Source organism: Sphingobacterium sp. UBA1897, assembly GCF_002337775.1.
Taxonomy (GTDB): Bacteria; Bacteroidota; Bacteroidia; order Sphingobacteriales; family Sphingobacteriaceae; genus Sphingobacterium; species Sphingobacterium siyangense.
The window spans coordinates 235,649-293,319 of sequence record NZ_DDGR01000026.1 but is presented as its reverse complement, the minus strand read 5'-3'; the positions used below and the strand labels follow the sequence as shown (position 1 = coordinate 293,319).

52 protein-coding genes (1 of these 52 cut by a window edge) are annotated in these 57,671 nt (G+C 38.3%); 30 read left to right on the top strand and 22 right to left on the bottom strand.

Annotation, left to right across the window (positions count from 1 at the left end; all coding sequences use genetic code 11):
* Positions 1 to 326, bottom strand: partial view of a DEAD/DEAH box helicase gene (locus B4N43_RS17990; RefSeq protein ID WP_075994642.1) — the 5' portion only. It extends 1,045 nt beyond the left edge of the window; only the first 326 of its 1,371 coding nucleotides appear in the window; its start codon is at positions 324 to 326; its stop codon lies beyond the left edge, outside the window.
* A gap of 176 nt (positions 327 to 502) precedes the next feature.
* Here B4N43_RS17990 and B4N43_RS17985 point away from each other — a divergent pair, with 176 nt between their 5' ends.
* Positions 503 to 2,641, top strand: coding sequence for a S46 family peptidase (locus B4N43_RS17985; RefSeq protein WP_286735807.1), 2,139 nt, complete (start codon positions 503 to 505; stop codon positions 2,639 to 2,641).
* Between the two features lie 118 nt (positions 2,642 to 2,759).
* Entirely contained in the window at positions 2,760 to 2,939 is a 180-nt protein-coding gene (locus B4N43_RS17980; protein WP_070562307.1) for a histone H1, read from the top strand.
* 59 nt (positions 2,940 to 2,998) lie between these two features.
* Here the strand turns inward: B4N43_RS17980 and B4N43_RS17975 are convergent, their stop codons facing one another.
* The 7 genes from B4N43_RS17975 to B4N43_RS17945 all read right to left on the bottom strand — a co-directional run bounded on the left by B4N43_RS17975 (position 2,999) and on the right by B4N43_RS17945 (position 11,697).
* Complete coding sequence (locus B4N43_RS17975) at positions 2,999 to 3,790, bottom strand: GLPGLI family protein (RefSeq protein WP_075991114.1); 792 nt, start codon at positions 3,788 to 3,790, stop codon at positions 2,999 to 3,001.
* 1 nt (position 3,791) lies between these two features.
* A complete protein-coding gene (locus tag B4N43_RS17970) occupies positions 3,792 to 6,509 on the bottom strand; it encodes an outer membrane beta-barrel protein (RefSeq protein WP_286735806.1) in 2,718 nt (905 codons plus the stop codon).
* Between the two features lie 254 nt (positions 6,510 to 6,763).
* Positions 6,764 to 7,552, bottom strand: coding sequence for a GLPGLI family protein (locus B4N43_RS17965; RefSeq protein WP_182330084.1), 789 nt, complete (start codon positions 7,550 to 7,552; stop codon positions 6,764 to 6,766).
* 18 nt (positions 7,553 to 7,570) lie between these two features.
* Complete coding sequence (locus B4N43_RS17960; RefSeq protein ID WP_286735805.1) at positions 7,571 to 10,294, bottom strand: outer membrane beta-barrel protein; 2,724 nt, start codon at positions 10,292 to 10,294, stop codon at positions 7,571 to 7,573.
* Between the two features lie 183 nt (positions 10,295 to 10,477).
* Complete coding sequence (locus B4N43_RS17955; RefSeq protein WP_201666252.1) at positions 10,478 to 10,831, bottom strand: hypothetical protein; 354 nt, start codon at positions 10,829 to 10,831, stop codon at positions 10,478 to 10,480.
* The gene (locus B4N43_RS17950) at positions 10,824 to 11,375 is read right to left on the bottom strand and encodes an RNA polymerase sigma factor (protein ID WP_088160282.1); all 552 of its coding nucleotides are present in this window, start codon (positions 11,373 to 11,375) and stop codon (positions 10,824 to 10,826) included. The genes B4N43_RS17955 and B4N43_RS17950 overlap by 8 nt, the downstream gene beginning before the upstream one ends.
* Positions 11,376 to 11,382: 7 nt before the next feature.
* Positions 11,383 to 11,697 (bottom strand): hypothetical protein, encoded by a 315-nt coding sequence (locus B4N43_RS17945; RefSeq protein WP_145327816.1) that lies wholly within the window; start codon positions 11,695 to 11,697, stop codon positions 11,383 to 11,385.
* A gap of 107 nt (positions 11,698 to 11,804) precedes the next feature.
* Here B4N43_RS17945 and B4N43_RS17940 point away from each other — a divergent pair, with 107 nt between their 5' ends.
* The 16 genes from B4N43_RS17940 to B4N43_RS17865 all read left to right on the top strand — a co-directional run bounded on the left by B4N43_RS17940 (position 11,805) and on the right by B4N43_RS17865 (position 29,362).
* Positions 11,805 to 13,175 (top strand): dipeptidase, encoded by a 1,371-nt coding sequence (locus B4N43_RS17940; RefSeq protein ID WP_286735837.1) that lies wholly within the window; start codon positions 11,805 to 11,807, stop codon positions 13,173 to 13,175.
* A 61-nt stretch (positions 13,176 to 13,236) separates the two neighbouring features.
* On the top strand, positions 13,237 to 14,139 hold the full coding sequence (locus tag B4N43_RS17935; protein ID WP_075991106.1) for a LysR family transcriptional regulator: 903 nt from the start codon (positions 13,237 to 13,239) through the stop codon (positions 14,137 to 14,139).
* 80 nt (positions 14,140 to 14,219) lie between these two features.
* Positions 14,220 to 15,200, top strand: coding sequence for a c-type cytochrome (locus B4N43_RS17930; RefSeq protein WP_286735804.1), 981 nt, complete (start codon positions 14,220 to 14,222; stop codon positions 15,198 to 15,200).
* Between the two features lie 31 nt (positions 15,201 to 15,231).
* On the top strand, positions 15,232 to 15,702 hold the full coding sequence (locus B4N43_RS17925; RefSeq protein WP_120333478.1) for a DsrE family protein: 471 nt from the start codon (positions 15,232 to 15,234) through the stop codon (positions 15,700 to 15,702).
* Between the two features lie 5 nt (positions 15,703 to 15,707).
* Positions 15,708 to 16,622: a substrate-binding domain-containing protein gene (locus tag B4N43_RS17920; RefSeq protein WP_286735803.1), complete on the top strand. Its 915-nt coding sequence runs from the start codon at positions 15,708 to 15,710 to the stop codon at positions 16,620 to 16,622.
* A gap of 66 nt (positions 16,623 to 16,688) precedes the next feature.
* Positions 16,689 to 17,480 carry a lysophospholipid acyltransferase family protein gene (locus B4N43_RS17915; protein WP_075991102.1) on the top strand — a complete coding sequence of 264 codons (792 nt, stop codon included), beginning with the start codon at positions 16,689 to 16,691 and terminating at the stop codon, positions 17,478 to 17,480.
* Entirely contained in the window at positions 17,462 to 18,220 is a 759-nt protein-coding gene (locus B4N43_RS17910) for an ABC transporter ATP-binding protein (RefSeq protein WP_075991101.1), read from the top strand. Before B4N43_RS17915 ends, B4N43_RS17910 begins: the two co-directional genes overlap by 19 nt.
* A gap of 122 nt (positions 18,221 to 18,342) precedes the next feature.
* Positions 18,343 to 18,564, top strand: a complete 222-nt coding sequence (locus B4N43_RS17905; protein ID WP_028072584.1) for a DUF2795 domain-containing protein — start codon at positions 18,343 to 18,345, stop codon at positions 18,562 to 18,564.
* Between the two features lie 147 nt (positions 18,565 to 18,711).
* Positions 18,712 to 19,179 carry a hypothetical protein gene (locus tag B4N43_RS17900; protein WP_083663487.1) on the top strand — a complete coding sequence of 156 codons (468 nt, stop codon included), beginning with the start codon at positions 18,712 to 18,714 and terminating at the stop codon, positions 19,177 to 19,179.
* Between the two features lie 350 nt (positions 19,180 to 19,529).
* Positions 19,530 to 20,519 carry an anthranilate phosphoribosyltransferase gene (trpD, locus tag B4N43_RS17895; RefSeq protein ID WP_075991100.1) on the top strand — a complete coding sequence of 330 codons (990 nt, stop codon included), beginning with the start codon at positions 19,530 to 19,532 and terminating at the stop codon, positions 20,517 to 20,519.
* Position 20,520: 1 nt separating this feature from the next.
* The gene (locus B4N43_RS17890; RefSeq protein WP_075991099.1) at positions 20,521 to 21,147 is read left to right on the top strand and encodes a phosphoribosylanthranilate isomerase; all 627 of its coding nucleotides are present in this window, start codon (positions 20,521 to 20,523) and stop codon (positions 21,145 to 21,147) included.
* Positions 21,144 to 22,328 (top strand): tryptophan synthase subunit beta, encoded by a 1,185-nt coding sequence (trpB, locus tag B4N43_RS17885; RefSeq protein WP_075991098.1) that lies wholly within the window; start codon positions 21,144 to 21,146, stop codon positions 22,326 to 22,328. Before B4N43_RS17890 ends, trpB begins: the two co-directional genes overlap by 4 nt.
* 3 nt (positions 22,329 to 22,331) lie before the next feature.
* On the top strand, positions 22,332 to 23,093 hold the full coding sequence (trpA, locus tag B4N43_RS17880; protein ID WP_075991097.1) for a tryptophan synthase subunit alpha: 762 nt from the start codon (positions 22,332 to 22,334) through the stop codon (positions 23,091 to 23,093).
* Between the two features lie 184 nt (positions 23,094 to 23,277).
* The gene (locus B4N43_RS17875; RefSeq protein WP_286735802.1) at positions 23,278 to 25,743 is read left to right on the top strand and encodes a phosphocholine-specific phospholipase C; all 2,466 of its coding nucleotides are present in this window, start codon (positions 23,278 to 23,280) and stop codon (positions 25,741 to 25,743) included.
* 350 nt (positions 25,744 to 26,093) lie between these two features.
* Complete coding sequence (locus B4N43_RS17870; protein WP_145327817.1) at positions 26,094 to 26,513, top strand: HYC_CC_PP family protein; 420 nt, start codon at positions 26,094 to 26,096, stop codon at positions 26,511 to 26,513.
* A gap of 263 nt (positions 26,514 to 26,776) precedes the next feature.
* On the top strand, positions 26,777 to 29,362 hold the full coding sequence (locus B4N43_RS17865; protein WP_083663486.1) for a TonB-dependent receptor domain-containing protein: 2,586 nt from the start codon (positions 26,777 to 26,779) through the stop codon (positions 29,360 to 29,362).
* A gap of 53 nt (positions 29,363 to 29,415) precedes the next feature.
* On the opposite strand, the gene B4N43_RS17860 is transcribed toward B4N43_RS17865, so the two are convergent.
* The gene (locus tag B4N43_RS17860; protein ID WP_153846011.1) at positions 29,416 to 29,994 is read right to left on the bottom strand and encodes a Maf family protein; all 579 of its coding nucleotides are present in this window, start codon (positions 29,992 to 29,994) and stop codon (positions 29,416 to 29,418) included.
* A 2-nt stretch (positions 29,995 to 29,996) separates the two neighbouring features.
* On the bottom strand, positions 29,997 to 30,515 hold the full coding sequence (locus B4N43_RS17855) for a KdsC family phosphatase (RefSeq protein WP_088160273.1): 519 nt from the start codon (positions 30,513 to 30,515) through the stop codon (positions 29,997 to 29,999).
* A gap of 875 nt (positions 30,516 to 31,390) precedes the next feature.
* On the opposite strand from B4N43_RS17855, the gene B4N43_RS17850 reads away from it, so the two are divergent.
* The 7 genes from B4N43_RS17850 to B4N43_RS17820 all read left to right on the top strand — a co-directional run bounded on the left by B4N43_RS17850 (position 31,391) and on the right by B4N43_RS17820 (position 40,643).
* Positions 31,391 to 34,822 (top strand): hybrid sensor histidine kinase/response regulator, encoded by a 3,432-nt coding sequence (locus B4N43_RS17850; RefSeq protein ID WP_075991091.1) that lies wholly within the window; start codon positions 31,391 to 31,393, stop codon positions 34,820 to 34,822.
* Positions 34,810 to 35,649, top strand: a complete 840-nt coding sequence (locus B4N43_RS17845; RefSeq protein ID WP_248933028.1) for a CheR family methyltransferase — start codon at positions 34,810 to 34,812, stop codon at positions 35,647 to 35,649. The genes B4N43_RS17850 and B4N43_RS17845 overlap by 13 nt, the downstream gene beginning before the upstream one ends.
* 6 nt (positions 35,650 to 35,655) lie before the next feature.
* Positions 35,656 to 36,216, top strand: a complete 561-nt coding sequence (locus tag B4N43_RS17840) for a chemotaxis protein CheB (protein WP_075991090.1) — start codon at positions 35,656 to 35,658, stop codon at positions 36,214 to 36,216.
* 22 nt (positions 36,217 to 36,238) lie between these two features.
* Positions 36,239 to 37,840 (top strand): response regulator, encoded by a 1,602-nt coding sequence (locus B4N43_RS17835; RefSeq protein WP_075991089.1) that lies wholly within the window; start codon positions 36,239 to 36,241, stop codon positions 37,838 to 37,840.
* 176 nt (positions 37,841 to 38,016) lie between these two features.
* Positions 38,017 to 38,550, top strand: a complete 534-nt coding sequence (locus B4N43_RS17830) for a plastocyanin/azurin family copper-binding protein (protein ID WP_075991088.1) — start codon at positions 38,017 to 38,019, stop codon at positions 38,548 to 38,550.
* Between the two features lie 214 nt (positions 38,551 to 38,764).
* Positions 38,765 to 40,171, top strand: coding sequence for a dihydrolipoyl dehydrogenase (gene lpdA / locus B4N43_RS17825; RefSeq protein ID WP_075991087.1), 1,407 nt, complete (start codon positions 38,765 to 38,767; stop codon positions 40,169 to 40,171).
* 67 nt (positions 40,172 to 40,238) lie between these two features.
* Positions 40,239 to 40,643 (top strand): acyl-CoA thioesterase, encoded by a 405-nt coding sequence (locus tag B4N43_RS17820; RefSeq protein WP_075991086.1) that lies wholly within the window; start codon positions 40,239 to 40,241, stop codon positions 40,641 to 40,643.
* A gap of 85 nt (positions 40,644 to 40,728) precedes the next feature.
* On the opposite strand, the gene B4N43_RS17815 is transcribed toward B4N43_RS17820, so the two are convergent.
* Positions 40,729 to 41,028, bottom strand: coding sequence for a DUF3817 domain-containing protein (locus tag B4N43_RS17815; protein ID WP_046674086.1), 300 nt, complete (start codon positions 41,026 to 41,028; stop codon positions 40,729 to 40,731).
* Between the two features lie 245 nt (positions 41,029 to 41,273).
* Here B4N43_RS17815 and lpdA (B4N43_RS17810) point away from each other — a divergent pair, with 245 nt between their 5' ends.
* Positions 41,274 to 42,662, top strand: coding sequence for a dihydrolipoyl dehydrogenase (gene lpdA / locus B4N43_RS17810; protein WP_070560650.1), 1,389 nt, complete (start codon positions 41,274 to 41,276; stop codon positions 42,660 to 42,662).
* Positions 42,663 to 42,742: 80 nt separating this feature from the next.
* On the opposite strand, the gene B4N43_RS17805 is transcribed toward lpdA (B4N43_RS17810), so the two are convergent.
* The 4 genes from B4N43_RS17805 to B4N43_RS17790 all read right to left on the bottom strand — a co-directional run bounded on the left by B4N43_RS17805 (position 42,743) and on the right by B4N43_RS17790 (position 45,643).
* Positions 42,743 to 43,747, bottom strand: coding sequence for a LacI family DNA-binding transcriptional regulator (locus B4N43_RS17805; protein WP_286735801.1), 1,005 nt, complete (start codon positions 43,745 to 43,747; stop codon positions 42,743 to 42,745).
* Between the two features lie 127 nt (positions 43,748 to 43,874).
* Positions 43,875 to 44,405, bottom strand: coding sequence for an HAD family hydrolase (locus tag B4N43_RS17800; RefSeq protein ID WP_145327824.1), 531 nt, complete (start codon positions 44,403 to 44,405; stop codon positions 43,875 to 43,877).
* Positions 44,406 to 44,483: 78 nt separating this feature from the next.
* On the bottom strand, positions 44,484 to 44,963 hold the full coding sequence (locus B4N43_RS17795; RefSeq protein ID WP_286735800.1) for a hypothetical protein: 480 nt from the start codon (positions 44,961 to 44,963) through the stop codon (positions 44,484 to 44,486).
* A 29-nt stretch (positions 44,964 to 44,992) separates the two neighbouring features.
* The gene (locus B4N43_RS17790) at positions 44,993 to 45,643 is read right to left on the bottom strand and encodes an ABC transporter ATP-binding protein (RefSeq protein WP_208734186.1); all 651 of its coding nucleotides are present in this window, start codon (positions 45,641 to 45,643) and stop codon (positions 44,993 to 44,995) included.
* A 172-nt stretch (positions 45,644 to 45,815) separates the two neighbouring features.
* Here B4N43_RS17790 and sucC point away from each other — a divergent pair, with 172 nt between their 5' ends.
* The 3 genes from sucC to B4N43_RS17775 all read left to right on the top strand — a co-directional run bounded on the left by sucC (position 45,816) and on the right by B4N43_RS17775 (position 49,544).
* Positions 45,816 to 47,009, top strand: coding sequence for an ADP-forming succinate--CoA ligase subunit beta (gene sucC / locus B4N43_RS17785; protein WP_046674091.1), 1,194 nt, complete (start codon positions 45,816 to 45,818; stop codon positions 47,007 to 47,009).
* Between the two features lie 319 nt (positions 47,010 to 47,328).
* Positions 47,329 to 48,774, top strand: a complete 1,446-nt coding sequence (asnS, locus tag B4N43_RS17780; protein ID WP_088160265.1) for an asparagine--tRNA ligase — start codon at positions 47,329 to 47,331, stop codon at positions 48,772 to 48,774.
* 149 nt (positions 48,775 to 48,923) lie between these two features.
* Positions 48,924 to 49,544 (top strand): L-threonylcarbamoyladenylate synthase, encoded by a 621-nt coding sequence (locus B4N43_RS17775; protein WP_120333498.1) that lies wholly within the window; start codon positions 48,924 to 48,926, stop codon positions 49,542 to 49,544.
* A gap of 365 nt (positions 49,545 to 49,909) precedes the next feature.
* Here B4N43_RS17775 and B4N43_RS17770 read toward each other — a convergent pair whose 3' ends face one another.
* The 7 genes from B4N43_RS17770 to tilS form a co-directional block, all read right to left on the bottom strand.
* Positions 49,910 to 50,344 carry an SRPBCC domain-containing protein gene (locus tag B4N43_RS17770; RefSeq protein ID WP_145327827.1) on the bottom strand — a complete coding sequence of 145 codons (435 nt, stop codon included), beginning with the start codon at positions 50,342 to 50,344 and terminating at the stop codon, positions 49,910 to 49,912.
* Between the two features lie 255 nt (positions 50,345 to 50,599).
* On the bottom strand, positions 50,600 to 51,163 hold the full coding sequence (locus B4N43_RS17765; protein WP_088160263.1) for a Crp/Fnr family transcriptional regulator: 564 nt from the start codon (positions 51,161 to 51,163) through the stop codon (positions 50,600 to 50,602).
* Positions 51,164 to 51,174: 11 nt separating this feature from the next.
* A complete protein-coding gene (locus B4N43_RS17760; RefSeq protein ID WP_227550177.1) occupies positions 51,175 to 51,447 on the bottom strand; it encodes a DUF721 domain-containing protein in 273 nt (90 codons plus the stop codon).
* Positions 51,448 to 51,493: 46 nt separating this feature from the next.
* The gene (gene recF, locus B4N43_RS17755; RefSeq protein WP_286735799.1) at positions 51,494 to 52,597 is read right to left on the bottom strand and encodes a DNA replication/repair protein RecF; all 1,104 of its coding nucleotides are present in this window, start codon (positions 52,595 to 52,597) and stop codon (positions 51,494 to 51,496) included.
* Positions 52,598 to 52,630: 33 nt separating this feature from the next.
* The gene (locus tag B4N43_RS17750; protein ID WP_088160261.1) at positions 52,631 to 52,951 is read right to left on the bottom strand and encodes a DUF4834 family protein; all 321 of its coding nucleotides are present in this window, start codon (positions 52,949 to 52,951) and stop codon (positions 52,631 to 52,633) included.
* An 89-nt stretch (positions 52,952 to 53,040) separates the two neighbouring features.
* The gene (locus tag B4N43_RS17745) at positions 53,041 to 53,535 is read right to left on the bottom strand and encodes a hypothetical protein (protein WP_120333501.1); all 495 of its coding nucleotides are present in this window, start codon (positions 53,533 to 53,535) and stop codon (positions 53,041 to 53,043) included.
* A 144-nt stretch (positions 53,536 to 53,679) separates the two neighbouring features.
* A complete protein-coding gene (gene tilS / locus B4N43_RS17740) occupies positions 53,680 to 55,011 on the bottom strand; it encodes a tRNA lysidine(34) synthetase TilS (protein WP_286735798.1) in 1,332 nt (443 codons plus the stop codon).
* A 99-nt stretch (positions 55,012 to 55,110) separates the two neighbouring features.
* On the opposite strand from tilS, the gene B4N43_RS17735 reads away from it, so the two are divergent.
* Positions 55,111 to 57,639, top strand: coding sequence for an OstA-like protein (locus B4N43_RS17735; protein WP_286735797.1), 2,529 nt, complete (start codon positions 55,111 to 55,113; stop codon positions 57,637 to 57,639).
* Positions 57,640 to 57,671: the final 32 nt, after the last annotated feature.

The window sequence follows — 57,671 nt, the reverse complement described above, 5'->3', positions numbered from 1 at the left end:
CCACCATAAAGTACCACTGAACGCAAATCAAGGTAAGTAGAAAACAACTTAATATTTTCTTCGATCTGCATGGCCAATTCTCTCGTTGGTGTCAAAATCAACGCACGCGCATCATTTCCCTGAGCATATTTTAGCTTCATCAGCATCGGCAAAACGAATGCCGCTGTTTTTCCAGTTCCCGTCTGAGCGATTCCCATCACATCCTGCCCGGCCAATATTGGAGTAATTGCCTTTTCTTGGATCTCTGTCGGTTGTTGATACCCCGCCTCCGCTATCGCATTTAAGATCTGTTTATTGAATTTAAAATTTTCAAATGATTGCTGCATCTTGCAAAGATAAGGAAAAGAGTCCATTTGACTTTCCTTGACAACCAATACGGTACACATTTACTTTCAATTGACATAAAAATTGGTAAAAAGCATATTATAAAGTCTAATATTTTGGTTTTTAAGAGAATTAAAGCATTTTTGTAGGGTATAAACAAACTTTTTATCAGGTTGATATGAAAAAATTATGGATGTGTTTGTTGTTCATCACAACAAGCTTTGCTGCATTTGCCGATGAGGGAATGTGGTTTTTAATGTATCTAAAGCGTCTGAATGAGTCAGATATGCAGAAAAAAGGGCTTCGCTTAAGTGCCGAAGAAATCTACAGCATTAACCACTCTAGCTTAAAAGATGCAATCGTACAATTCAATGGTGGCTGTACTGCTGAGATCGTTTCTGATCAAGGCTTGGTATTCACCAACCACCATTGTGGATATGGTGCTATTGCTGAACTTTCTACACCAGAAAATGATCATTTAACAAATGGTTTCTGGGCCAAATCAAAAAATGAAGAGTTAAAGCCTAAATCTTTGTCAGTTCGCTTTTTTGTACGCATGGATGATGTTTCAAAACGCATCTTAGGTTTGGTCAACAACAAAATGGCTGAAGATGAACGAAAAAAAATCATTGCTGCTGAAATTGCCAAAATTCAAAAAGAGAATAGCGAAAATGGTAAGTATGTAGTTGAAGTAAAATCATTCTACCAAGGCAATGAGTATTATTATTTTGTATACCAAGATTACAATGATGTCCGTTTGGTGGGAACACCCCCAAATAGCATTGGAAAATTTGGCGGTGATACGGATAACTGGGAATGGCCTCGTCATACCGGAGATTTCTCAATTTTCCGAGTTTACGCCGATAAAAATGGTAATCCAGCAGAGTATGCACAAGATAATGTCCCTTTGAAACCTAAACATTTCCTACCTGTCAGCTTAAAAGGTGTTCAAGAAGGAGATTTCGCGATGATCTTAGGCTATCCTGGTCGTACCAATCGCTGGATGCCCGCTGGGGGAATCAATCAGAATGTTAAATTCGCTTATCCAGCTTGGGTGGAAGCTTCTAAAACAGGTATGGATGCCATGAAAAAATTCATGGATCAAGACCAAGCTGTAAAATTGAACTACGCTTCAAAATACTCTCAGGTAGCAAATTACTGGAAAAACCGTCAAGGAATGATTGATGCTTTGACATTACATAAAACTGCGGAATCTAAAGCAAAAGACGAAGCTAAATTTGACAAATGGGCAAATAAAGCCGCAAACAAAGCAGAATACGGTGATGTAATCAAAACAATCAACGAATTTTATGCTTCGACAAACGAGAAAGCTAGACATGACAACTATTTAATGGGCATGTTGCGTTCTAGTGCAATTGCAGCTTTACCGAACACAATTGGATCAGGTTTAGAAGTATATACTGCTGGAGATGAAGCAAGAAGAAACGCTATTCTTCCTCGTTTAAAATCCGCCATCGATGCAGGTTATGAAAAAATTTACATGCCGCTTGAAGAGCAAGTTTTGATTGACGAATTGAATCTTTATGCTAAAAAAGCAGGAAATATTGCACCATATATTGCAGAATTGGCTGCTAAAAATAATGGTGACTTTACGGCTTATGTCAAAGAATCTGTGAAGAACAGCATCTTCGCTTCTGCTGAGCGTTTGAACAATTACCTGGAGAACCCTAACGCTGAAATTTTAGCCAATGACCCATTGTATAAACTTTCTTCCGCCTTACTTAACAGATACCGTCAAGTAGATCCTAGCTGGAAAACACAAGACGACAAATTTGAAGGTGCTTATCGTAAATATGTCGCTGGGGTATTAGCTTCGAATCCAAAAGGTAAATTCTATCCAGATGCGAACAGTACGTTACGTTTAACTTACGGTTCGATCAAAGGCCTACCACAAGATCCCCGTAATGACGCCGACAAAAACTTTTACACGACGTTAAAAGGCACTATTGCGAAGTACAAAAAAGGCGACGAAGAGTTTGATTTACCACAACGTTTGATGGATCTGTACAATAATAAGGACTATGGTCGTTATGCCGACAAGAAAGGATATTTACCAGTAAACTTCCTAAGTGACAACGACATAACAGGCGGAAACTCAGGTTCACCAGTAATAAATGGCAACGGCGAATTAATTGGCCTAGCTTTTGATGGTAATATTGAAGCTATGGCTGGTGACGTGATCTTCGACCATAAGCTACAACGTACAATTTCAGTTGATATCCGTTATGTATTATTTATCATCGATAAATTTGCAGGAGCAACCAACATTATTGACGAACTTAAGATTGTTGAATAGTTTTTTTTAAGCTTTTTCGATAAAAAAAAACGAAATTTATTTTCTATTTGATTCGTTTTTGTATATTTAAGGAGTGTTTAGGAAAAACCATAAAAACTAAAATTATAATTATAAAAAAATGGAAAACTACGTAAAATTAAAAGAGTTAGTAGCTTCTATCGAAGCTGATGCAGACAAGTTCTTCAACAATGGTAATTCTGCAGCTGGTACACGTGTACGTAAAGGATTACAAGAAATCAAAACCTTAGCACAAGAACTTCGTAACGAAGTTACTGCTAAGAAAAACGACGGAAAATAGTTTTTTCGAAGTTAAACATAAAAAAGGCCTTTCAAATGAAAGGCCTTTTTTGTTGGTTTTTACAGAAATGTACAGGCTATCACCAAATTATAAATCTTAATACCCAGGTAATCACCGAAAGAGGCCTTCAGTTTATCATAAACCTGCTGCCTGGTCAAGGGTTTATCTTTCTTCTTTAACAGGGTAGCCGATGAAGGGTTTACGGCTCCCAACTCCACCTTCGTTGCAAACATATTGTAATGCAGCTCTGGAACAGCCAAACCAAGAATCATCCCCGGTAGTCCATTAAAGGCCGAAGGACCTCCCGAAACAGGAATTTGATCCGTATAAAAAGCAACGGCATAGATGGAATCCAATACAAGTCCATTGGCCCTACGGCAGGGGTAACCTGCGATTTCACGGTATTCATTCGTGATTTTCCACTTGATCTTTAATGTCGAATCTGTCACGACAACCCGTTCCCCGCCTAACTCAAAGACAGAATTAAATGCTTTACTTTTCAAATTTTGGTAGCCACTTATTCCTGACTCAAAAATCCCAGACCGCATCAGCCCGCTAACAACATCCGAATATTCTTCAGCAATATGCTCATAGAGGACCTCATCATTAGAAAATGTCAGTTTCTTTTTTAACACCTGGTTTTCGGGAATCTGCCCGATCATTTCTTTGATGGAGTTACGTGTATCCTCGTCTTTTGCATAGGTTGCATAGCGTTTGAGCAGGTTTTTAAGAAACACGGTTTTGTCATAAGTAATTGTTCCTTGCGTAGGAAAATAAGCATATTGTCCAAAAGCTGTGGTTCCCCAGAAAAAGAACAGCAATAGGGCGAGTAAATTTTTGATATCTTTCATTTTATTTCGATTTTACGAGCATTTTATTTATTTCCCAAGTGAGCTTAACCATATAATATCTGCTGATTGTGTTGTATCGGCGTTCGGTCAGTAGTGTCCCGTTTTGACTTCTGTCAAAACCCACATTCTGTTTGAGGAGGTCATTAACCATAAAGGTCAATTCCAACTTTTCATCTTTTCGGAATTTTTTCGATAATGCAGGGCTCAGCACAAATCGTTCAAATTTTTTACTGTACACCGCCGTAGGAGCCTGATAATTATAGCTAAAATCTGCCCGCACAATAAATTTAGCCGGAAGAAAGTACTTTAGGTTTCCTTCAGATGAAAACGTAAATCCCTTACTATCTTCCATTGCACCAATGGAATTGTCTTGTATAAGATAGCCTGGAGACAATTCAATACCAAAGTCCAAGCCTTTCGTTGTCGATCGCTGTAGACTATAATTGAATCCATAACGCTGCACTTTGGCATTCGCCAAAACAGTATTGACATAGTTATAATTGTTGCTGAAAGATACCGATGGACCGCCTCCATGTCTCAATTGAATTTTTTTCCATAATTTGCCGTAATACATTGGCCTGATACTAATTTGATTGTTGCTATTATGATTCAAATTTCCCCAAACAAATGTAGTCTTACCCAGTGAATCAATCGTTGTATTTTGCACCAAAGCATTGTTTGTACGTGATGCACTTAAAAATATACCTATAAACTTATCTTCCAATACGGAATACGTTCTAAAGCTTAGATTCAGATTATTGGTGTAGGATGGTTTCAAATTTTCGTTACCTAGATATTCATTCAAAGGGTCCAAATTCGACCGGAGTGGCTGGATCTGATTTAAAGAGGGCAAACCATTGGTACCCTGATATTCCAAATTGATCGATTTATTTTTCTGTATTTCATAATTAACATCAACCAGCGGATTATACACAAAAAATGATCGTGAGAGTCTCGAATTCTCCATGCGGTTTAATTGCGACAGATTACTGTTCTCGAACTTATTCGAGACATTGACCACCAGCTTTTCCAGGGGCTTGTAATTAATTGCGAAATTATAGGTGTTTTTTATCGTTTTATATAAGAAATCATTGCTATACAAACTATCTAGTCTATCAAAAGTACCGGTATTCTGATTTTTATCGAAAGACCTAACTGCGTTGTTATTTCTGTTGAGATTCAATCCATATTCGAAAGAAAGGATAATCTTTTTTGAAATCGGTTCGGAATAAGCAAATTCACCCCCCGTGGAAAAAGAGCTATTTTTCACAAATTTCTTCTGGTCGAGAGTCGAATCTCTTTCAGCATTCCCTTCTTTGTAAAATCTAAGTTTAGAAAACAAATCTTGCTCGCCATCCTGTTTATTGCCCGATGTAAAATAGTTGAATGATAACGAACGGCCTTTCTTTTTAAAACGTCTTACATAGAGTGCCGAGGCATTATACTGTTCTGACCTAGAATCGTTCTTAAACTTTCGCATGTTATCGTTGATCTTTTGATCAAATTGATTTACAGTAGTTGATTGTGTCTCTGAAGAACTATGATCATGTCTTTTGTTTGCACCTGCCCAAACCGTTAAATCCGACATGGAATCGACCTTAAATTCATATTTCAAACCAATATTATGCTTTCTGTTCTCATTTGAAGCCAATGTGCTGCTATTGCTAGTCAATATCGTGTCGCGTGCCGCATTGCGCGTAAACACGCTGCGATCCAGATCAACATCGGATCGGATATGCTTATAGTCGATTCGCCAAGCATGCTTTTTGTTAGCGGTTTTATCTGAATATAGAAATCCCGTATTCAAGGACTTAGGAATACCTTCACCATTAAAATTATCGCCTCTATCGTAATCACCCCCCATGCTTGATACCTCCTCATAACTGAGTCCGCTCTTGCCGGTATTACTTGCAATCAAATAAGCCGAAGCTTTAAACGATTGATTAAAATAGTTCAAAAAGCCCTGTCCAGCGTAGAATTTATCACTACCTCCACCAACATCCACTTTGCCGAATATTCCGCGTCTAGCTTCCTCTTTTAACTTCACGTTGATTGTCTGTGTACGTTCACCATCATCAATCCCTGTTTTCTCAGCCTTATCAGACTTCTTTTCATAGACCTGAATTTTATCAACCATATCAGAACGAATATTCCGGCTTACTAAAATAGGATCGTCACCAAAGAACTCCTCCCCGTCAACAAGCATTTTCTTCACTGTTTTTCCTTGGGCAGTAATTTTTCCAGAGGCATCGACGGTAATCCCAGGTAAGACTTTCAACAAATCTTCAACTTTGGCGTTTTTTTCCACTTTAAAACTTCCTGCATCATATTCCGTTGTATCGCCCTTGATACTAATGGGCACCCGTCCCATAACAATGACTTCCTCCAGCAAGGTTGCGCTGCTGGTCATTCCAATAGACATGTTATTGTAATGCTGCCCTGGCAAGATCTCCGCGTAATATTCACCATACTTCGGATAGGTTACAATGATAAAATATTGTCCAGTATCAGGCCGCTCAAGAGAGAACTTACCATTTTCATCCGAACGGGCAAAATTGGTCAAAATGGAATCTTTAGCTGTTAACAACATAATTGTTGCATTATGCAGCTTAAGCTGATCTTTTACATCAGTGATTTTTCCTTCAATACGGGATTGAGCATGAACTATTCCGCAGAAACAGAATAAAATAAGTAAAAGTAGTTGCCCCACTCTTTTCATAATATAGTTTTGGATAGTATATAATTATATAAATAATAAAATTCGTGCACAAAACTAATATTTTGTTTCAGTTAATTTTAGTTTATCTCAAAAAAAATACAAGTAATAAAAAGATATTAAAAAAATAAAACAAACCATTGATTAACAACATAATACAAATTAAAAATCATAAAAAAAGCTCTTCAAAAGAAGAGCTTTTTTATCTAAACAGTTAGAAATACACAACATATTATTTAAACAGCATGCTGTGATCTTTATAAATTGCCAAGTTCCATAATAAATTGAACAGTTTCTTTATTCATATGTTGAGACAGCACACCTGTAATCTGATCTGTCATGGCTTTTCTTGTCATTCGTTTTACCTTCGTATTCTCAAATTTCTTTTTGTCCATCACAACTGTGTTGCTGAGTTCAACTTTTGTTGCAAAATAGGAAACGTGCTGACTAGGTACGACCAAGCCTAAAATCATTCCCGGAAGACCATTGATGGACTCTGGACCGCCACTGATAGGAATTTCATTGCAGTAGTATCCAATGACATAAATGGAATCCGGTGTAATACCATTGGCTCTTCTGCAATTGTAGCCAGCGATCTCACGGTATTCATCTGTGATTTTCCATTTGATACGCTTCATGGAATCCTGAACGATGATTTTTTCACCTACGATATCGTTGTATCTCAAAAAGGATCGGTTGGACATATTTGAAAGTGTTGCTGCATCAAAGTCTAGCGCAAGCATCATAATATACTGCTTAATCTCTGCATCCAGGCTCTCGTCTTTTACCGACTCGAACAAAGTCTCCGTGGTATTGAATTTCATTGACTTCTTTAACACGGCACTTTCTGGTAATCTCGGTATTATACGCTCAAAAAACTGTTTTGAGTTATCATCGGCCTTAGCGATGAATTTTTTACTTACGATATTCTTCATATACATCGTCTTATCGTAGGAAATAGTTCCCGATCGACCAAACAACGTATACTGTGCTTTAAGACCTAAGGCTGAACAACAGAAGAAGATAAAAAAGATATATTTTAACATTGTATTTCGCTTAATATTTTATAAAAACATTTTTGTAAAATCCCATGATAGTTTAAGCATATAATATCTGCGTATCGTATCATATCGGCGTTGGGTAAAGACAGAAGTCGATGCCGAGCGACTAAAGCCTTTGTTCTGGTTAAGAACATCGTTGATCATAAAATCCAACACCAACGATTCATTTTTCAGGAATTTCTTGCTTACACCCGGATGCAACAAAAACTGCTCAAACTTCTCATCAAAAGCTTTGGTGGCCGCCTCGTAGGAGTAGGTATAATTGGTATAAACCTTAAATGTTTTGTTGAAAAAATACTCCACACTTCCGTTGGAAGCGAAAACAAAACCATTACTGTTGGTATTGCGCTCCAAACTTGATTTCATCAAACGATATTGCGGACTAAAGTTCAGGTCAAAATTTAAACCTGTCTTGGTATCTCTCTTGAAATTATACGTAAAATTAAAGTTCGTCGTATTTACTTTATTCAATTGGTGATTGAACATATTATAATTATCACTCATATTCACATAAAACTGTGGCGAGTTGGACAGGCCAAGTTTTTTGCTCAGCTTGAAATAAACTCCAGACCATACGTTCAGGGAAGTATTTGTCTTACCATCAACATTATTCCAAGTATATGTATTAATCCCTTTTAGGGTATCAATATTCTGCGTAATCGGGTTCTTTTCGGTAGAAATATTACCACCGACATAAACATAGTTTCCGGTCAACACACGGAACGAATTATAATTCAGATTTAATGAGTTTCTAAATGATGGTTTTAAGTTTTCATTTCCCAAATAGCGATTAATCTGGTCTGAGTTATCCAAGATCGGTTGGATCTGGCTTAAAGAAGGCAATTGATTTTTACCGGTATAGTTCATCCATAACCCCTTAGTTTTTGTAAAGGAATAACCTGCACTTACATTTGGATTATACGTAAAGTAACTTCTTGTAATCCCCTCGCTTGTATAGTTATTGAACTGTTTCAATTTGTCATTATTGAAATTATTAGCCACAGTGAACTTAAATTTTTCAGTTGTATGAACAACAGCCAATTTGTACCTATTGCTGCTTCTATCAAAATCATAGTTATTACTGAAACGCCGATCCAATTGCGTATAATTTCCGGCTCCAGCACTATTGAAAGACTCCACGATGGAACTACTATTACTTTGCTCAATTCCTGTTCCCACAACAAGGTTCCAAATTTTGGATAAAGGTTCGGTATAGGAAATTGAAGCGCTTAACACGTCACTGGTATTGTTACGCACCTTACTTTGATCTGTAGTTGAGTCTGTTTTTAAGCTATAATTTCTCAGGTCGGAATTTAAATGTCCAGTACCTTTCATCTCATTTCTTTTCCATTGACCATCGAATGTAAAAGAACGTCCTTTTTTCTTGAATTTGTGCGTAAAATAAGTGCTAAAATTGAACTCGTTGATATTATTTTTCACCAATTCTCGCGTATTCTCAGCAATAGTTGTATCTGCATTTTGGCCAAACTGATAAGCTTCACGCTTGTTATCTGACCAGAGATTCTTTCTTGATGCCCCGCCTCGTATGGTTAAGAGATTTAACGAATCTAATTTCAGGTCATATTTCAGATTGGCACGATGCTGGTCATTTTCAGAATCTACATTCTTCACTGATTTGTTATTGATCAAACCAGTTGTAATCGTTTCATCATTTCCATCGCTGCTCAATCTTCCGTATTTATAGTTAATGTTGACTGTATGTTTATCCTTATCAAATTTATCCGAGAAGTTAACGCCCGAATTTATGGCCTTAGGTACACCAATAACTCCTTGTCCAGAAAAAGGATCCGTAAAATTAGACCAGCTCATCGATCCGTCATCACCATAGGAAACACCTGAATCACCACCATACTTTTGTGCATCCTGCCAGTTCATGCTCGTGGTACCATTATTACCGAAAAGCCCATAAACTGATATTTTCTGCGATCCCTTAAACTTGTTCAACATCAATTGCCCCATATAGTAGTCGTCGGTTCCACCGCCAAGAAGCGCTTTTCCGAACATGCCATTTTTAGAGCCTTCTTTTAGCTTTACATTGATCGTTTGCTCACGCTGACCGTCATCCACTCCTGTTCGCTCTGCCTGCTCGGATTTTTTCTCGTATACCTGAACTTTATCCACCATATCCGATCGGATATTTCGTGTCACCAGTGTCGGATCATCACCGAAAAATTCCTCACCGTCTACCAATACTTTTTTGACTGTTTTACCTTGTGCAGTAATCTTTCCAGATGCATCAACCGTGATGCCAGGCAAAGCTTTCAACAGGTCTTCAACCTTGGCATTCTTCTCAACTTTAAAACTGCCGGCATCATATTCTGTGGTATCACCTTTAATTGTGATTGGGATGCGTCCAGTAACGATGACTTCTTGTAATAATGTGGCTGTATTTGTTAGACCAATAGCCAATTTGGAGTAATCCACACCAGATTGAATCTCCGTATAAAAATCGCCATACTTGGGATAACTCACAATCAGCACGTAAGCTCCTGTATCAGGCTTGGCTAAGGAAAACAGACCATTTTCGTCAGATCTCGTAAAGCCTGTTAATATGGAATCTTTAGCGGTCAACAGCATAACTGTTGCATCTGATAACTTTAGTTGGTCCTTTACATCACCTATTTTTCCAGCAATCTTGGATTGGCCCAAAGCCAAACCAGGAATAGCAAAAATGAAAAATAAGAGAATTTGTAAAACTCTTTTCATAAAATTGTTGGATAGTAAATTAATATCAATATAACATTAGTAGATAAAACCAATGTTTTGTTACAGTAAATTTAATTTTATTTCTTAAAAAATGGATTTTGGTTCATAGTTCCCCTTTCGAGCAAAATAAGAGGTCCTTTTTACAGCAGCTCAGATCCGATGTATTCATACAAAAGATCTTCACTATACCTGATAATGCCTCTTTTGTTGCATATTGATCAAACGCCACAACTGAAGACAGAAAAAGCATATCAAAACAGCAAAAGATAACTGGCCACCAATCTCACTATAATTTTTAAGATCTGGGGCAATGTCTGCAACTTGAATTTTGGCCATCAGATAATTATTGAACATCATGCCACAAACAGTCCCAAGAAGAAAAAATGTAATCGCATACTTTTTATTTGACAGGGCTTTCTCTTTATCTTTCTCGAGCGCAGCAATACCGTTCATGATACGTTGTTCAAAATCATCAAATGGCATTTCTATTTTACTCATTTGCATAACTTTCTTGAATTTTTCCTGTTCCTTATCCATAATACTCCGCTTTTTTAATTAACTGACTTAAAATGATCTGCATATTTTTACGGGCCCGGTGCAAGATCACTTTGGTATTCGCTAATGTCCAGCCCATAATCTCTTTAATTTCATCCATCGACTGTTCTTCGAGATAGAACAACCGTAATGCAACAGACTCGCGAGCGGGCAGAATAGTGAGTGCATCGTTGATCATTTCTTTTCTTTCGTGGTCGATTATTTCATCCAATACGGAATCTTCATGCGACATGTCATGGTGGGATAGATCAAAATTGACCAACTCCAGTTTCTTATGACGAATAGCATTAAAAGCAACATGAACAACAATTCGGTAAAACCAGGTACTAAATTTCGATTTCCCTTTAAAGGAAGACAGCGATTGATAGCATTTTATAAATGCATCCTGAACGGCATCTTCTGCCAAATGCTCTTCCTTTACAATAGAAAGAGCGACAGAAAATGCCATATCCTTATACGTTTTTATAAAATAACGATAGGATTCCACATCGCCTGATAGAACTTTTCGAATATAGATTTCATCCATTGGCGGGTTAAATATCGCGTTTTTTATCCAATCGGTTAGCAATTATCATTGCAACACCCGCAGAAATAATCAAAATTGCGACGGCAAGTGAATCTGGCAAATCAGTATTCATGTAGTTGTCCAAAATTCCCACAATGAATAATCCTATTCCTATACCAAGTACCAAAATCCCGGGCTTTTGCCAATCTAGTGACTCTCTTTTCTTATTTTCACCTGGAATCTGTACAGCCACGCTCCGATACCGCATAATAAAATAAACACACAACGTGATACATGTAAATAGTCCGATTCCTAAAATGGCCCCTACTGATTGCTTTTCCATAATTATTTGAATTAGTTTTTACATTAGTCGCAGCCTTTCCCGAAAAGGTTACAACAAATTGAGTTAAATGTCTCGATTTGTGTAAATTTGTTTCAAACACAAACAATATGCAAAACATTAAAGAATATGTAGAAGCAAACAAGCAACGTTTTTTGGATGAGTTGTTTGATTTATTGCGTTTACCATCAGTAAGTGCCGATCCTAAATTTAAAGGAGATGTTGAAAAAACTGCTGAATTTGTTGCTCAGAAATTGCGTGAAGCCGGAGCCGACAATGTAGAAGTTTGTCCTACCGCTGGTAATCCAATCGTTTATGGAGAAAAAATTATCGATCCGGCACTTCCTACAGTGTTGACATATGGTCATTACGACGTACAACCTGCTGATCCATACGAATTGTGGGATACCCCTCCTTTCGAACCGACGGTCCGTGATGGCAAAATATACGCACGCGGTTCTGCTGATGATAAAGGTCAGTTTTATATGCATGTAAAAGCCTTCGAATACATGATTAAAAATGATGCATTAGCATGCAACATCAAATTTATGATTGAGGGTGAAGAGGAAGTGGGCTCAGTAAATTTGGGTACATTTGTTAGAGAAAATACTGAAAGACTGAAAGCTGATGTTATTGTTATTTCCGATACATCGATGATCAGCATGGCTCAACCATCGTTAGAAACTGGCTTACGTGGACTTTCGTATGTTGAAGTTGAAGTTACAGGGCCTAATAGAGATTTACACTCTGGCGTATATGGTGGAGCAGTAGCCAATCCGGCGACGATATTAGCAAAACTGATTGCATCATTACATGACGAAAACAATCATATCGCTATCCCTGGATTTTATGATGATGTTGTCGAATTGACGGCTGAAGAACGTAAAGCATTAAATGAAGCACCTTTTGACATTGAAGAATACAAAACTGACCTGGGTATCCAAAATATCTGGGGAGAAAAGGGTTTCACAACATTAGAACGCACCGGTATTCGCCCAACCTTAGAAGTAAACGGTATTTGGGGTGGTTATATCGGTGAAGGCGCCAAAACGGTATTGCCTTCAAAAGCGAATGCAAAAATTTCAATGCGTCTTGTACCAAACCAAAACTCTCACCGTATTACGGAGCTTTTCAAAAAACATTTTGAATCTATTGCACCAGACTATGTGAAAGTAGAAGTTAAACCTCATCATGGTGGTGAACCTGTCGTCACACCGACCGACAGTGTTGCTTACAAAGCGGCAGAAAAAGCCCTACATGACACCTTTGGTGTTAAGCCTATCCCAACGCGTGGTGGTGGTTCAATTCCAATCGTCGCTCTTTTTGAAGAAGTATTGGGTTTAAAGACTGTACTCCTAGGCTTCGGACTAGATAGTGACAACCTACACTCTCCAAATGAAAAGTATGGTATTGAGAATTACCTTATGGGAATATCAACAATTCCTTTATTTCATAAATATTACGCGGAACTAAGCAAATAATTTAGTTTTTCATTAGATAAAGGGTTATTTTTAAATTTTAGAAATAACCCTTTATCGTTTTATGGATTTTGATTTTCGTTTAATTGTATTTTACACTGCGGCTCAGCACCTTAATTTCACCAAAACGGCTTCGGCCCTTTTCATCTCACAACCAGCCGTAAGCAAAAACATCCAAGAACTAGAGAAGAAACTTGGCGTACCACTCTTCGAAAGAAAGGGCAACAATCTTAATTTAACTGATTCAGGTCAGATTCTCTATAAATATGCCCAACAGATTATCAATCTGTATAACCAGGCGGGCCAAGAAATACAGGAATTGCAGGAAGGGCGAAAAGGAAATCTGGTCTTAGGAGCCAGCACAACCATTTCCCAATATGTTTTACCTGCGCTGCTTGCCGATTTTCTATCCCAATATCCCAACAACCGCATCCAGTCTTTTCAATCCAATAGCCGCAGTATTGAGGAACAGCTTATCGACAAAACATTGGATTTAGGTATCACGGAGGGGTCTACCGACAACCGGGCGCTGAAATACATTCCTTTTATGAAGGATGAGTTAGTTTTGGTCACAAATAGCCAAAACCCACTATTAGCTCAATTAAAAAATCCAATACTATCCGATATCACGCGCTTACCTTTGGTACTACGTGAGCAGGGATCGGGTACACGAACAATTATTGAGAATGCACTAAAAGATAAAAGCATTAATCTATCCGAAGTACAGATAGAAATGATCTTGCCTTCAACAGAGAGTATCAAAGGCTACCTTGCTCGTCGCAACAGCTTTGCTTTTTTATCTATTCATACGGTGCAAAAAGAAGTGTTAAATAATCTATTGACCATTGTTGATATTCCACAATTGACAATAGAACGTTATTTCTATTTTACCCATTTATATGGAGGACTTGCCGGTACGCCCAACCAGTTTTTGCAATTCTGTCTGCGGCAAAACTTCAAGTTATAACCAAATGTTATATCTCATAAATAAACTTCGTTTTAATTCCAGATTTGAGGCGGCTAGATTTGTACAAATGAATTAGCGTAATGGAATATAAAAAACTAACAGATTATTTAAAGGCACTCAGCTGGATCATTGTAGCATTGGTCATTACATGTACGACCTTATGTGTATTTCCACTAAAACATGAGGAAAACAAAAAGCAAACAGATTCTCTTGAAATGCGCAACGACTCGCTTATTACGCACGTTTCCCAATTTAAGGAAATCTCTTTCAAAGATAATCCCGAAGGCAAAATGGCCAGTTATGGTGAAAAGCTAATCAAAAATACATACGATTATTTCTATGATGGGGAGGTCAAAATCGGAAACAAGCTTGCCTGTAGCAGCTGCCATCTCAATGGAGGCACAAAGGCTTTTGCTGCACCTTATGTCGGGCTCACCAATGTCTTTCCAACCTATATTGGACGAGAAAATAAGGTTGAATCACTTGAAGAGCGCATCAACGGTTGCTTTGAGAGAAGCATGAACGGCCGAGCCATTCCTGAAAATAGCAAGGAAATGAGAGCCATTATCACCTATATTAAAAACATCAGCATAAATACAGTTAATAAAGGTCGGTTGGCAGGCCAAGGATTTATAAAAATGGATATTCCCAATCGTGCCGCGGACTTGAAACATGGTAAATTGGTCTTTGAGAATAAATGTACAAGTTGCCATGGAAAGGATGGTCAGGGGCTGGCACAAACAGCGGGAAAAGGATATCAATATCCACCCTTATGGGGAAAAGACAGCTACAATGACGGCGCAGGAATGGCTAGATTGCTTACCGCTACGCGTTTTATCAAAGCTAATATGCCTTTAGGCGCAACTTATGATGCACCTCAATTGAAAGACGACGAGGCCTATGATGTCGCAGCATATATCAATTCTTTCGATAGACCTCAAAAAACAAACAAACAATTGGACTATCCTAATCTAAGCAAAAAGCCCAAAGATAGCCCCTATCCACCTTATGCCGATAACGTTAGTATAGAACAACATAAACTCGGACCTTTTAATTTTTAAACATACATACCCCATTAAATCAATAATAAATATGAAAAAACAATTTACAATCGCTTGCATTTTAGTAGCGATAACGACTATTCAAGCGAAAGCACAGGACAATAAATTGTTGCTCAATAACCACCAATACAGCGGTGCCGTTGCTAAGAAAAAAGCGTATAAAGCCATTTATCAGCTGGACAGCAATGATCCAAAGACAATTGAAAAAGCAATCCGTAATATTAACAATGTCTTGAAAGACCCACGGTTAAAAGGACACTTACAGATTGAGTTGGTTGCATTTTCCGGTGGTACCGAAGCTTACCTAAAAAAGAACAGCCAATATGAGAAACCTTTGAAAGACCTCGTCGAGAAAGGCGTTATCGTAGCCCAGTGCCTGAATACGTTGGAAGAGAAACATATTGCCAAAGAAGAACTATTTGATTTTATAGGCTATGTTCCTAGCGGAAATGGTGAATTAATCTTAAGAGCAAATGAAGGTTGGGTTATCGTTAAACCATAAGTATAATGAAAAATTTTCTACTGCTTGGTCTAACTATCGTATTATTGGGAGCCCAGGAAATTAAGGCACAAGAACATCGTTTTGATCCCCCCTGGAATAATCCACCAAAATCGGCTCTAAATTTTACGGTACCCGGGATAGACAATATTCCAGATTTATATGGTGATATCGAGAATCCGCAGCTTACCGTTTTTTTCGCTGGCAATCAATTTATGGTTGTCGATGATCTACTTGCATCATTCAAAAAAGAATACCCACAATACGAACGTATTTTTGTTGAAACTCTGCCGCCGGGCATTTTAGCTAAACAGATTAAAGGCGGATCAATCACGATAGGCAACCTACGTATTACGCATAAGCCCGATATTTACACAGCGAGCAAACGAGCGATCAACGAGATGGCAGATTACTTCAGCCATACACAGGTTTATTGCTACAACAATATCTGTTTGATGATTCCAAAAGGAAATCCCGCTAATATCAGAACATTGAATGATCTGGGGAATGACAAAGTTCGTATTAGCATGCCTAATCCCCAATGGGAAGGAATTGGGGAGCAGATCAAAGCATCTTATAAAAAAGCCGGGGGCGAACAACTCGTCAAGAAAATCATGGATGATAAGGTCAAAGATGGCAGCACTTATCTGACCAAGATCCACCATAGGGAGAGCCCCATGCGTATATTGTATGGACAGGCAGATGCGGCTCCCGTTTGGGCTTCTGAAGTCGTTTACCAAAAACTAATTGGCCATCCAGTTGAAGGGATCACCATTCCTGATGCGCAAAATACAACGGCAACTTACGTTGCTGCAAAGCTTAAAAACGCCCCCCATACGCAGGCTGCAGATGACTTTTTAAAATTCATGGACTCACCAACGGCCAAGAATATTTACAAGAAATATGGTTTCACAGTAGACTAAAAAAGAAAATGGATAATTAATTATCCATTTTCTTTCTTTACTTTAGGTCAAAATTAGTTGACTTGTATGATCCTATTGCTCAAAAAACTCCATCGGTATTGGTATTTTATCAGCGTTCTACTTGTTTTTCTTCTGTTTTTCCCTTATATCTATTTTTTAGCACGACGTCCCGAAAAAAACTATGCTAGAATCGCCCGTATGCGACGCTGGGTATCAGTTGGTGGTTCGGCCCTAGCTGGTGTATTTTTTAAGGTGAGCTATGAATCAAAAATAGATTGGAACCGTTCCATGGTATTGTGTCCCAATCATACTTCGGTCTTGGATATAACAGCCCTCACCTATTTGTGCCCAGCTCCTTTTTCTTTTATCGGAAAAGCTTCATTGCTTAAAAATCCGGTTACACGTATTTTTTTCAAAACAATAGATATCCCGGTCACAAGAAGAAGTAAAGTATCTTCTTTCAAGGCCTTCCAACGTGCCAATGAACTCGTCCGAAATGGCAGAAGTGTCGTTATCTTTCCAGAAGGAAAAATCGACGATAGTTTTCCGCCACAGATTCATGCATTTAAATCCGGAGCCTTTCGAATCGCTATTCAGAATGACGTTCCCACAGTACCCATTATCATAGAAAATGCCTGGGATATCTTTTTCGATGACGGCTCGAAAAGGGGATCTCGGCCGGGAATAGTTAAAATCCATGTATTCAACCCGATAGAAACTAAAGATTTTAACGATGATAATGCATCAGAACTAGAAAAAGTTGTATACGACAAAATGCATTCCTATTGGATTATGAAGAATAAATCGTATTTTCATAACCTAGAGAACCTCCAAAAAATATGTCAGGAAAGATCTTAATCGAAATCAAGGATATTGCTAGAGAATACCAAATTGGTGCGGAAACAATTCATGCCTTAAGCTCCGTTACACTCAACATCCATAAAGGAGAATTTGTTGCCTTAATGGGGCCTTCAGGATCAGGCAAATCCACGTTAATGAACATTCTCGGTTGCTTGGATACGCCAAGCCGAGGAGAATACATCCTCAATGGGATTAATGTGAGTGACATGACTGACGATGAACTCGCCGAAGTAAGAAACAAAGAAATTGGTTTCGTCTTTCAAACTTTTAACCTGTTACCAAAGAATACAGCACTTGAAAATGTTGCGCTTCCCCTAATTTACGCGGGCTATAATAAAGTTAGACGTGAGGAAAAAGCTACTGCAGCATTGGAAAGTGTCGGCTTAGGGCATCGTATGGATCATAGACCTAATGAACTATCGGGTGGACAACGACAACGTGTTGCTGTTGCAAGAGCATTGATCAACGATCCTTCCATTATACTTGCCGATGAGCCAACAGGAAACCTTGACACCAAAACGTCCATTGAAATTATGGGCCTACTGGAGGAAATTCACTCCAAGGGTAATACCATTATTCTAGTGACACATGAAGAGGATATCGCATTACATGCACACCGTATTGTACGCATGCGAGATGGCTTGATCGAAAATGATTATCCAAACCCAGAAATCAAATCAGTGTCACCAAGACTTGATGCGTTAAACGAAAAGGGAAGTGACTTTGAGAATATCTAAAAATATTATAACGCTAAAAATCAACAACTTATATTAATACAGCAAAAATAACACGTGATTTACTTGCTTAAGTTAAATTAAATCATAGTTTTGCGAAAATAGAGAACTTAAATTGTTTTTATATGTATTGGACATTAGAATTAGCTTCGCATCTAGAAGATGCACCATGGCCAGCAACAAAAGATGAATTAATCGATTACGCTATTCGTTCGGGTGCACCTGTTGAGGTGATTGAAAACTTACAATCTCTTGAGGACGATGGTGAGCCATATGAAAATATCGAAGAAATTTGGCCCGACTATCCAACAAAAGACGATTTCTTCTTCAATGAAGATGAATACTAAAAAATAAAAAACGCCTTTATTCAAAAGGCGTTTTTTATTAAAGACATCGCCCTCTCTTCGGAGACAACTCAGTACGATATCCATAACCTCCCGAAGGTTTTTATTCCATAGTTTTAATCTATTTTGATGAAGACAAGTCTTACAAGTATGAAGATAAAATTAAAGCTATTGTTGTTCATGTTTATTGGCTGTATTGTCAGCCAAAGCCTATTTGCTCAGGAACAACAAACTTCCAATGAACAGGTTGTTGTTTTAAAAAAGTTTGTCCAGCGCTTGAATGATCCTAATTTAGCGACTGATATTATTTTAAGCCAAGATCTAATAACATCAAAAAAACTGGACGAAGATCTACAGGAATACCTATTGGCAAGCATCGATGAAATCAGGATAAATGTACAGAGCAAGGATATCAACCAACTGGAATATCTTAGCTTTGCTCAAGCAGGAAGAAAAGAAACAAGTGATATCGATCTCGAAGGTATTGACCCGCAACAAGTCTACTTTGTCAAATACCTCAAGCGTTTTGTATTTGCAGCAGTCATCCGTGATAGCAAAATTGCCTCTTTTACATTAGTTTCCAAAGGGAACAATAAAGCTCATTTTGTATTCTATTAGTTTTCATTGCCCCTATTTTATCAGACGCCTGCTGTTAGAATCCTTAAATATCACGCTTAGTCTTACACAAATGCACGCTTATCAGGTTTTATTTTAAAGTATATTTGTGAGCAATATTAAGCCAAAGATGCTTTCTTAAAAATTTTTCAATAAAAACACTTGCATTTTATAATTCTATCAACCATATTTGTATTAATAAAAATAACAATGATAACAACTGTATCAAATAAAGCTTGGTGGTGGCACAACGAATAACGTTGTGGCAAACTCCTATTGCATTATTTGATTAATACGTCAAGATATGATGGGCTTGCCTAAATAAGGTAAGCCCTTTTTTTATTTAAATTACCATGAAAGAAATTTTAGCGCATTTATTTGAATACAAGACATTTTCTCGGCAAGAAGCCTACGAGATCCTAACCAACATTGCCATGGGCAAGTATGACAGTCACCAAATTGCGGCATTTATGACGGCTTATGGTATGCGCAGTATTCGCGTTGAAGAGCTTGGAGGGTTTAGAGATGCGATGTATGATTTATGCCTCAAGCTGGATTTTAACGGTTATGATTTAATTGACCTTTGCGGTACAGGTGGGGATGGTAAAAATACCTTCAATATCTCGACAATAGCATCTTTTATCACTGCTGGGGCTGGTTACCATGTCGCAAAACACGGTAATATCGGGGTATCTTCGAGCTGTGGTTCATCCAATGTCATGGAATATTTAGGCTATCAGTTCAGCAACGACAAGGCTGAGCTACAACGCCAACTTGATGAAGCCAATATCTGTTTCCTACATGCGCCATTGTTTCACCCTGCCATGAAAACCGTTGCCCCGATACGTCGTGCATTGGGTGTTAAGACTTTCTTTAACATGCTGGGTCCATTGACAAATCCTTCCAATCCTAGATTTCAGTCTGTTGGTGTATTTAGTTTGGAATTAGCACGACTGTATGGTTATCTATACCAAAATACCAACAAACAATATTCCATTATTCATGCTTTGGACGGTTATGATGAGATATCCATGACCGGTGATTTTAAGGTAATCAACAACCAAGGAGAGAATTACTACAACATGGAAGAACTTGGTTTTACCCCAGTCTCAGCTCAGGAGTTGACGGGAGGTGAAACGATAGCAGATGCCGCCCAGACATTCTTATCTATATTGAACAATCAGGGTACAGATGTGCAGAACAATGTTGTTTTGACGAATGCCGCATTTGCGATTAAGACCTTTAATCCCAAAAAATCTTTTGGTGACTGTTTTTATGAAGCTGAAAGTTCATTGATGGGAGGTAAAGCTTTGCGCAGTTTCCAAAAACTAATCAAAAAATAAAATGGCGATCAAAGTAAAAGTTTGTGGCATGAAATATCCCGACAATATAACCGCTGTAGCCTCCTTGGGCATCGATTATATGGGATTCATATTTTATGATCAATCCAAACGTTATGTTGGTCAAAGCTCCTCCTCATACATTAAGGACCTTGACAGCCTAAGTAAGGTCGGAGTTTTCGTCAATGCCAGCCTTTCAGAAATTCTAGATAAAATAACTGAATTCCAACTAAATGCAATTCAACTGCATGGAAATGAATCTGCGGAATACTGTCTTGAATTGAAAGAAAAATCAGCAGTTAGCATCGTGAAAGCCTTCGGAGTAGATAAAAACTTTGACTGGATACAGCTGGATCCTTACGCTAAAATTGTAGACTACTTTTTATTTGATACAAAAAGTAGTTCCTATGGTGGTACAGGAGTACAATTTGACTGGTCCCTATTGGACCAATACAAACTTACTACCCCCTATTTTCTCAGCGGCGGTTTAGATCCCGAAAATATCAAAACAGCGCTAGAAAGAAATGATCCACGGCTATATGCACTGGATTTAAATTCAAAATTTGAAGTAGAACCCGGCTTAAAAGATATTGAGCTATTAAGCCACAGTATAAATACTATTAAAAAATGAGTATATATCAAGTCAATGAAAAAGGATATTATGGTCCCTTTGGAGGAGCCTATATCCCTGAGATGCTCTATCCCAATGTGAAAGAGCTACGTGAAGAATATCTCAAAATTATCGAAGAAGAGAGCTTTCAGGAGGAATTTAACCAACTGCTCAGCGATTATGTCGGACGTCCTTCTCCATTATATCATGCCAAGCGTCTATCTGAAAAATATGGAACTACGATTTACTTAAAACGGGAGGATCTTAACCATACCGGAGCGCATAAAATCAACAATACCATTGGCCAAATTCTATTAGCGGAACGCTTGGGTAAAAAGCGCATCATTGCCGAGACAGGCGCAGGACAGCATGGCGTTGCCACAGCTACCGTTTGTGCGCTGAAAGGTATACAATGTGCGGTGTACATGGGAGAAGTTGATATTCAACGTCAAGCTCCAAATGTAGCACGGATGAAAATGATGGGTGCCGAAGTTATTCCCGCAACATCGGGCTCCAAAACGCTAAAAGATGCGACCAATGAAGCTTTGCGAGATTGGATCAACAATCCTGTCGACACCCATTATATCATTGGGTCTGTTGTGGGACCACACCCTTATCCCGATATGGTTGCTCGCTTTCAGTCTATTATTTCTGAAGAAACGAAAAAACAACTATTAGCAAAAACAGGAAGAGAAAATCCAGATATCGTATTGGCTTGTGTCGGTGGAGGCTCCAATGCGGCAGGTATGTTCTATCATTACCTCGATGAAGAATCGGTTCAATTGTATGCCGTAGAGGCAGCTGGCCATGGTGTTGATTCAGGCGAATCCGCTGCGACAACAGCACTAGGAAAAGAGGGCGTTTTACATGGAAGCCGATCTATACTGATGCAAACAGCGGATGGCCAGGTCATAGAACCTTACTCCATATCGGCAGGACTCGATTACCCCGGTATTGGCCCTCAACACGCTTGGTTATTCAAATCCGGCAGAGGTAACTATGTAAGTGTGACTGACGACGAAGCGATGCAGGCAGGTCTTGAGCTTACCCGACTAGAAGGTATCATACCGGCTATTGAGAGTTCTCATGCCCTGGCTTATTTGGAAAAAATACCTTTTAAAGGTGATGAGACTGTCGTTGTCTGTCTTTCTGGACGTGGTGACAAGGATCTAGATAATTATATGAAATACTTTGATTTTTAAGGCATGAATACAATTGAAAAAAAAGAAGGTACTCCCCTTTTATCGATATATTTTACAGCTGGATATCCAACATTGGACAGCACAATAAGTATTGCCAAGAAATTGGAAGAAGCTGGCGCGGACTTTTTGGAAATCGGTTTTCCTTATTCCGACCCAGTGGCAGACGGGCCTGTCATTCAGCACAGTTCAGAAGTCTCTTTGGCAAACGGCATGACCGTAAAAAAGTTGTTCGATCAATTGATTGACCTCCGTAAACATGTTAGCATTCCCGTATTTTTGATGGGCTACTTTAATCCTGTGCTCCAATTTGGTGTTGAAAGATTCTGTGAAGAATGTAAAAATGCAGGTGTAAACGGTGTCATTATACCTGACCTACCCATGGATGAATACGAAGAACTTTACAAAGAGACGTTCGAGAAAAATGGGATTGCAAATATATTCATTGTAACACCGCAGACTTCTGAAGAACGAATCAGAAAAATAGACAGCCTTTCCAGGAGCTTTATTTATTTACTTTCTTCCAATGCAACGACAGGTAAAACACTTGATGTTGGAGACGATACAGCTGCTTACTTCAAGCGGATACATGATCTTCAATTAAAAAACCCATTGATCGTTGGTTTCGGTATCTCCGATAAACCTACCTTTCAAAAAGCAAGTAAGCATACGGCCGGTGCCATTATAGGTACAGCATTTGTCAAACGGCTAAAAGAACCGGATTATCTTACACAGATTCCAGCATTTATTGCGTCTATCAAAGCTTAATATGTAGGCTAGAAATTAGCAAAGCGTTAATTTTTTAATAAGAGTTCGGTCTAAAGTCTTTTTTCTTGGATCGAACTCTTATTTTTAAGGCAGTTTTCGAAAATGTGATTTTTCGAAGAGAATAACTTTGTTGCCTTGATCAACCAAGCAATAGGCAGCCAATCAAATCAATACTGTTATAACCATGGATACGCGAAGAGATTTTTTAAAGAAAGCGGCTATGCTTGCTGGGGGAGCTTCTATCTCCCATGTTATTCCATCCGCTATTGCGAAAGCGATGGCTATAAATCCAGCATTGGGCAGCACATTTTATGATGCCGAGCACGTTGTTTTATTAATGCAGGAAAACCGTTCATTTGATCATGCCTTTGGAACACTGCGTGGTGTAAGAGGCTTCAATGATCCTAGAGCTATCCGTCAACCCAATCGGAATAAAGTTTGGTTTCAGACGCAAAAATCCGGCGAAACATTTGCTCCTTTCCGATTGGATATCAAAGATTCAAAAGTCACCTGGATGGGTTGTCTCCCGCACAACTGGACCGACCAAACAGATGCTCGCAATAAAGGCAAGATGAACAAATGGTTGGATGTAAAACATTCCGGATTTAAAGAATTTTCGAATCTACCGTTGACTATGGGACATTATAGTCGCGAAGATATTCCATTTTACTATTCTCTCGCGGACTCTTTCACAATCTGCGACCAACACTTTTGTTCGAGCATCACCGGCACGAATCCGAATAGGCTTTATTTCTGGACAGCCAATATCCGGGAAAATCTTACAGGAAAAGCCTTGGTTTGGAATGGAGACTCCGAGTTTAGCGGGAAAGCAACATGGACAACTTTCCCCGAACGCCTTTCGGAATTAGGCGTAGACTGGAAAATCTATCAAAATGAAATTTCTTCGAGCAGCGCTGGTTATAGTGGCGAAGCAAATAGCTGGCTCGCCAATTTTGGTTGTAATCCGATGGAATACTTCCCCCAATATCAAGTCAAATATCATCCGCGCTATCGTCAGCTCCTGACATTAAAACAAGAAGATCTCGAACGCAAAATTAGCGAAACAACAGCTGGCGAAGCGCTTGAAAATTTAAAGAAAAATCTCAAACATACGCTAGAAGAATTACAGCTATATACTGCCGAGAACTTTGAAAAGTTCGATGAGCGGACAAAAGATATTCATCGCCGTGCTTTTGTTAACAACAGTGCACAGCCCGATTATATGGAATTGGAAACAATGCATTATCAAGAAGGGGGACAACAGCGCGAGTTACAGATCCCTAAAGGGGATGTTCTGTATCAATTCCGAAAAGATGTCGAGGAAGGTAAACTTCCAACCGTATCATGGCTGGCTCCACCGCAGCTTTTTTCTGACCATCCTGATTCTCCTTGGTTTGGCGCATGGTATGTTAGCGAAATCATGGACATTCTTACCCAAAATCCAGAAGTTTGGAAAAAAACAATCTTTATACTTACATATGACGAGAACGACGGGTATTTTGACCACTTTGCCCCCTTTACAGCTCCAAATCCGGATGATACAGAAAGCGGAAAAGTATCAGCGGGAATCAACCCTGGGTTAGAATATGTACGCCGCGATGAGCAATATTATCCTGAAAGCGGAAGAGAAAGCAATATCGGTCTTGGCTATCGTGTACCGATGATCATTGCTTCTCCATGGACCAGAGGTGGTTGGGTCAATTCGCAAGTGTTTGACCATACCTCCAGTTTACAATTCCTAGAGAAGTTTATTAACCACAAAATCAAGAAAGATATAAAAGAAACCAACATCAGCAGTTGGCGGCGTACAGTATGTGGAGATTTAACTTCGGCATTTAGGCCCTATCATGGCGAAAACATTAACAAACCGATTGTACTAGAACGGGAACCTTTTATCCAAGAGATTCACCAAGCCAAGTTCAAAGGCCTTCCCATGGGCTTCAAAGCGCTCAGCGCAATGGAGATCAAACAAATAGAGCAAGACCCCAGCAGTTCTCCCTACTTCCCAAAACAAGAAAAAGGGCTCCGGGATTCATGTATCCTTCCCTATGAACTTTATGTGCATGGCGAATACCAATCCAAAGGGGATTACTTGGTCACATTTGAAGCTTCAAATAAAATTTTTGGCAAACATGCTGCGGGCTCACCTTTTACCGTCTACCATGCTGCTAGCTACAAAGGAGAAGTTGGAACCTCAAGAAATTATGCTGTTTCTCCTGGAGATCGTGTAACGGACCAATGGTCGCTAGACTCCTTCGATAAAAAAATGTACCACCTCGAAATCTATGGCCCAAATGGATTTTATCGAGCGTTTAAAGGTGACACAAACAACCCAGAGTTAAAGGTCCGCTGTACCTATGAAAAAAGTAAAAATGAATCCGCGTTTACTGGGCGTTTGTCTTTTTCATGTACAAACAAGGGGAAAACAACCCAGCAACTTGTTTTCGAGGATATCAGCTATGGAAAAGAAAAAAGGAGTCTGCAACTTAAAGGTGGGCAATCCATTAGGATACATTTTGATTTGGCTAAGCAAAACTTTTGGTATGATTTCCGCCTCACCTGCGCCGGTTTTCTAAACTTTGAGGAACAATATGCGGGTCGTGTAGAGATTGGAAATGCGGGAAAAAGTGATCCTCTATTAAGCCGATAAACAAAACGAAAGGGAGCATTTAAAAAATGTTCCCATTCTTATAACATCTTCCTGGAATAGGTAAATTTCAGGAATTAAATTACATACGCTGTTATCCGATAAAGTGTTCCGAAAAAAGATCGAACACACTGTACTATTCCTGTATACGACGAACCAGATGATAGAATCCCTTGTACAATAGAATTGCCCCAACAATCAAAAAGATAGCTAACAAATACGAGCTGACCGGATTGATAAATAATAAATACATAACTCTGGTAATTTTTGGTTTTTCATTTGTTACTACAAGTTATAACATTTATCCAAAATATTACAAAAAAAAATTACATATTTTCTTTATTTTTGCTTCGATGAAGAAAATTGCACTATTTATCGGCTTATTTTTCTATTTGCTCGCAGCAAGTGGTGCCTCACTGCATCTTCATTTTTGCCAAGGGGAAACAAAAAGTGTATCGTTATCGGAAAGCCATACTATGGCCTGCCCTCTTTGTGCCAAGTCTGCAAAAAAACAGCAGAACCACTGTCATGAAACAGGAAGCTGTAAAGATGTTAAGATCGAAGCACAAAAGGTCGATCACTTCAGCCGAGTAACACAAAATCTTGATTTTAACACTTTTTCTCCCGCAATAGTTACGCTTCATTGGATACTTAATTATTATCATTTCTCTGGGGAGGAGGACGATTTTTCTAAATTAAAGTATACCGATTTTGCGAGCGATAATAGACAGAACCCACCTGTTTTTATTCTCAATCAAAATTTTAGAATTTAATATCACCTCTTTTCACCGAACGCAGTTCATTTTCTTGAATTGACCGAAGTCCAGTATAGTTTTTATATTTCGTGAGAACGGCAGACTGTCATTCCCAACATTGATCTTTCCGTAGCTTGTCACGGAACAAAAAACAGTGGATTTTAAATCATTCAGCAAAAATAGTAGAACTGAAAAAATAAATCCGTACCCCTTGAATGTGGTTGCGTGGTATCATGAAGGTAAAAATTAAATGCTAGTTGAAGCGAATACTCTTAATTAAAATGATGAATCAAATTTTCAAAAAAATATATACGACAACCATTCTATCCTTATTTTTTCTGGCATTTGTACAGGCACAGACCGACAGTACGAGGACTCTTACAGTGGCTGGGAACTGTGCCATGTGTAAAAAACGTATTGAAACTGCCGCAAAAATGCATGGCGTAGAAACGGCCGTTTGGAATGCAGGAGACAACTTATTGCAAATCAAATATAACCCCCAAAAAGTTCAACTGGAGACAATCAAGAAAAATATTGCTCAAGTTGGTCATGATGTAGACAACTTGGTTGCCACTGATGAATCCTACGCTAAACTCCATGAATGTTGTATGTATCCGCGATTGGAAAATGGCAAAATACCCGAAAAGAAAACTGTAACAACCGATAACCATGACCATCCACATACAGTTACCGGTGTTGTCGTTGAAGAAAATGAAAAGGGGGATCTTAAACCCATTATTGGTGCCAATTTACACTGGGCCAACCTTCCAACCAAAAACACAAGGACAAACGAAAATGGTGTTTTTAAATTGGACCATAAAGAAGGATTCAACAAATTGGTTGTAAGTTATGTTGGGATGAAACCTGACACCATCACCATCAAAGATCTTCATGAAGTCATCATGATTACAGCAAAAGGAAATGTGTTGATGGAAGTCGAGGTAAAAGGAACACGACGCTCAAATTACATCGACCGTATGACACCTGCACGACTGGAAGTTCTTACAGGAAAGGAGTTATTCAAAGCGGCGTGCTGTGACTTAAGCGAGAGCTTTGAAACCAATGCCTCCGTCGATGTCGTCAGTGCTGATGCTGTAACAGGCAGCAAACAGATTCAAATGCTGGGCCTTAGTGGTATTTATACCCAATTAACCGTTGAAAATTTACCCGGACCTCGTGGGCTCGCTTCTCCTTTAGGTTTAAATTCTATTGCAGGAACATGGATTGAATCAATTCAAATCGCGAAAGGTATCGGTTCCGTAGCCAACGGTTTCGAAAACATGGCCGGACAGATAAACGTCGAATTGAAAAAACCCCAAAATTCAGAAAGATTGTTTTTTAATGCCTATGCTAACAACATGGGACGCACAGATGTCAACTTAAATCTTTCACAAAAAATTGGTCAGCATTGGTCCACCGCAGTTCTGTTGCACGACAATTTCATGTACAATAAATCCATGAACTTTAGCCACAACGGATTTAGAGATATACCCGTTGGCAATCTATTCTCTGGGGTCAACCGTTGGTTCTATGAAAATGGGAAAGGACTTATGGTACAATTTGGGGTAAAATATCTCAATGACGACCGTACAGGCGGGCAGATTGATTTTAACGAAAAGACAGATAAGGGTACAACGAATCGCTATGGTTTAGGGTTTGATATTGAACGTGTAGAAGGTTTCGCTAAAATTGGTTATGTGTTCCCCGAAAATAAGCACCGCAGCATAGGTCTCCAGCTTGCAGGGTCGAATTACAATCAAAAAAGCTATTTTGGGCTCAATAACTACAATTCAGACCAACAAAATGGATATGCTAACCTCTTATTTCAAGATATTATCGGCACTGTCGCTCACAAGTATCGCGTTGGTGCCTCGATTAATTATGACAATTACAATGAGTGGTATTTAAAAGATCAAAACTTCAAAAGGAAAGAAGTGGTTTCGGGAGCATTTGCAGAATATACCTATAGTCCATCAGAAAAATTTGATGCCATTATCGGCCTCCGCCAAGACTATAATTCCCTGTACGGTTGGTTTACAACACCACGCATCCATTTACGTTATGCACCGATTTCGGGAACAACGGTTCGAGCTAGCTCAGGAAGAGGTCAACGTACAGCAAATATATTTGCAGAAAATACGGCCGTCTTGGCAAGTAGTAGAAAATTGGTTATTCAATCGCCTAATATATACGATAAAGCTTATGGCCTACAACCTGAAGTCTCCTGGAATAGCGGAATAGCGATAGACCAAAGTATGCGGATCTTTGGACGTGAGGCTTCGGCATCCGTTGAATTTTTCCACAACAGCTTCTCTAATCAGGTCGTGGTCGATTACGAAAATCCCCGAGAGATCAATTTTTACAATTTGAATGGGAAGTCTTTCTCCAATAGCTTGCAAACAGAATTTCGCTTTATGCCAGCACCACATTTTGAAACGAGATTGGCCTATCGCTTACTTGATGTCCAAACTGATTTTCAAAGTGGCAGAAAGACCAAACCGCTATTGGCCAAACACCGTGGTTTTGTAAACCTAGCTTATAATCACCATTCTGGCTGGAGTGTAGACTATACGTTGAATGTTGTTGGACAAAAACGCATTCCGTCAACAGCAGAGAACCCCGTTGAATATCAAATGCCTACAGCATCAAAAGCTTATGCGACCATGAATGCGCAGATTAGCAAAACTTTTGGGAAAGAGAAAAACTTCACTGTATATGTGGGCGGAGAAAATCTGTCTAATTATTTCCAAAATATGCCAATACTTGCAGCGGATCAACCCTTTGGAAACTATTTTGACACTTCAATGCTTTGGGGACCATTAACAGGACGCATGTTCTACACTGGGGTTCGTTATTTCATCAAATAATAGCTAAGCTAAAAAATCAATGAATAATAAAAAAGCGGCTTTTGCCGCTTTTTTTACATTAACTTTTTCAATTCTTGATAAAGCTTTGCCGTTGGCAATCCGACCACATTATTATATTCTCCCTCTATTTTTTTTACGGCGATTAAGCCGATCCATTCCTGTATTCCATAAGAACCCGCTTTATCTAATGGTGAAAATTTAGTAACATAATGATCGATTTCATCCGCATCTAATTCGTAAAAATAAACAGTTGTCGTTTCGACGAAAGTGCTAATCTTACCCTCCCATGAGATCGCTACGGCAGTCAACACCAAATGTTTCTTACCAGACAAGTTTGTTAGTGTTGCTCTGGCTTCCTGTTCATCTTTGGGTTTACCTAATATTTCGCCCTTATCCGATACGACAATAGTATCGGCACAGATAACCAAACAATCGTCTTTATCCCCAAATGCCTCCGCTTTACAAATAGCGATTTGGCGAACGACCTCTGCAGCGGATAAATTCGGATCCACGTATTCTGCCGTTTCCCGAACGTCGACTTCAAATGTCAGCCCAAGCCCTGCTAACAGCTGTTTTCTCCGTGGAGATTGAGACCCTAATATAATTGTTCTATTTTTTAGATTTTTCAACATCCTTATATACTTTTTACTGTTTCATCCTCATACCATTTGCCTTGTACTTTCATGACCTTTTCGATCAATTCACGCACAACTCCCTTTCCGCCACAAAAACCAGACACATAATGTGAAATTTTCTTGATCTCTTCTACTGCATCTGCCGGAGAAACAGCTACGCCAACAGACTTCATGCAGCTAAAATCAGGGATATCGTCACCGATGTACATCAGCTGATTTAATTCAAGCTTGTAATCATAAGCAAGTTCTTTCATTTTAGACAGTTTGTCACTAACTTTTGAATACACTTCTTTGATTCCCAAACCTTTCATCCGCTGCTCGACCCCCTTCGAACCTCCACCTGTGATAATAAAAATAGGATAGCCTTTCTTGATCGCCAACTGCATAGCATAGCCATCTTTTATATTAAATGTACGTAACTGATGCCCTTCTTCATTAACTTGTACAGTACCATCAGTCAATACACCATCTACATCCAATACAAATGCTCTTATCGATTTAAATTCGGTCAATACCATAAAAATTTATTTTTGTAAAAGTAAGGCATTTCGAGTAATAATTCGCGTAGCGATACTGATCTAATTGACAGGACTGTCAGATAATTATTCAGTTAAGCCAAAATATCATTTGTGTGTCACAACATAGTTGTATTAGCAACTTATTCTCAAAAATATTTGGATGCTACTGTATATTTACCGTATCTTTGTAGAAGATAATTAAAGGTTATCTCGCTATGAAACACTAACAGCAAGCAATCAGAAGAGTTATTTACTTGAAGCTTGCATAAGATTAAAAAAAACAATCATTTTTAGTTTTCATGGCACAACACGGCAACTAATTTAGTTTAGAAGCCCTTAAAGAGTCTTTTCATAATTTAGGTTTATAATTGGTTAGTAACGAACCCTGGTGCCCATCATCAGGGTTTTGTTTTTATAAGCATTTTTTCTTCTTCTATTTAATAAACTTGACTGAACTATCTCCCTACCAACATATAGCTAAGAACAATTTTCAATCAATTTTTAGACAGTGATCAGTCACTGCTTATTCAGTCTACACTGAGTGATCACTGAACAATCACTGAACGAGCACTGAACAAACACTGAACAAGTACTGTTAAAAGACCTAATTTGATCACTGCTTGATCCCTACTTGCTGCAACTCAGAATTAAAAGACAAAAAATGGTATGAGCTACGCTTACGTAACAAAAAATCGCTATTGCGCGGTAATCGATTATTTTGGAATGCCCCTTGACTGTTTATAGGTTTGCTTCTATGCTGACTTTTGATTATTTTAGGAATAGCAAGTTTTTTTGTTATTTTACATATATCTTTTTCCCCAGGTACCATCGAAACACAATACCTACAGAAAAGTAAACGATAAACTCATTCTAACATGAATCGAAAAAATTATAGAAAGCAAATTACCATAGGAGTGATAATTTCTTTTTCGCTTATCTTCCTTTCAGCCCTATATTTTTTCATATCGCTGCATCATAATTTAAATAACGAGCGAAGTATTGTTCGTGTTGCCGAAAATAGATTCAATATTATTAATGAAATCAAATCAAGTGTAGACGAAGTAAATGACATCAAACTTGATTACCTGAATAAGAAAGACGCTTCACTATTTATTCCTTATAAAATGGAATTTAAAAAAATGGACGAACTGTTGCGGTCTTTAAGTTTGAAAGATGATTTCTATCATGTTCAGCCAAACAGCACTGAAAACATCCGCAAAGATATCGTTGCATTTTACGACTTTGAGCAGGATATCGATCACACAAAGGAAACTCAATCCATATCCCATAATATTCACGAACGAAAGGCCTCGATATTAAATCAGATCGATCTCATGTCGAGAGATCTATTAGACCAACGGGCAAGACTCTTAGAAAAATCTAGAAATGAACTGCAACTGGCCCAGTACATTACTTACCTTTTCATCGCCATTGGCTTAAGTGGGTTCTTCTATATTCTCGCTAAAATTTCCTCGATCTCTAGATTTCTGAGGTCTACAGTGAAAAGTCAACAAGAATCCAATAAAAGTCTCCAACTATTGCAAGAACAGACCAACAGTGATAACTGGATTTTGAATGCGATTAATGGCATCGACGAACAATTACGCGGTGACTATACAGACAAGAAAATTGCCGAAATAAGCCTACATGCTATTGCTTCCACGACAAAAGCATTAGGTGGGACGATTTACATTTTCGATGATAACTATCAGGAGTATCAGCTTTGCCACAAAATTGGTATTTCCTCCACACAGTATATCAAACGAACGTTTAAGGAAAACGATGGCATTTTGGGCGAAGTTGCAAACAATCATGAAGTCGTTAAAATAAAAGATATTGACCACAAGCATCTTATCTTAGAAACCTCGTTATCCGATCACTTAGACGCTGAGATTTATATTGTTCCCTTCTCTTATGAAAGCCATTGTGTCGGTGTCATGGAAATCTGTTGCCCCATTGTCAATGAGAAAGACGAGCAACTACGATTTAACTTCCTGGATAAAGCAAAAGATAACATTGCCGTTATTATCAAAGTAGCCCAAACTCATGGAAAGCTTGCCGATCTTTATGAGGAACTTCAACAACAAACCGAGGAATTAGAGACGCAACAGGAGGAATTGAGAACAACCAATGAGGAGTTAATCCACAAGACCCATTTGTTGGAGGCTTCTGAGGAAGAGCTTAGAGTACAGCAGGAAGAACTTATCCAAACCAATAACGAGCTGGACGAGAAGGCTAAATTGCTCTTTGCACAAAATGAAGATCTAGAAAAAGCCCGCCAGGCCATAGCCCAAAAAATAGAGGAAGTAGAGCTGTCCAGCAAATATAAATCTGAATTTATGGCCAATATGAGCCATGAACTGCGGACACCACTTAATAGTATTCTCATTCTTGCCAAATTACTTCAGGATAACAAAAAGAAAAACCTCAGTGAGGATCAAATAAAATATGCTTCTGTCATTCACAGTGCCGGCTCAGATCTCCTTCATTTAATTAACGAATTGTTGGATCTGGCAAAAATTGAATCCGGTAAAGTTGAAGTCCAAAAAGAACGTATCAACACAAACTATCTTGTCAATTATATTAAAGATTTTTTCAATGATACCGCAGCGTCGAAAAATATTGACTTCCTACTCGATGTCAATGTAAATGCACCGCAGGAATTCATCGGTGATGAACATCGTATACAACAAGTCCTCAAGAATTTATTATCGAATGCCTTCAAGTTTACAGGTGAAAAGGGCGAAGTCTCTTTAGCGATAGAAGCTGAAGCTGAAAATCTTCTTTTTACGGTAAAAGATAACGGTATTGGCATTGCTCCAGAAAAACAAGAGCTAATTTTTGATGCTTTTAAACAGGAAGATGGCTCAACGAGTCGTAAATATGGTGGCACTGGTTTAGGCTTATCGATATGCCGCGAAATTGCTAGCTTATTAAAAGGGAAAATAACCTTATCCAGTAAGGTTGGTGAAGGTAGTATTTTCACCTTCAGTATCCCGCTAGAACAGGAGATTCAAATTTCAGTCCCGAAAGTAACATCTGTCGAAAAAGAAAGTAATCCACCAACGCAAATTCCGAAGGAAAATCCTATAGTCGAAAAAACGAAGTCGATCGACAACGATGGAAAACACAATAAACTTCTGATTATTGAGGATGATTTTATTTTTGCAGATATTCTAAAAGACTACGCCGAACAAAACGGCTACGATGTTTACATCAGCTATGATGGGCAAGATGGTTTACAAAAAGCACAAAATTTACGACCTGCCGCAATTATCTTAGATATTATGTTGCCTAAAATGGATGGTTGGGAAGTTCTTCGTAACCTCAAAAAAATTGACAGCACCAAGGAGATTCCCGTACACATGATGTCGGCAGGAACATTTTTACATGATGAACCTATTTCTGCCGGAGCCATCGGATTTATGGCTAAACCCGTGTCAGAAGAATCTTTGGCTGAAACATTCTTAAAAATAAAAGCATCGACTAGTCATCCATTGAAAAAAATTCTGCTGGTGGAAGATCAGGAAATCCAAAGCGATTTTATCAAACAATCTTTAGAAGAACAGCATATTCAGATATTTCAGGCTTTCAATGCGAGACAGGCGCTCGATTTATTAGATCAAGAGAAATTGTTTGACTGCATCATTATGGACCTGAATCTCCCTGACAAATCAGGCATTGAACTCCTGAATGAAATCAAATCAAACACTCAATTTAAGGATTTACCCATTATCATCAATACGGCAATGGAACTCACTACAGAGCAGACTTCCGAAATTTTGCATCACAGCCAGGCGATGGTCCTTAAATCTGCTAAATCAAATAATCGTCTGATTGATGAAGTTAATTTATTCTTAAATAAAATTCGCAGCAATAAGCACGAATACACGATGTTCAATCACTCAGGATCCTCTGTAATTGCTGAGAACAATTTAGCTTCAAAAACAGTATTACTCGCAGATGACGATATGCGGAATATTTTTGCCCTTAGTACCGCATTTGAAAGCTATGATATGAACATTGAAATTGCCAACAATGGCCAGGAAGCTCTAGATATTCTTGAACGAAATAAACAGATTGACCTTGTTTTAATGGATATCATGATGCCCGTCATGGATGGTTATGAGGCTATTGAAAAAATAAGGGCAAACAAGAAATTTGCAAACCTTCCTATTATTGCTGTGACAGCGAAAGCAATGAAAGGTGATAGAGAAAAAACAATTGCTGTTGGAGCAAACGATTATATTAGTAAACCGGTTGATGTTGACAAATTAATATCTCTGATGCGCGTATGGCTGAGTTAACCGATAAAATAGTAGCAATGATAAGTTTTGAAGAGTTGGAAGAAGTTATTGATATAGTCAAAAATCTCCACGGCTATGATGTATCCGGTTATACAAGAGCTTCCTTAAAAAGACGTGTGACTAGAATAATGGAACTTAACAAGCTCAATCTACAGGAGCTAAAGTCCAATTTGATTAATCAGCCCGGATTCAGCACCTATTTCCTACAGGAAATTACAGTGAATGTAACTGAAATGTTTAGGGATCCTGATTTTTATAAAGCTGTAAAAACGGATGTATTTCCCTATCTCGCAACTTATCCACATATAAAACTGTGGAGTGCCGGTTGTTCTACTGGCGAAGAAGTTTATTCGCTGGCCATATTGTTAGAAGAAGCAAATCTTTACCAACGTGCATTTATTTATGGTACCGACATTAACGGTAAAGTGTTAGAAAAGGCAAAACGCGGCATCTATTCCCTCGCGAAAGTTAAAGAATACTCGGAAAATTTTATTAAAACAGAACCAAAAAACTCACTGTCGGATTATTATACAGCGATGTACAACGCAGCTACCATTAATAATAGTCTGAAAAAAAATGTCCTTTTCTCTATGCATAGCTTGGTGTCCGATGGCGTTTTTAATGAATTTCAACTGATTACCTGCCGTAATGTATTGATCTATTTTGATACTGAACTGCAAAATCAAGTCCTGGATTTATTCTATCATTCACTATGCCATCTGGGCTTCTTATGTTTGGGAGCGAAAGAATCTTTAATCAACTATAAAGACGCTGCTAAATTTAAGGTCGTAAACAAAAAACAGAATATTTACCAAAAAATTGGTTAGTAGGTGATGGAAAGGAAAATTCTTTTGTTAGCGGGGTCTGCCGGTGGGTTTAGTGTCATTCTAAATCTATTAAAGTCATTGGAACGACCAATCCGCATACCCGTTATTGTCATTGTACACAGAAACCCTAAATATGCTTCTAGTATTGAGGACACGCTTTCCAAAGCGCTTGTTCAAAAAATAAAAACTGCAGATGATAAGGAAGCGATAGAAAATGGGACCATTTATTTTGCCCCTGCTGGCTATCATCTTTTAGTTGAACCAGACTATAGCTTTTCTTTGGATATCTCGGAACCTGTTCAATACTCAAGACCATCAATTGATGTAACTTTCGAATCTGTAGCCGAAATATATAAAGAAAATTGTACCGCTATCTTATTCTCTGGAGCAAATCAGGATGGTGCACAGGGATTATTAATGATAAAACGGTACGGCGGGACGACTTTTGTACAAGACCCTGCGACGGCTGAAGTTCCCATCATGCCCGAAGCAGCTATTCAACTCGATGCACAGGAACGCATTTTGAGCATTCAAGAAATAAAAGATTACATCAAGCAATTGACTTAAAATTGTATTTAGATTTGCTATAATGAAGAAGATAAATATATTAATTGTCGATGATAAAATTGAAAATATTATCAGTCTTACAGCACTGCTGGAGGATATCGAAAATATAAATATAGTGACGAGCACAGATCCCAACGAAGCTTTAAAAATCTGCTGGAAAGAGGATATTGACTTAGCGCTCGTTGATGTACAGATGCCAGAAATCAATGGTTTTGAATTTGTTTCCTTCCTAAAGAAGAATCCGAAAACAAACCATATTATCCCGATTATGGTAACAGCGATTTCAAAAGAAGACAAATACCTCATTCAGGGACTTAATAGCGGAGCTGTGGATTATCTATATAAACCGCTGAACCCCGAAGCGACCATCGCAAAAGTAAAATCTTTTGTTCAGCAATTACTGATACAGCAGGAAATTAAAGAGAAAAACATTGCCTTAGAAGAATCAAAACAGGCCATTCTCAAAGCTAAAGAAGAGGCAGATCTTGCCAGAAAGTCGAAAGAAACATTTTTAGCCAATATGAGTCATGAGATTCGTACACCTATTAATGGTATCATGGGCATTACACAGATGTTAAAAAACTCCCAGCTCACTTTAGAGCAAGAAAACTGGATCAATAAACTGGACTCTGCCTCTCAAAATCTATTGACCATTATCAACGACATATTGGATCTTTCAAAAGTTGACTCGGGCATGATGAAACTTAATATGGAGTCGACATCAGTGCAAGATATTACAGATGATCTAAACAATCTCTTTATTGATAAAGCCAACTACAAAGGGTTGAATTTTTCAATTGATGTAGACGATCGGATCACAAGTTATTTTCTGACAGATCCACTACGGTTGAAACAAATATTGACCAACTTTATCTCCAATAGTTTCAAATTCACCTTGGAAGGTTCTGTTGTATTAAAAATTCAGCTTCTAACAGAGGATAACCATAGCATCTGTTTACGGTTTCAGGTTATAGACACAGGGATCGGCATTGTGGAAGACGCCCTGGAAAAAATATTTATTGCGTTTGAACAGGGAGAAGATAGTATCACCAAAAAATTTGGCGGTACAGGATTGGGCCTCGCAATTGTAAAACGTATTGCTGCGCTGCTCAACGGTCGGGTTTTTGCATCGAGTGAATATGGTAAAGGGAGTATTTTCTCTTTTGAATGTACTTTCGACAAAATCAAAGATAAACCCGTAGAAAAAGAAACGCAGGTACTCTATACGGAATTGCCGAAGTTCAACTTCCCGATGGTTCTCATTGCTGAGGACAATGAATTAAACAGCTTTATGCTGGCAAATATCCTGAAGAGCTGGAATTGCGAAATTACTTTGGCAACGAATGGACTCATCGCACTAGAAGAAATCAATAAGAAAAAAATCGACCTGGTGTTTATGGATGCCCATATGCCGCTCATGAGTGGTTTTGAAGCGATCAAGGAAATACGTCGAAACACGAATCCGACAATCGCAAACATGCCGATTATTTCCATTTCAGCCTCTGTGCTCCAAGCCGAACAACAGGAAGCGCTCGATGCCGGAGCCAATGAAGTTGTTGGAAAGCCATTCGATCCTATCAAATTATATAAAACAATTGATACTTTATTGTCAAAATTGAAATGATAGTTTCAATTTATCAATGAAATCATTAATTTTAGAACATAATCAAGATGTTTTGATGTTATTTCTCATGAACGCGCATCCAGAAAGGAATTACGTTCGTCATAACTTCATCACTAAACCGCTAAAGGCTGCGGAAATGCCTACAATAAATAAAAGATAAACAAACAATCATTCAAATGAAAAAACTTTTTATGATACCAGCAGTTGCAGTTGCTTTATCAATTGCATCTTGTGGTGGAAACAGTGACAAGTCTGAAAAATCAACTAGTACAGAAGCGACAACTTCAACAGAAAGCCAAGCAACAGAAACAGTGCCTGGAATTGAAAACGTGGCTATTTCCAACAGCTTATCTTTAGAAGGTAACGATCAAATGAAATATAATAAGGATTTATTCCGTGTAAAAGCGGGTGAGCCAGTAGAATTATCTTTCAAAAATGCCGGTACTATGCCAAAAGAGTCCATGGGACATAACGTAGTTATCCTAAAACCAGGTGTTGACCTTCCAACTTTTGGTGCTGAGGCTGCTGCAGCTGCTGCAGACGAATATATTCCAAAATCAGCTTTATCTTCAATTGTTTCCCACACAAAATTATTGGGACCTGGAGAAACTGATAAAATCACTTTTACTCTTGAAAAAGGAGTTTATACGTTTATTTGTAGCTTCCCTGGTCACTATGGTGTCATGCAAGGAAAAATTGTTGCAGAATAACTAATAAGTAAAAAAGGATATTCAAACTATGAATATCCTTTTTTCAATTTTATACCCCCACTAACACCGATTCATTGTTCCCCGAGGTGCATAATTTCCATTCTTTTATCAAAAAAATGTAAAGTAAGGATCTTTGGTCACAAATCGTAAGTTTTGATTTCCTATCCCATTAATAATCATTAAATTTGTGGTACAAAAAAATAAAACGTAATCAATGCAATACGACGTAATTGTAATCGGAAGTGGTCCAGGCGGATATGTAGGAGCTATCCGTTGTGCCCAATTAGGATTAAAAACAGCTGTTATTGAAAAATATAGCACATTTGGTGGTACTTGTCTTAACGTTGGATGTATTCCTTCAAAAGCGCTTTTAGATTCTTCGGAGCATTACCACAATGCTGCGCACAATTTTGATGCATTTGGCATCAGCTTGAAAGATCTGAAAGTAGACATGGCAAAGATGATTGCTCGTAAAGACGATGTCATTGCCCAAAATACTGCTGGTATCACCTTCTTATTTAAGAAGAATAAAATTGACAGTTTTCAGGGTGTGGGTTCATTTGTGGACAAAAACACCATCAAAATAACGAAAGCAGATGGTTCTACAGAGCAGATCACTGGTAAAAATGTAATTATCGCAACGGGATCGAAACCGACTTCATTGCCTTTCCTACCTGTTGATAAAAAAAGAATCATTACCTCAACCGAAGCACTTAACCTAAAAGAGATTCCAAAACACCTTATTGTCATTGGTGGTGGTGTTATAGGTTTGGAACTAGGTTCAGTTTATGCCCGTTTGGGTTCAAAAGTTTCTGTTGTTGAATTTGCAAAATCTATCATCGGTACAATGGATGGTGGCTTAGGAAAAGAACTACAACGTGTTTTGAAAAAATCATTGGGCATGGAGTTCTATTTAGGTCATAAAGTAACTGGAGCTTCCGCGAAAGGTAAAGTTGTAAAAGTAACCGCTGAAGATCCGAAAGGACAAGAAGTCACTTTAGAAGGCGATTATTGTATCGTAGCGGTTGGTCGTACCGCATATTCTGAAGGCTTAGGATTAGAAAATATCGGCATCACAGTAGAAGAAAGAGGCAAGAAAATCCCTGTTAATGCCCATTTGGAAACAGCTGTACAAGGTGTATTTGCAATTGGTGATGTGATCACTGGAGCAATGTTGGCACACAAAGCTGAGGACGAAGGTGTATATGTTGCAGAATATATTGCAGGTCAAAAACCACATATTGATTATAATTTGATTCCAGGTGTTGTTTATACTTGGCCTGAAGTTGCTTCTGTTGGAAAGACTGAAGAGCAACTTAAAGAGGCAGGTGTGAAATACAAAGCTGGATCATTCTCTTTCAAAGCTTCTGGTCGTGCAAAAGCATCTGGTGACACGGATGGTTTTGTAAAAGTACTGGCAGACGCGACAACTGACGAAGTATTAGGTGTACATATGATTGGTCCTCGTGCAGCAGATATGATTGGTGAGGCAACCGTAGCTATGGAATACCGTGCATCTGCAGAGGATATCGCACGTATTTGCCATGCACACCCAACCTATACTGAAGCAATCAAAGAGGCGGCGCTAGCAGCTACAGCAAACAGAGCAATACACGCTTAGGCGATAAATATCGAATACTCAAGGGGAAAAGGAAACTTTTCCCCTTTGTCATAAATACCTATACACGATGAATTTTTATACAAGAAAATGGGTCAAACCCGAAGACCTAAATCCCAATGGAACATTATTTGGAGGAACACTACTGCGATGGATTGATGAAGAAGCAGTCATCTATGCTATCGTTCAATTAGGAAATCCCAAAGTGGTTACGAAATTTATTTCAGAAATAAACTTTGTAAGCTCAGCCAAGCAAGGCGATATTCTCGAACTGGGTATTGAAGCGATCAATTTTGGAACAACATCTTTAACGATGCGCTGCGAGGTACGCAATAAAATATCCAGGAAAACAATTCTATCGATCGATAAATTGGTCTTTGTAAACTTGGATGAAGATGGTAATCCAGCTCCTCATGGAAAAGATAGCATTACCTATGCGTATATGGGGATTGAGAAGACAGGTAGAGATGATTAAACATCTCCCCTGTCTTTATTAATTTGGTATCTCCCCCCTACCTAACCCTTTGTAAAAATTTATGCATTTGTATTTTTTAAACAAACTATGATTTCTGTCTCTTTCCTTCAATTTCTTTTTTAAGATCCAATTCCACCCAAAAGCCAAAAATAGGGATTAAAGAAGCCAAGAAATATTTCACCGCCTTTAATATAGGCCACTTGTATTCTACAGTTGACATGATCAGCATAACGACGAAGATAACGACAAAGAAGCCATGAATGGAACCGGCTATTTTGACTGCTTCGGGGATTCCCGCGAAATATTTCAACGGCATGGCAATAAAAAACAAGCAAATGGTGGAGATTGCTTCCCACAGGGCGATCTGTCTGAATATTCTTAACATAATGATAAACTGTGTATTGTGAACTTCAAAAATAAGACTCTAAAAACGCTTTAACTATTATTTTTCCCCCTTTGACCAGGATGTGACATTCTGCTAGAAACAGCGACAGTGTTTTATCAGAAACCGCCAATTTTACAATAAATAGTTCATATTCATCAGAAAAAATGCGTACTTTTGAATGAATATATGCTTCACAGATTTTGTCATTTGAAGCTATAACACTCAACTACAGAATATTTATTTATATGAATTACGACATCATTGTAATCGGTAGTGGTCCAGGCGGGTATGTTGCTGCCATTAGAGCCGCTCAGTTAGGGTTCAAAACAGCGATTATTGAACGCGAATCATTAGGCGGAATCTGTCTAAACTGGGGCTGTATCCCTACAAAAGCATTATTGAAAAGTGCTCAGGTATTTGAATATTTAAACCATGCCGCTGATTACGGCATCAATGTTCAAGGTGGTGAGGCTGATTTTGACGCTATTGTCAAAAGAAGTCGCGGGGTTGCTGAAGGAATGAGTAAAGGTATTCAGTTCTTGATGAAAAAGAATAAAATCGACGTCATCAATGGAACTGCAAAAATTAAAAAAGGTGGTAAAATCGATGTAAAAGGAGCAGACGGTTCTACTAAAGAATATTCGGCAAAACATACCATCCTAGCGACTGGTGCACGTTCACGTGAATTGCCTAATTTACCTCAAGATGGTAAAAAAATCATCGGCTACCGTCAAGCAATGACACTTCCTAAACAACCAAAATCTTTAGTTGTTGTTGGCTCAGGTGCTATCGGTGTTGAGTTCGCTTATTTCTATAATGCAATCGGAACAAAAGTAACTATCGTAGAATTTATGGATAGAATCGTTCCTGTTGAAGATGAAGAAATTTCAAAACAATTAGAGAAAAGCTTAAAGAAACAAGGTATCACCATCTTAACGAAATCTGAAGTTCAATCCGTTGACACAACAGGTGAGTTGAGCAAAGTTTCTATCAAAACAGAAAAAGGTATTGAAGTTATCGAAGCAGAGATTGTATTATCGGCTGTTGGTATCGCTCCAAATATCGAAAATATTGGCTTGGAAGAGGTTGGTGTAAAAACTGATCGCGGCCGTGTTGTTGTAGATGATTTCTACAAAACAAACATCGAAGGTGTATATGCGATCGGTGACATTGTTAAAGGCCAAGCCTTGGCTCACGTTGCCTCAGCAGAAGGAATCACTTGTGTTGAAAAAATCAAAGGTCTACATGTTGAACCTATTGACTACAATAATATCCCTGGCTGTACATATTGTTCCCCAGAAATTGCTTCTGTAGGTTATACCGAAAAAGCGGCAAAAGAAGCCGGGTATGAAATTAAAGTTGGTAAATTCCCATTCTCAGCTTCAGGAAAAGCTTCAGCTGCTGGTGCGAAAGATGGCTTTGTTAAAGTTATCTTTGATGCTAAATATGGTGAGTTCCTAGGCGCACACCTTATCGGAGCCAATGTTACAGAAATGATTGCAGAAGTTGTTGTTGCCCGCAAACTGGAAACGACAGGTCATGAAATGATTAAAACCATCCATCCTCACCCAACAATGAGTGAAGCGATTATGGAAGCTTGTGCTGATGCTTACGGTGAAGTGATCCACTTGTAGTAGTAAAACAAAAAAACTAAAAAGGGGAAAATCTAACGATTTTCCCCTTTTTAGTTTTATGATCGAATGGTTAATAGCGATTACATAACCAATCGCGACTTAAAGACGATCTGTTGATCGACAATTTCGGTGTTGTCAATGCGTTCAAATAAAATTTCAGCCGCTTTACGCGCTTGCATTCCCGGAAATTGCTCTATGCGTCCCATTGGCGGATTTTCCATATATTGCCATAACGGATAGTTGGCATAACTAATAAAGAAAATATCTTGATTTAAGACAAGCCCCTTCTGTCTGGCCGCTTTCATCAAATCAAGTGTAACAAAGTCATTAAAAGATATAATTGCAGAAGGTCGCTCAGACATCGCAAATATACTATCCATAGCCTTTTCATTTCCTTCCGTACTCAGGTCTGTTTCGATGATATTCTTTTCTAGAATATCCATACCATTCCTTTTCATGGCGGATAGATAAGCTACTTTTCGATCTTCACTAGCCGGCAAGGTTTTCGGCCCATTTACAAGGGCAATAATTTTATGTCCACGCGCTACGAAAGCATCCACAGCTTCGTTCATACCCGTAGAAAGATCGCTTTGTACTTTATTGATATTGGGTAAATTAGGCACACAGTCAAAGAAGACAATCGGGATACCAGACGCTTCCAATTTCTCAATGAATTCTAAATTGGTCGTCTTTTTACCTATAGACATCAAAATCCCATCGACACGATGGTTTTTAAATGTTTTTAAGATCTGTTCTTCACGCTCGGGGTCATCCAGTGATTGTCCCATCAGCACAGTATATCGGTGTTCTGATGCAACATTTTCAATTTCACTAATGGCGAAAGAAAAAAACGGTTCAGACAAACTCGGTAAGATAACAGCAATCGTAAATGTTTTACGCTGCTTGAAGAATATAGCCGTTTGATTGGGTTCATAATTCAATTCTTCGGCCATTTTTTTTACGCGCATTGTTGTCACCAATCCAATACTAGGATGATCATTCAATGCTCTAGAAACTGTCGAAGGACTGATTTTCAGCTTCTTGGCAATTTCTTTAATCGTGGCAGGCTTGTTCACTTTATTCATAAATCCAAGGGCTTTATATAAAAATAGGGCTTTTATATCCCTAATCATAATTTTTTCTCAACAATATCGACGACGACTTTAATAACAATTATTGTTGGTAGATTCAACAAAGATACTGACTGTAAACTTAGTCTACAAATTGAATTGCGGTCGTGTCCACCGTAAACTCATTGGCGAGGAACTCCAATGGATCAATTCCCCTAAAAACAAGTTCATCCTTAAAGTAAACTTTTACAGCATCCCCATATTCACCCCAATCCACAAATTTGACTTTATTGAGTTGTTCTAGCGGATTTCCTTTCGTCAAAATACAAACATGTTTATCTGCGGCTTTTAACTGCCTAAACAGCGTATTAATATGATCAAACAAATGTAACCGTAGTGGCAAAATTGCATTGACATGAAGCCGCTCAAAATTCTCCTTATATTTTTGATCAAATCCAAAAGTTTGCTGCGCATGTTCGAACAATAAATTCTCACCTTGATGCTCGAGGTGATTTTTCATAAATTGAACCAAATCTGCTTGAGCCGGAACAGTCTCTGTAAATTCTATAAAATTAGCAAAAAGATAATATACTTGAAGTAAGTAATCCTTTTTAGGAAAAACAACATCATCTAATTCAAAAACATATACCTTTTTTTCTTCTGGGAACATCATGATATGTAAAAGCTTAAAATTTAAGGGCTGTGTCAACAGGGTTAAAACCTTAATGACACTAGCCACAAAAATAAGATTCTATTTGGATACACAGATTAATGCTAAATCCTCCCCGGAATCCGAAGCAACAAACAATCCATCCAGTGATCTTTCGAAAGTCGCTGAGTCCAATAAATCGTTGCCCTTTGACAGAAGTCTATAAGGCAAATCAGCTGGCGGATTTTCCATAACAGGAATAGTTTCAAGCAGATCTTTATCGGGGACAAGAACTGAAATCTGATATTCCTCAAATAAAACTTTGGCTGCAGCCAATGGTTCCAGCTCAAAACCACCTAAAGGCAGCACATAATCAACCTGTTGGTCTAAACTTAATTTGAGTATGTCATGTGCAAAAGTAGGAAGAAGACCTTTTGGAATTTTGGCATATTTCCCTGACGCTAAAAGCAATTCGGGAATGTCTTCTGAACTTGCATATACTATTTCGAAATCAGCCCCAAGTCTTTTAGCGATACGCATCGCCAAAGGTCTGGTCCCGAAAGTTATGAGTATTTTCTTCATTAAAAATATAGTTATAATCCGGATTACTGTTACACGACTAACCCATCGCGCATATGTATCGTTCGGTCCGAAATTCGGGCAAGTTCCTCATTATGGGTAACGATAATAAATGTCTGCTGAAATTTATGTCTAAGATCAAAAAACAACTGATGCAAAGCTGCTGCATTCTCTGAGTCAAGATTACCCGAAGGTTCATCTGCCAAAATAATGGAAGGATCATTGATCAGAGCACGAGCCACAGAAACACGTTGTTGTTCTCCGCCAGACATTTCAGCAGGCTTGTGATCAATACGATGAGAAACCCCTAATAGTTCAAGCAATTCTCTTGCTTTAGCTTCCGCCTCGGACCTCCCCTTTCCTTGAATAAAAGCTGGAATACACACGTTTTCCAAGGCTGTAAATTCAGGCAGCAAATGGTGAAATTGAAAAACAAAACCAATATGTTCATTTCGGAAAGCACTGAGCTTTTTAGCATTCAATTTTTGAACATCAACACCATTGATGAAAACCGCTCCCTGATCAGGCTTATCCAAGGTACCAATGATGTGCAACAGTGTACTTTTACCAGCTCCTGAAGCACCAACAATACTGACGATTTCCCCTTTTTCAACAGCGATATCAACACCTTTCAAAATTGGTAATGACCCATAAGCTTTGTGAATTCCTTTGGCATGTAACATCATAGGACAAAGATAAATAAATTTACGATACCACGAGTTTGAATAAATAAGCTGTTATTTCTCTATTCCAGCCATTTTATTTTGTCTAAATGTCAAAAAATAGATAAAAGAGCAACTTATCCCTTGTCTTATCCCCCAAAAAATTATATTTTTACGCCAAATATTTTTGCAAATGAACATTCACGAATATCAAGGAAAGCAAATACTAAAGAGCTTTGGTGTGCGCGTACAGGAAGGTATCGTAGCAGATACTCCAGAGCAAGCTGTGGAAGCGGCCAAAAAAATGAAAGAAGACTACAATTCTGATTGGGTTGTTGTTAAAGCTCAAATTCACGCTGGTGGCCGTGGTAAAGGTGGTGGTGTCAAGTTAGCTAAGAACTTAGATGAAGTCAAACAAAGAGCAACTGACATCATTGGCATGCAATTAGTAACGCCTCAAACTGGACCTGAAGGTAAAAAAGTAAACAAAGTTTTGGTAGCTCAAGACGTTTATTATCCTGGCGAGAGCGAAACAAAAGAATTCTACATGTCTGTATTATTAGACCGTGCTAAGGGACGTAACATCGTTATGTACTCTACAGAAGGTGGTATGGATATCGAAGAAGTTGCAGAAAAAACACCACACTTGATTTTCAAAGAAGAAATCGATCCAAAAGTAGGCTTACAAGGATTCCAAGCACGTAAAATTGCTTTTAATCTTGGTCTTTCTGGTGCTGCACACAAAGAAATGGTGAAATTTGTTGCCGCTCTTTACAAAGCATACGATTCTACAGACTCTTCTATGTTTGAGATCAATCCGGTATTAAAAACTTCAGACGACAAGATCTTAGCAGTTGATGCGAAAGTAAATCTTGATGAGAACGCTTTGTACCGTCACCCAGATTACGCTGCTATGCGTGACGTAACTGAGGAAGATCCAACGGAAGTTGAAGCTGGTGAATCAAACCTAAACTACGTTAAATTAGATGGTAACGTAGGTTGTATGGTAAATGGTGCTGGTTTAGCAATGGCTACAATGGATATCATCAAATTAGCTGGTGGTGAACCTGCAAATTTCTTGGACGTAGGTGGTACTGCAAATGCTGAAACTGTAAAAGCTGGTTTCAATATCATTTTAAAAGACCCTAACGTAAAAGCGATCTTAATTAATATCTTCGGTGGTATTGTTCGTTGTGACCGTGTTGCTCAAGGTGTAATTGATGCTTACAGCGAAATCGGTAACATCCCTGTTCCAATCATCGTTCGCCTTCAAGGTACGAATGCTGAAGAAGCGAAAAAATTAATTGATGAGTCCGGTTTACAAGTTTATTCTGCAATCTTATTGAAAGAAGCTGCTGAATTGGTAACGAAAGTATTGAAAGGTTAATTCCTTTAATCATCATAACAAAAAACGCGGACTAGTTATAGTCCGCGTTTTTTGTTTCTACTCTTCCTATCGTTCGCCACACAGACAAAAAGTTCTCTTAGCAAACCTATATTCCGTAGCAAAACGAGCTGTGTGCCATTTCCCAATCTTGGAGTTTTCACCTGTCTTTATTTCAACATATATTTTCCTTGTGCAGGTTAACGAACCATCTTTAAGTGAATTAAATCAACATTTATAACCAATAAACCAACAGAATAGCTTATTTTTGTATTGCTTTTTTAACAAAGCATCTTTTACAAGTCAATCTCCAAAAATTAAGATGGAACACACAAGAATAAAGGAACTATTGAATGCCACAGAATTTGGCAAAGAGGTCGTTGTTAAAGGTTGGGTAAGAACTTTCCGCAACAATCAGTTTATAGCAATCAATGACGGTTCGTCAATCAATAATATTCAAGCAGTTGTCGATTTTGAAAATACACCTGAAGATATCTTAAAACGTATCACCACTGGAGCAGCAGTTCGCGTAAAAGGTCAATTGATAGAATCATTGGGTAAAGGGCAAAAAGTTGAGGTAAAAGCTACTGAAGTAAGTATTATTGGCGACTCTGACCCCGAAAAATATCCATTACAGCCCAAAAAGCATAGCTTAGAATTTTTACGTGAAATTGCGCATTTGCGTTTCCGTACCGGAACATTCAATGCGGTATTCAAAGTGCGTAATGCTTTAGCATTTGCGGTACACAAGTTTTTTCAGGAAAACGACTTTGTCTACATGCATACACCAATCATCACAGGTTCGGATGCGGAAGGTGCTGGAGAAATGTTTCAGGTTACAACCCTGGATTTAAAAAACCCGCCACGCAAAGAAAATGGAGATATCGATTTCAAAGAAGACTTCTTTGGAAAACCGACGAACCTTACTGTATCGGGCCAATTGGAAGGTGAGCTTGGTGCCATGGCATTTGGAAACATCTATACGTTCGGTCCGACATTTAGAGCGGAAAACTCAAATACAACACGTCACTTAGCCGAATTTTGGATGATCGAACCTGAAATGGCTTTCTATGAATTAGAGGACAATATGGACTTGGCCGAAGCTTTGCTGAAATATGTGATTAAATATGCTTTGGAAACCTGTCCAGAAGAAATTGAGTTCTTAACCAATCGTTTGTTGGAAGAAGAGAAATCTAAGCCTGCTGCAGAACGTTCAGAATTAAATCTTGTTGAGAAATTAAACTTCGTATTAACAAACGATTTTGAACGCGTTACCTATACCGATGCCGTTGAAATATTAAAGCGTAGCAAACCAAACCAAAAGAAACAATTCAAATATTTAATTGATGATTGGGGTGCTGATTTACAATCGGAACACGAACGCTACTTGGTTGAAAAACACTTCAAGAAACCTGTTATCTTAACAGACTATCCGCGCGAAATCAAGTCCTTCTATATGAAGCAAAATGAGCCGGATGCGCAAGGAAGAAACACCGTACGTGCCATGGATATTCTTTTCCCAGGTATTGGTGAAATGGTCGGTGGTTCGCAGCGTGAAGAAAATCTTGATCGCTTACTCGATCGCATGGCTGAAGTTGGTATTCCTGCAGAAGAAATGGAGTGGTTCTTGGATACACGCCGTTTTGGATCGGTACCGCATTCAGGATTTGGCGTAGGTTTTGAACGCCTCGTTTTATTCACGACAGGAATGACCAATATTCGCGACGTCATTCCATTCCCACGTACGCCGAAAAACGCAGAATTTTAATATAAAGAACAACAGCCAAAACAAAATATTTTGGCTGTTGTTCTTTTAGATATAGCGTATCTGAATGCAGATAATAACCATTGCCCTATTGACATCCTACAACAGCGGCTAAGATTAAACCTAATTCAGGTACTTAACAAAAATAGAAAATGCTTATTAAGATATATAACGACAATCCTAACCCCAAGGCAATAGAACAGGCGGTTGATATTCTACGGCGTGGAGGTGTAATCATCTACCCTACTGATACCGTATATGGTATCGGCTGTGATATCACGCAACAAAAAGCCATAGAACGAGTATGTGAAATTAGAGGTCTAAAACCAGAAAAGGCCAATCTATCATTTATATGCTATGATTTAACAGATATTTCGCAATACACAAAATCCTTCGATACCTCCGTATTCCGTGTATTAAAAAAAGCCTTGCCTGGACCTTTTACCTTTATTTTTAACGCAACAACTAAAGTCCCTAAGCTACTAAGTTCCAAAAAGAAGACTGTGGGTATACGTGTGCCAGACAATAATATTGTTCGTGAAATTGTCAAACAATTAGGCAACCCTATTGTGACAACCTCCATTCACGATGAAGATGAAATTATTGAATATTCTACTGATCCCGAATTAATTCATGAAAAATACGAAGATCTAGTTGATGCTGTTATTGATGGCGGTTATGGCGATAATGTCGCATCTACCGTGGTCGATCTTACAGAAGGAACTTTTGATGTTATTCGTGAAGGAAAAGGTGATTTGGAGCAATTCCTATAAAATCAACTTTCAATAGATACTCCCCTTATTAACTATTTGCAAAATTCCCAACAACAGCATTGTTGGTAATTTGTGTATAAACTACCCCCATCAACATACTTATCAACAAAACAGGCTACTTATTAACACAAGAAATGTTAATAAGTAGCCTGCCGACCTATATACATTAACATAAAATGTGCATAAGTACTCCTTTATCAACACTTAATTGTTAATAACGCAAACCAAAAGGATTCAAAAAAATAACAAAATGTGCAAAACTAAGGGGTTATACACATAAAAATGTGCATAAGATAACATTCATCGACAAATTTGTTAAATATCGTGTTTATAAATAAACTATACTAACAGATCCCTGTGGAAAGTTAAGAACGATACGCTACCCGTCTTTTTATCGCTATATTGAAAAGTTCAAATCCGCGCTTTGTTTCTATCAGTAGTTTTCCCAGAAAAGGAACCAACAATCCAGAAAACAATTCACCTTGGACAAATCTAACTTGCGTAGCGCCCACTTGCTCTAACCTAAAATAATGCTCGCCATCAAAAATACCTGGAAAGAATAAATCTCCTTTCCAGCGCAGCTCGCTATTCTGTTCAATAGACAGGAATTTTGGATTCATTTTGATCTTGAATCCGTTTGGTTGTTCTAAAAGGACTTTGCAGCGTTTTCCGACTACCGGTTGCTTTTCAAACTGTTTGATTGTTGGGCTCCATTGGGAATAAGCCTTAAATTCACTTAATACCTGCCAAACCTCTTCTGCTGTTGCATCAATGAGAATACTCGTTTCAATCTTTTTCATTTTGTACTTTTTATCGCTGAAACGACAAAATAGCTCAAGCTTCTTCAGCTGTCTTCAAATAACGATAAAACGTATGTGATGCTATTCTAGTTTCATCTTAATTTCAATTATTACAGCTACAAACAAACTATTCCAAGCTTATTATGAACCGTATAAATACATAAAATTTTGGTTACGTGTTCGATTAAGCAAGTTGTTCGTTAACAGCTACAAGACAAAACTAGAAAAAGACAGGCAGCTCGCTCTTGACTTTTATCAAGAACTTATTTTTGTTCGAATACGACTCAAGGTTTCTGGGCTCATACCCAACACGGAGGCGATATATTGAAGGGGAACTTGTTGGAATAATAATTTATGTTGTTCAAAGTATTGGACATACCTTTCTTCCGCTGTTAGACAAATAAAATCCGAGATTCGCTGCTCCATGGTACAAAAGCATTTTGCCAAAAAAGCCTTCTCAAATTTATTCCATTCCACAATTTCGGATTCCATTCGCTGGTAATCGGACTTTGACAAACGGTATACCGTACAATCGCTAATGCATTGGAAATTCCATATGGAAGCCCTGTCAAACATGAAAGAAGCAAGATCTGTCACAAAATGATTCCTTGTACCTATCCATTGCGTAAACTCTCCTTTTTTTGACCAAGCATATTGACGGATTAATCCGGATTCTATCACAAACAGATTGGAAGAGTAATCGCCCGCCTTGATCAGATATTCACCTCGTTTTAATTCAATACGCTCGAAGTTTGAGAAAAGTTTTAAGGCACTAGCCTCAGAAATAGGAAAAAAATCTCGAAAGAGTTGATCTAACATGAAAGGAGGTTTTATAAAATCACGACTTCTTCAATAATGACGTGACCTACATATTCATTTACCCTTCCTAGAATTTGTCTTCGCATAAGCGCCAATTCATTCTTAATCACAGCAGACTCCACACGTACGAACAGTTTTTTATCACGAACATATAGCTGCTGTGTGCGATTAGCGATAGCTTTACCAATCAATTGAGGCCAAACAGATGCGATCGAAGTTTCATCAAATTTTCTTCGTAGTTTATAAGCCTCAAGAAGACGCTCAACCCCCTCCTTAATTGTCATATCGTCGCTTGATCGAATGAATTCCAGGCTTTTTTTAGTTTGCTTCTTATACATTGACTTGTCCTCCTTCAATATCAAATATACGAACAGGTCGGCTGATTTCGTGAAAGATTCGCTGAATTCTCACGGAATCCGTATCTGTCAGGAAAATCTGTCCAAAATCATCTTCTGAAACCATTTGCATCAATTTATGTGTACGGCGATCATCAAGTTTATCAAAGATGTCATCCAAAAGAAGTAGGGGCTTAAAACCCTTTTTCTGCTGGAGATAAGAATATTGTGCAAGCTTCAGGGCAATTAGAAAAGATTTTTGTTGGCCCTGAGAACCAAACTTCTTTAAAGGCATTCCACCGTGAATGGTAAAGATCAGATCATCTTTATGTATTCCTTGCGTTGTGCGTTCCAGCATACGGTCACGTTCCAAATTCTTCTCCAAAATATTTAGAAAAGAATCTGTCATTAAAGGCGATTCATATTGTAATTGAACAGACTCTGCATCCTCGGTGAGGAACTGATAGTGTCGGTCAAACTCCGGCTGAAACTCCTCCATAAAAGACCTTCTTTTTTGAAAAATAATATTTCCAACTTCTTCAAGTTGAAAATTGAGAATTTCGATTAGGCCAAGATCCAATACACTGGTTTGACGTGCTTGTTTAAGGAGACTGTTACGTTGGGCTAAAAACTTATTATAAATAATCAGGGTATCTAAATATTTATTATCTGTTTGGGAAATCACATTATCCACAAACTTTCTACGCTCTTCACTCCCATCTGTAACGATGATGCTATCGTTTGGGGATACCATGACCAAAGGAAATAAGCCGATATGATCAGCCAGTCGCGGGTAATCCTTCTTATTTTTTTTAAATTGTTTTTTCTGATTTTTTTTTAGGCTACAAGAAATGAAATCACTAATGGATTCTTTATCAAATTCACCCTGTACCATAAACCAATCATTTCCTGATTTGATATGCTGCGAATCAATTGGATTGAAATAACTTTTACAGAGTGATAAATAGTGAATCGCATCCAAAAGATTGGTTTTACCAACACCATTATTCCCTGTAAACGCATTTACCTCGGGGAGAAATTCCAAAGATGATTCCGAGTAATTCTTGAAATTTAGAACAGAAAGTTGCTTCAGCCACATAGCACAAAGATACGCTATTTGGATTGCTAAAAATTATTTTATTTCCTCAAAATCCACAAACTCACCAGCAGTTTCAGTCCCTTTGCGTTCAGGGCTTTCTTTCGGTGGAATGTAATCGACATGTACCTTACCTTCGGGCTGAGACCTTTTACTTTCCTGTTGCCCTTGACCATTAAATTCATAATAAAAGGTACCACCTGATCCTTGGCTACCGTATGCTCCACCCTGCTGCTGCGCTTTTTTCATCAACTTTTCAGCTGCTTTACGCATTGCAAATGGTAAAAATAATCTAAATAAGAATCTTACTACAAAGTAAACAGCGAATGTAATAAGTATAAATTTTAAAAATGCCATAGTTAATTCGTTGCTATTTTATCAAATTTAACCAATAACTCGATAAACTGTTGTCTTTAAAATGTCAGATAAGAATTTATTAACAAATTTTAAGACTTTCCTAATCGCGCTTTTGTTTCCATAATAATTCGATAGAGCTCTTCCTGGCGCTGTGTACCCAACACGTAGGTAAGACCATCTTTATCTGTTAAAAAAACAGCATTTTTGCCTCCAGCGAAGAATTTAATCTTTCCTTTAGTGTGCAGATTATAAACAGGATTATTGAAAAAGAATGTACTGTAAGGTGCCTTTTCTATTTTTGTAATGGAGGCAAGATCGATTTTAACGACTCGAGTAGACCATAGTCCACTAATAAGTATATGGTCTTGAAATACTTCCGTACGAAATAATACCATATACATCATGACAATAGATGTGATGATAATCCCTACTCCTACAATAAAGAACAATTGGCTCGATATCAAATGGTCTAAATTCAAATAAAATGCCGTAAAACAAAAAAGTACGAGCACTAAACGCACGCTGATCCAAACACGGTCACGACCTAAATATTGATTTTCCGAATAGAGTACACCTTCTTTCATTTACTTAAGATTTAGCTATTAATTTGGAGACTTCGCACCATTGTCTCTTACTATTTGAACTCCTCATTAGTATCATTTTTACTGCTATAGATTTTGTATCATTCAGGATCCTTCCATCATTTTTAGCAGCAACAATTTTTCTTGCTAATCAGTTCTGCAAACTAAAGTAAGGACTTTTTTTGTATTGGCGGTAATTTTATAACGATTGTCCATGCGATAATTGGCTACCCAAAGGATATCTCCATTTCCATTCACCACGATCGGGATATTTTCCTTTTCAAATAAGCTGATCTTCTTATTGATAAAAAAATCACTCAACTTCTTGCGCCCTTCCATACCTAAAGGATAGAAGCTATCGCCAACTTTCCATGATCGAATCGTGAGCGGGAAAACTAATACATCATAATCCAGCTTTGCAACCTCACTCGCTTTGACAATAGCTAGATCCGCAGAAACATTGGCATGAAAACAATAGTGTTTCCACTCCACAGTTGAAGTTTCGGAGGTGATTAAAGCCTCATCGGGTGAAATAAATTCCTTTTCACGAATAAAAAGTTCATTTCTATCCAGGAGCATATGGTAAGCATCGGATTGAAAAATACGTCCAGACTCTCTTGACCAAGCTTGTTGAAGATCACTTAGTACCGGCTTTGAGAAATTAAAAGCTGAAAACAACTCATAGAGCAAAGGCAGATTATCAATATAGGGTTCCAGATCTTCCTTCCGAACTCCCCATCCTTCGTCAATAGAGTAAAACAGCTTTCTCCGAATGGGCTCCACAAATTGCTGCAACAGCTGGTAAGATTCCTTAAAATGATTGATATTCTGCTCGAAGACCATCTCAAAATCTGGCTGAAGTTTTTTAAAATGTGGGATGATATCAATCCTTATCTTATTACGTGCATATTTTGTTGAAAAGTTGGATTGATCGTCTCGATAAGCAATCCCATACATATTCACGAAATGTTCAATTTCGCTAGCCTTCAGAAAAAGTAGTGGTCGGATGATGCGCTCTCTGATAGGGAAAATACCCTGGAGGCCTTGGAGACCGGTTCCACGTGAAAGGTTCAGGAGTACCGTTTCGATATGATCGTTCAGATGCTGAGCTACTGCAATTCGGTCGAACTGCAGCTCATGTCGCAATTTCTCAAACCAAGCATAACGAAGTTCCCGTGCCGCCATTTGAATCGAAATCTGATGGTCCTTTGCGTAAGCTTGTGTATCAAAGTGCTTCACGTATATTGGCACATTATTTTCCGCTGCAAATTTTCTGACTAGAGCTTCATCCCCTTCAGATTCCGCCCCCCTTAATTGAAAATTGCAATGTGCAATAGCAATTGTATACCCTGCTTTTGCAAATAAATGTGCCATTAACATCGAGTCCTTTCCTCCACTCACCGTAAGCAATATTTTATCATGAGGCATCAACAAATGCTCCTTTTCAATATAGCCCATTAGTCTTTCCAGCACATTCATATAACAAAGTTACGGTATATTTTGTCCGAATGATAAATTCAAGTCTTAAAATTTGTGAAATCCAGTGAAGTAGCAATTAAAATCCATATTTTTGCCCTTGTGAAACAATACATTTATACACTTATTGTATTTATTTTAACTGGCTTGTCGGTCCAAGCACAGAAACAGGATGAACTAAAGCTTCTTTCATCATCCCATATTATTACTGGAAAAGACGGCAATATCCTCTTTTACCGCCCAGTCTATGAACATGTAGGCTCAACGCTATCATCAGATAGTGGCTATTTACATAAAGACAACATTGGTAGACAATTTTTTGAAGCCTTTGGAAATGTAATCATTACTCAACCCGACGGTACGCAGATATTTTCCAATAAATTGCACTATGAAGCGGCCATGCAGCTCGCTACACTTACGGGCGCTGTACGAATGGTCAGCACCAGTGGCTCTATACTGACAACCGATCATCTTGTCTATAATATGCGAAGTAAAATCGGTAATTATTACAGTGGTGGGCGTATTCTGTCAGGAAGCGATACAATTACAAGCCAGCGAGCTACTTATTTCGAAAATACAGGGGAATCTTATTTCAATCAAAAAGTTGTGGTCCGATCAACCAATGTAAAAGTCTACACGGACTCCATGAAATATAATGGTAATACACGCATTACTGATTTCTATGGGCCTACCAATATCAAGGGAAATAAAGGGGAAAACCTGTATACTGAAAAAGGCCGATACCATATGGCAACGGGCCAGGCTTATTTCTCTAAAAACAACCTCTACACAGAAGGGACAAAGTTTCTTAAGGGAGACAGCCTATTCTACGATAGACAAGTGGGAATCGGTAAAGCCGTAAAAAATGTGGTCTTTGTTGATACCTTAGACAAATTTTACGCCTATGGTGGATTTGGTTTGTACAACGGGAGAAACGAATCCATTACGATGACAGACAAACCCCTGATCATTTCGGTTGTCAAAAAAGATTCAACACAAAAAGATTCTGTATCTTCTTTGTCTCCCGTCCAACAAAAATCGGAGAAAGAGCTAAAAAATGAAGCTAAAGAATTGAAGAAGATTGAAAAAGAACAACACAAAGATGACCTCAAATCAAATAAAACTACATCGCAAGTTGCTCTAGAAGAAAAGGAACATCCAGGTAAAAATATCAAAAGCGGCAATAATAAACCACTTAAGGCTGATTCACAGGTAGATTCTGTTTTTATGACTGCCGACACGCTCTTCTCACAGATGATATTTCGCCGGGATTATATTGCAAAAGATTTTAAATTGAATCGTGAAGGTGGGGCGATTGAGGATGACAATGAGGTCGATTATGGTGACCAGGATTCCAGCTCAACAACAGTTGATTCCACAGGTACATTAGAAAACATAAAAGATAACCTTCACAAGGGAATCGACAGTTTGCCTAAAAAAGACAGCGGCAAACCGGTTCTTGAAAAGAGCATTAAAAAAGTACAAGATACACTTACAAATAAGAAACCGATTGCAGCAAAAAAAACACCAGCTATTGTCGGTGATCAAAACAAGATAGAAATTGAAAAAAATCTCAAGGCTGATAGTGTATTGCGTAAAAAAGCGATCATCCCGAAAGGCGGTGAATCCGATAAACTGATGGGAGCAGCTTTAAAAAATGCCCAACAGGGTAAACGGGATTCTCTCGCCCAGGATACGACCAAAACACGGATTATAAAGGCTTACTATAATGCCCGATTATTTAAATCGGACTTGCAAGCCGTAGCAGATTCTATGTATTATGGTATGCAAGATTCCATGTTCAGACTGATGGGAAAACCAATGATGTGGGCCGAAAACTCACAAATATCCGGAGATACCATATTCCTACAGGTAAAGAATCAAAAATTGGACAATTCGCTACTCGTCGGTAACGCTTTCATGGTAAACGCAACAAGTGACTCATTGAAATTCAATCAGATTAAAGGCCGGAAGATTACCAGCTTTTTCACCAATAACCGTATGGAACGTCTGTTTGTTGATGGCAACGCTGAAAATATATTCTACAATATTGATGAAAAGACCAATGTAACCACTGAGCTTATCCATGATCGAAGCAGTCGTTTCAAGATCTTGATGGAAGATAATAAGCTGAAGGAATATGTATCTATTCGGAAAGTCGATGGCAAAGTATATCCTATTGCTGAAGTCACGGCCGACAAGGAGTTTCTTCCGAATTTCACCTGGCGCCCCGAAGATCGACCTAAATCAAAAGATGATTTATTAAATCGAAAAAGGGATCTTTCAAAAGCGTCATTTACGGTTCCGGCGGCACCAGAAGGTGAAGAATCTGGAACAATGAAGTCTATTAAAAAAGGCGATAAAACAACTACCCCTCAAAAGGGTGCCGCCAAGAAAGCTGGTGCTAACGAAACGCTCGAGAAAGAAAAAGAGGTGGACGCTACAAACAATAAATCAAGCGCTGTCACCAAAACAGCTAAGCCATCTGAAATAACGGATAAAGCTAACGTTACAAAAACAAGTGTTAAGACCGCAACTGACAAAGTAGCTGCAAAGTCCGACTCAACAACTAGTAAATCGGCGATAATACCTGCTCAAGATAGTACCCAAACAAAAGTAAAAGCTAAATAATAGCAGAAGTCAATAAAAAAAGGAAGCGCAAA

Bases quoted from the DNA above. Each gene is read 5' to 3' on its own strand.
- B4N43_RS17850 (WP_075991091.1), top strand. From the start codon at position 31,391: ATGAATCGAAAAAATTATAGAAAGCAAATTACCATAGGAGTGATAATT.
- B4N43_RS17935 (WP_075991106.1), top strand. From the start codon at position 13,237: ATGGATTTTGATTTTCGTTTAATTGTATTTTACACTGCGGCTCAGCAC.
- B4N43_RS17820 (WP_075991086.1), top strand. From the start codon at position 40,239: ATGAATTTTTATACAAGAAAATGGGTCAAACCCGAAGACCTAAATCCC.
- trpD (WP_075991100.1), top strand. From the start codon at position 19,530: ATGAAAGAAATTTTAGCGCATTTATTTGAATACAAGACATTTTCTCGG.
- B4N43_RS17765 (WP_088160263.1), bottom strand. From the start codon at position 51,163: ATGTTAGATCAACTCTTTCGAGATTTTTTTCCTATTTCTGAGGCTAGT.
- B4N43_RS17845 (WP_248933028.1), top strand. From the start codon at position 34,810: ATGGCTGAGTTAACCGATAAAATAGTAGCAATGATAAGTTTTGAAGAG.
- B4N43_RS17860 (WP_153846011.1), bottom strand. From the start codon at position 29,994: ATGTTGAAAAATCTAAAAAATAGAACAATTATATTAGGGTCTCAATCT.
- trpB (WP_075991098.1), top strand. From the start codon at position 21,144: ATGAGTATATATCAAGTCAATGAAAAAGGATATTATGGTCCCTTTGGA.
- B4N43_RS17900 (WP_083663487.1), top strand. From the start codon at position 18,712: ATGAAGATAAAATTAAAGCTATTGTTGTTCATGTTTATTGGCTGTATT.
- B4N43_RS17750 (WP_088160261.1), bottom strand. From the start codon at position 52,951: ATGGCATTTTTAAAATTTATACTTATTACATTCGCTGTTTACTTTGTA.
- B4N43_RS17840 (WP_075991090.1), top strand. From the start codon at position 35,656: ATGGAAAGGAAAATTCTTTTGTTAGCGGGGTCTGCCGGTGGGTTTAGT.
- B4N43_RS17925 (WP_120333478.1), top strand. From the start codon at position 15,232: ATGAAAAAACAATTTACAATCGCTTGCATTTTAGTAGCGATAACGACT.
- B4N43_RS17760 (WP_227550177.1), bottom strand. From the start codon at position 51,447: ATGACAATTAAGGAGGGGGTTGAGCGTCTTCTTGAGGCTTATAAACTA.
- B4N43_RS17955 (WP_201666252.1), bottom strand. From the start codon at position 10,831: ATGGATAAGGAACAGGAAAAATTCAAGAAAGTTATGCAAATGAGTAAA.
- B4N43_RS17940 (WP_286735837.1), top strand. From the start codon at position 11,805: ATGCAAAACATTAAAGAATATGTAGAAGCAAACAAGCAACGTTTTTTG.
- B4N43_RS17915 (WP_075991102.1), top strand. From the start codon at position 16,689: ATGATCCTATTGCTCAAAAAACTCCATCGGTATTGGTATTTTATCAGC.
- B4N43_RS17870 (WP_145327817.1), top strand. From the start codon at position 26,094: ATGAAGAAAATTGCACTATTTATCGGCTTATTTTTCTATTTGCTCGCA.
- B4N43_RS17965 (WP_182330084.1), bottom strand. From the start codon at position 7,552: ATGTTAAAATATATCTTTTTTATCTTCTTCTGTTGTTCAGCCTTAGGT.
- B4N43_RS17795 (WP_286735800.1), bottom strand. From the start codon at position 44,963: ATGAAGAAAATACTCATAACTTTCGGGACCAGACCTTTGGCGATGCGT.
- B4N43_RS17805 (WP_286735801.1), bottom strand. From the start codon at position 43,747: ATGAATAAAGTGAACAAGCCTGCCACGATTAAAGAAATTGCCAAGAAG.
- B4N43_RS17770 (WP_145327827.1), bottom strand. From the start codon at position 50,344: ATGAAAAAGATTGAAACGAGTATTCTCATTGATGCAACAGCAGAAGAG.
- B4N43_RS17790 (WP_208734186.1), bottom strand. From the start codon at position 45,643: ATGTTACATGCCAAAGGAATTCACAAAGCTTATGGGTCATTACCAATT.
- recF (WP_286735799.1), bottom strand. From the start codon at position 52,597: ATGTGGCTGAAGCAACTTTCTGTTCTAAATTTCAAGAATTACTCGGAA.
- lpdA (WP_070560650.1), top strand. From the start codon at position 41,274: ATGAATTACGACATCATTGTAATCGGTAGTGGTCCAGGCGGGTATGTT.
- B4N43_RS17920 (WP_286735803.1), top strand. From the start codon at position 15,708: ATGAAAAATTTTCTACTGCTTGGTCTAACTATCGTATTATTGGGAGCC.
- B4N43_RS17745 (WP_120333501.1), bottom strand. From the start codon at position 53,535: ATGAAAGAAGGTGTACTCTATTCGGAAAATCAATATTTAGGTCGTGAC.
- B4N43_RS17960 (WP_286735805.1), bottom strand. From the start codon at position 10,294: ATGAAAAGAGTTTTACAAATTCTCTTATTTTTCATTTTTGCTATTCCT.
- B4N43_RS17835 (WP_075991089.1), top strand. From the start codon at position 36,239: ATGAAGAAGATAAATATATTAATTGTCGATGATAAAATTGAAAATATT.
- lpdA (WP_075991087.1), top strand. From the start codon at position 38,765: ATGCAATACGACGTAATTGTAATCGGAAGTGGTCCAGGCGGATATGTA.
- B4N43_RS17975 (WP_075991114.1), bottom strand. From the start codon at position 3,790: ATGAAAGATATCAAAAATTTACTCGCCCTATTGCTGTTCTTTTTCTGG.
- B4N43_RS17890 (WP_075991099.1), top strand. From the start codon at position 20,521: ATGGCGATCAAAGTAAAAGTTTGTGGCATGAAATATCCCGACAATATA.
- B4N43_RS17970 (WP_286735806.1), bottom strand. From the start codon at position 6,509: ATGAAAAGAGTGGGGCAACTACTTTTACTTATTTTATTCTGTTTCTGC.
- B4N43_RS17905 (WP_028072584.1), top strand. From the start codon at position 18,343: ATGTATTGGACATTAGAATTAGCTTCGCATCTAGAAGATGCACCATGG.
- B4N43_RS17945 (WP_145327816.1), bottom strand. From the start codon at position 11,697: ATGGAAAAGCAATCAGTAGGGGCCATTTTAGGAATCGGACTATTTACA.
- B4N43_RS17980 (WP_070562307.1), top strand. From the start codon at position 2,760: ATGGAAAACTACGTAAAATTAAAAGAGTTAGTAGCTTCTATCGAAGCT.
- tilS (WP_286735798.1), bottom strand. From the start codon at position 55,011: ATGAATGTGCTGGAAAGACTAATGGGCTATATTGAAAAGGAGCATTTG.
- B4N43_RS17855 (WP_088160273.1), bottom strand. From the start codon at position 30,515: ATGGTATTGACCGAATTTAAATCGATAAGAGCATTTGTATTGGATGTA.
- B4N43_RS17775 (WP_120333498.1), top strand. From the start codon at position 48,924: ATGCTTATTAAGATATATAACGACAATCCTAACCCCAAGGCAATAGAA.
- trpA (WP_075991097.1), top strand. From the start codon at position 22,332: ATGAATACAATTGAAAAAAAAGAAGGTACTCCCCTTTTATCGATATAT.
- B4N43_RS17865 (WP_083663486.1), top strand. From the start codon at position 26,777: ATGATGAATCAAATTTTCAAAAAAATATATACGACAACCATTCTATCC.
- B4N43_RS17930 (WP_286735804.1), top strand. From the start codon at position 14,220: ATGGAATATAAAAAACTAACAGATTATTTAAAGGCACTCAGCTGGATC.
- B4N43_RS17800 (WP_145327824.1), bottom strand. From the start codon at position 44,405: ATGATGTTCCCAGAAGAAAAAAAGGTATATGTTTTTGAATTAGATGAT.
- B4N43_RS17830 (WP_075991088.1), top strand. From the start codon at position 38,017: ATGAAAAAACTTTTTATGATACCAGCAGTTGCAGTTGCTTTATCAATT.
- B4N43_RS17875 (WP_286735802.1), top strand. From the start codon at position 23,278: ATGGATACGCGAAGAGATTTTTTAAAGAAAGCGGCTATGCTTGCTGGG.
- B4N43_RS17910 (WP_075991101.1), top strand. From the start codon at position 17,462: ATGTCAGGAAAGATCTTAATCGAAATCAAGGATATTGCTAGAGAATAC.
- B4N43_RS17815 (WP_046674086.1), bottom strand. From the start codon at position 41,028: ATGTTAAGAATATTCAGACAGATCGCCCTGTGGGAAGCAATCTCCACC.
- B4N43_RS17950 (WP_088160282.1), bottom strand. From the start codon at position 11,375: ATGGATGAAATCTATATTCGAAAAGTTCTATCAGGCGATGTGGAATCC.
- sucC (WP_046674091.1), top strand. From the start codon at position 45,816: ATGAACATTCACGAATATCAAGGAAAGCAAATACTAAAGAGCTTTGGT.
- B4N43_RS17985 (WP_286735807.1), top strand. From the start codon at position 503: ATGAAAAAATTATGGATGTGTTTGTTGTTCATCACAACAAGCTTTGCT.
- asnS (WP_088160265.1), top strand. From the start codon at position 47,329: ATGGAACACACAAGAATAAAGGAACTATTGAATGCCACAGAATTTGGC.